Raw genomic sequence first — 56,306 nt, 5'->3', positions numbered from 1 at the left:
GCCGTAGAGCTGGGCTACGACGCGCGCCGGCCGGTCGACCATCCGACTCCGTTTGAGCCAACAGAATGCTGCAATCTGACCAGGAAAGGCTCCAAACACCTGACCGAACACTTTTATTCGGCGGCCAGACGTCAAAGCGGGATGTTGTCGTGTTTCTTCCACGGATTGGCGAGATCCTTATTGCGCAGCATCTTCAGACCGCGCGCCAGCCGCCGGCGGGTCGAGTGCGGCATGATTACCTCATCGACATAACCGCGCTCGGCGGCGACGAACGGTGAGAGAAACCGGTCCTCGTACATTTTCGTATGTGCGGCGATCTTTTCGGGATCGGCGATATCCTTGCGGAAGATGATCTCGACGGCACCCCTGGCGCCCATCACGGCGATCTGCGCCGTCGGCCAGGCATAGTTGAGGTCGCCACGCAGATGCTTCGACGCCATCACGTCATAGGCGCCGCCGAAGGCCTTGCGGGTGATGACGGTGAGTTTCGGAACCGTCGCCTCGGCATAAGCAAAGAGCAGCTTGGCGCCGTGCTTGATGAGGCCGCCATATTCCTGCGCCGTCCCCGGCAGGAAGCCCGGCACGTCGACGAAGGTGACGATCGGAATGTTGAAGCAGTCGCAGAAGCGCACGAAACGGGCCGCCTTGCGCGAGGCGTCGCTGTCGAGAACGCCGGCCAGCACCATCGGCTGGTTGGCCACGAAACCGACGGTGGAGCCTTCGACGCGGCCAAAGCCGCAGACGATATTTCCGGCAAAGCTCGCCTGGATCTCGAAGAAGTCCCCCTCGTCCGCCACCTTCCGGATCAGTTCCTTGATGTCGTAAGGCTTGTTGGAGCTCGCCGGCACCAGCGTATCGAGCGACATGTCGACCTCTGTCACCGACTGGTAACATTCGATCTCGGGCAGCGGCGCGGTATTCGAAAGCGGCAAGAAATCGATCAGCCGGCGTACCTGCAGCAAGGTTTCGACATCATTGTCGTAGGCGCCGTCGGCAATCGACGAGCGCACCGTATGCACGATAGCGCCGCCGAGTTCTTCTGCCGTCACCGTCTCGTTGGTGACGGTTTTCACCACATCGGGACCGGTAACGAACATGTAGGAGGTGTCCCGCACCATGAAGATGAAGTCGGTCATAGCAGGCGAATAGACATCGCCGCCGGCGCAGGGACCCATGATCACCGAGATCTGCGGTATGACGCCGGAGGCGAGCACATTGCGCTGGAATACCTCCGCATAACCGCCGAGAGCCGCCACGCCTTCCTGGATACGGGCGCCGCCCGCATCATAGATACCGACGATCGGCGCGCGGTTCTTCAGCGCCATGTCCTGCACCTTCATGATCTTCTCGGCATGCGCTTCCGATAGCGAGCCGCCGAAGACGGTGAAGTCCTTGGCGAAGACGAACACCGTGCGGCCGTTGACCGTGCCCCAACCGGTGACGACGCCGTCGCCGGCAATCCGGCTCTTATCCATGCCGAAATCGGTGGAGCGGTGTTCGACGAACATGTCGAACTCCTCAAACGAGCCTTCGTCGAGGAAGAGGTCGATGCGCTCGCGCGCCGTCAGCTTGCCGCGCTTGTGCTGGGCGTCGATGCGCGCCTCGCCGCCGCCGAGGCGGGCGATGCCGCGGCGCCGTTCCAGTTCCTCGAGAATTTCCTTCATGCGATCTCCCTCGCCGCTGCGGGCGGCAATCCTGCGGTTAGATTATGCGCTAGACCATGATGCCGAAAAGTGTGCGCGGTTTTCGGACAACATCATGCTCTAACTATTTAGCGCCCGCGCCCGCTGAGCGAGAAAACCGAGCGTATCCTTGCTGCGACGTCCTCGGCCAGGATCTCGTCGGCAAGCTTGGGATCGGCAGCGATGCTGGTCACGTCGAAGGCACTGACGGCGATGACCGAGCCGTCCTCGACCGAGGCCGCGTCGATGCTGATCTTGGCGACGTTGCGGTCCTTCTGGAAGCCGAGGCCCTTTTGGATGGAAACCACGCGGATCGTCAGCACCACCCGCGGCAGCACGGTATCGTGCACGGTGGCGTTGATCGCGGCGTTGACGCGGTCGTTGATGCCAGAAAGCAGCTCGGCCGGCATGTTCGGGCCGGAGAGAACGACGGCACTGCGCACATCATAGACCGGCGCCTCCGGCTTGGTGGCCGAGAGGCTGACGCAGGCCGTGAGCGCGATACAGACGAGTGCGGCCCGGCAAAAACACGACCTCAGCCAATTCATTGCAAAATCCCGCACCACCCCGTTGGAGTCGCAGACTTCGTCATAATGCATTGGAAGGCAATATGTTTCAGGCGCTTAGGGCGAAAAAAACATCCGCTGCGGCTTTGAACTCGGCAAAGCGCTTGGTCCGCCGCTCCTCGGCTTCCTCATCGCTGCCCCAATGCTCGATCGTCCAGTCCTCGTCGAGATGGGCAAGCGACCAGGCCTCCTCAGTCGTCACCCGGCCCTCGGCGAAGGCGAGCGCCAGGATCGCCGAGCCGGTCAGCGTGGTGACTGTGTGGAGCGCTGCAAGCGCCATCGGGCTGTCATATCTGGCGAGCGTGACGGCGAAGGCGGCCGTCGCCTCGCGCGGCTGCTCATGAGGCATCACCCCTTCGACGAGGATGAACCGGGCGCCGAGATCATTCGCCGCCCAGTCGATCACAGGATCCCAGCGCTCGGCCTGGCGCTCGACCAGCAATTCCGGCTCCTCGGCGCGGTAGCAGATGAGGTCGCTGGAGGAAAAGCGCAGGATATCTTCGAAGATCGCCTGCGCATTGGCGGCAACGCCGTCGAGTGCGGTGTTGACGAGCCGCGTCACCGGCATGCTCATAGGATTGATCTCCTCGCCCTGCGCCTGCCATTCGGCAGCGACAAGCCGCGCGAGTGCCTCGGTCGGCACGGCGAGAACCTGCCGTGCCGGCGTGCGCACCATCTTGCCGTCGAGCGTGATCGCAAAGCCGCCCTCGTGTTCGGCAACGGCGACGTCGATATAGAAACGCTTCGGCAGCGGCTTCTTCATCTGGATCTGCGCGCGGCGGATGGGATCGGGATGGCTCAGGCCTTCGGAAAGGTCGTTCAGCAGATCGCGCATGGGCTCACCTCAGGAAAAATGACGCAATATCTCGTTCGGATGGTAGGCGATCGCATCAGCGCCGTTGGCGATCAGCTCATCCACGCTGGCATAGCCCCAGGCAACGCCGATCGCCTTGGCGCCGGCAGCCTTTGCCATCTGCATATCGTAAACCGCATCGCCGATGACAATGGTGTCGGCAGCATTCATGCCAGTTTCATCGCAGCATTCCGTCACCATGGCTGGATGCGGCTTGGAGGGGCAATCGTCGGCGGTGCGTGCGACGATGAAATGCCCGTCGAAACCATGTGTCTCCATCACGAGCTTGAGCCCGCGGCGGGATTTGCCCGTGACGGCGCCGATCAGCAGGTCGTCGCGCCCGCTGATCGCGTCGATCATCTCGCGGATGCCGGGAAACAGCGGCTCCTTGTAATCGAGATCCTGACGCACGATCGAGAACAGCGATTTGTAATGCGCCGTCATGTCGATGTCTTGCTGCTCAACATGCTGCCTGCCCTGCATGCGGGCAATCGCAATATCGAGGGACAGGCCGATAATGGCTTTGGTGTCTTCAAAGCGCGGTTCCGGCCTGCCGAACTTATCGAAGGTCCTGCGCATGGTTTCGTGGATCAGACCGGCACTATCGACCAGTGTGCCATCGCAATCAAAAAGCGCCAGTTTCATTCGGCGTCCCTTTCGGCGCTGGCGAGATCGAGGCCGAGGAGATTCCAGGTCTGCACCATATGCGACGGCAGCGGCGCACTGATGCGCAGGCGCCCACCTGAGGGGTGCGGGATGTCGATGTGACGCGCGTGCAGATGCAGCTTCTTCTGGACGCCGCCTGGAAAATCCCAATTCGGATCGTCGTCGAAATATTTCGGGTCGCCGATGATCGGATGGCCGATATGAAGCGCGTGCACACGCAGCTGATGGGTCCGTCCAGTATAGGGTTCCATCTCCAGCCAGGCGAGGTTCTGGGCGGCGGTTTCGAGCACGCGATAGAAGGAAACGGCGTGATCTGCTCCGTCCTCGCCGTGTTTGGCGATCCGCATGCGGTCGCCATCGATCGTCGGCTCCTTCACGAGCCAGGTCGAGATCTTGTCCTCGTGTTTGCGCGGCACACCTTTGACGAGCGCCCAGTAGRTCTTCTTGGTATCGCGCTCGCGGAAGGCGGCCGTCAGCTTCTGTGCTGCGCCGCGCGTGCGGGCGATGACGAGAACACCCGATGTGTCGCGGTCGAGACGGTGAACGAGCCGCGGCTTCTCGCCCTTCGGACTGGTCCAGGCTTCGAGCATCTGGTCGATATGCCTGGCCACACCCGAGCCGCCCTGCACCGCAAGACCAGGAGGCTTGTTGAGCACGATTACCTTTTCGTCCTCATGCAGCACCATGCGCGATAGCAGCTCGAAATCCGTCGAATGCTTGAGATCCTTGCCGGCGATCGGTCCGGATTTCAGCTTCGCATCGACGTCGAGCGGCGGCACGCGCACCGTCTGGCCGGGCTGCACGCGCGCATCCGATTTGACACGTCCGCCGTCGACGCGCACCTGTCCGGAGCGCAGCAGCTTCTGAAGCGGACCGAAGCCAAGCCCCGGAAAGTGCACCTTGAACCAGCGGTCGAGCCGCATGCCCGCCTCGTCAGGTTCAATCTTGATATGTTCTATACCAGCCATAAGAAATCTTTCGGAAATTGCAGCGCAGGCCGAGCCGGCGTTCTTGCCGCAGCCTTTAGAGCATTTTCACGCAAAACGGAAACCGGAATCGAAATCAGGCCAAAGCGCGCATGGTGGCGAGCCCGGCGATGACGGCCGCCATCGAAAATCCGACGCTCGCAGCGATATAAATGCCGCCGGCGACAGTCTCGCCGCGCTCGAACAGCGAGATGGCGTCCAGCGAGAAGGCCGAGAAGGTAGTGAAGCCGCCAAGGAAGCCGGTGATCAGCACGAGGCGCAATTCCACCGAGGCGTTAAACTTCCGCGCGATCAACTCGGCGAAGACGCCGATGACGAAGCAGCCGACGACATTGACGGCAAGCGTGCCCCAGGGGAATGCCGGCCCCATCAGTCTCAGCGCCCACTGGCCGACATAATACCTGAGAACGGAACCGATAGCGCCGCCGAAGGCGACAAGGAGAGCCTGGATCATGAGCCGGATTTACCGCGTTGCGAAAGTGATTCCAATCGAGCTCATATGAATTCTTACCATTTTGTAAAATGCCAATGATTTTCTTATGAGGGCACCAAGATCATGCCGATACGGTGACTGGCATGACCCAGCTCCTGTCCGTATCGGCCAACACCGCCGCCATTGCTTTCGAGTCGCTCCGAATCCCGCAGCGTGTCGCGACGAGCACTGCGGCGCGCGACGCACGGCGCGTGGCCGACCGGCAGTTGAAGGCCGAAGGCACTGAGGAAATAGACGAGCCCTCCAGCATCATCCAGTCGACCGAAGTGGCACTCGACCTGATGGCCAAGGGCAACCGCCAGCCGCAGGCCGGCCTGAAACAGGCGCTCCGATCCTACGAAGATTTCTGAGGCGATCGCCTTCCAAACGAAAGCCCGCGACTGCGATGACAGTCGCGGGCTTTTTGTTTTAACGACGGCGCCGCGCGTCTTTTCAGACGCGCAAAGGACGCTGTAGCACTTTGAATCGCTGCTCTCACTTGCCCTGGGCGGAGAGCACCTGCAGGACCAGATCGATCTTGCCGGCCTTTTCGAAGGTCAGCGTCACAGGCACCGTGTCGCCCTGCTTGAACGGCGTCTTCACCTTCTGGAACATCAGATGCAGGTTGCCGGGCTCAAGCTTGATCGTCTCGCCCGCGGCGATGGCGATACCGTCCTTCAGCTGGCGCATCCGCATGACGTTATCCTTGGTCTCCATCTCGTGGATCTGAACATCGCCTGATACAGGCGACGTCACCGACAGCAAGCGATCGTCCGTCTTGCCGTTGTTTTTCACCGTGAAAAAGCCGCCGCCGACCGGCTGGCCGGGCAGCATTGCCTTGGCGAACCCGCCGGAGATTTCGAGATCGCCGACCTTGACCGTTTCGCCAGCCGGTGTAGCAGCGCCCATGCCCGCCGTCCCGCTCATGTTCATACCGGACATGTCCATGCCGGCCATATCGTCATGGTCGTGACCGTGGTCTTCGCCGGCCACGACCTTCAAGAGCGGTGCCGGGCTCTTCAGCCCATGCGCATCGCCGCCTTCTTTTGCCACCTGGTCCCAGGCCGTGACCATATCGCCGCACATCTGCGTCACCGGAAAGGCGAGCGAGGTGCCGGCCTCGACGCCCGATACTTTACCCTGGATGACGAAGGTGTCGTAGAAATCGTCGGAGAGATTGCCGTTCTTCCAGCGCACTTCGATCGCGCCCTTGTTCACCTTGTCGCCGTGATTGTCGTAGGTCTTCTGATAGTCGCCCTTGATCGCCTCGAGCTCCCAGCCGGCCTTCGGCTGCGGTTTGGCGAAGACGAAGCCTTCCGGCAGCTTGACCCGCACTTCCGTGGTCGCCTTGCCGTCGCAGCCATGCGGCACCTGCAGCGTGGCGAGAATGGTGCTCTCCAGCTTCGCCTCTCTGTCGAGGAATGTCACATGGGCCTCGGCGCCGGCAAAGGCGGTTGCGGAAAGAAGGGCGGCAAGCCCTAGGGTTTTGCCAAATGTCTTGATGGTCTTCATCGGATATCTCCTCGCCGGCCGCGGCATTTTCTCGGGCGGACCGGCATGCTGAATCATAGGCGGTGGAGGAAGATCAGACGAGGGTGGGAGGCGCGCGCGAATTCGGCCGCCAGACGGCGCTTGCGCCTGAAACGGCTGATGTTTCGATCGGCGCGTTGATCAGCGAAGTGAGTTCGCGCTCGAGCCAGGAGTCCGCATCCGGCGTCGGCAGGATGACGGAGGCAGACAACCGGCAGGCTTCGCAATTCGGCTTGAAGGCGATGGTCTTGCCGTCGGCATCCTTCACCGTGACGCAGAGCGAGGCGAAGGTACCGTCGGGCAGCACATAGGCCGCGGCATCGTAGCCTTCGGCGGCGACAGCCTGCGGCGCCTGATGGGCAAGGCCGAGCAAAAGCAGGCTCAATGCGCAAAGCATGCGCAGGAAGAGCGTCGCTTTCAGTCCGGTCTGCCGCATGAGATCCCCTTCAACAGAAGGCCGCGATAGCCGGTTTTAGCACGGAATGCAAAAGCAGATTTGCCTGAGATCAACGCTTGCTGGGAATAAGGCGACAAAAATTTGCCCGGTCACGACATTTGGCCTTGCCAAGTGCTGCACCCGCCGGATAATTGCGCCAACCTTGTTGGGAGAAGCCGGTGCTTTCGCCACCGGTGCCGAAGGAGCAACCGCCCCGGAAACTCTCAGGCAAAAGGACCAGCAAGGGGCAGACGGAACTCTGGAGAGAAGCGTTCTCGAAACGCTCGCCGAAGGGATAACAATCTCAGGCACAGGGACAGAGGGGGCTCAGGAGAGAAGTGCGCAGCCGCGCCTTCAGATTTGAGCCCGCGCCTTCGTGAAGAAGGCGCAAACCCCGGAGGCGTCTTTTGGACGATACTGCTGCCCTGAAGAAAACCCCGCTGCATGCCCTGCATCTCCAGCTCGGCGCCCGCATGGTGCCGTTCGCTGGTTACGACATGCCGGTGCAATATCCCTTGGGCGTGATGAAGGAACATCTTCATACCCGCGCCGAAGCAGGCCTCTTCGATGTCTCCCATATGGGCCAGGTCATCGTGAAGGCGAAGTCGGGCAGCTACGAGGATGCCGCATTGGCGCTCGAAAGCCTGGTGCCCGTCGATATCCTTGGTCTTGCCGAAGGCCGCCAGCGCTACGGCTTCTTCACCGACGACACCGGCTGCATTCTCGACGACCTGATGATCGCCCATCTCGACGAGCACCTCTTCGTCGTTGTCAACGCCGCCTGCAAGGAGGCCGATGTCGCCCATCTCCAGGCCCATATCGGCGACCAATGCGACATCACCGTTCTCGATCGCGCTCTGATCGCGCTGCAGGGACCGCGAGCGGTTTCGGTTCTTGCCGAACTCTGGGCTGATGTCGCAGCGATGAAATTCATGGACGTGCGCCACTGCCGCCTGCACGACGTTTCCTGTCTGGTCTCTCGCTCCGGCTACAGCGGCGAGGATGGCTTCGAAATCTCGATCCCATCAGACAAGGCAGTTGATGTCACCATGCGGTTGCTCGAACATCCAGACGTCCAGGCGATCGGCCTCGGCGCCCGCGATTCGCTGCGCCTCGAAGCCGGCCTCTGCCTCTACGGCAACGATATCGACACGACCACCTCGCCGGTCGAGGCAGCACTCGAATGGGCCATGCAGAAGGCAAGGCGTGGCAACGGTGCGCGCGCCGGCGGCTTCCCGGGCTCCGGCCGCATCCTGTCCGAACTCGAAAACGGCGCCGCACGCCGCCGCGTCGGCCTGAAGCCGGAAGGCAAGGCGCCGGTGCGCGGCCATGCCAAGCTCTATGCCGATGCTGAGGGCAAGGTCGAAATCGGCGAAGTCACCTCAGGCGGCTTCGGTCCCAGCGTCGAAGGCCCCGTCGCCATGGGTTACGTGCCGGTCTCCCACGCTGCGCCAGGCACGCTCGTCTACGCCGAGGTGCGCGGCAAATATCTGCCGATCACCGTCAGCGCCCTGCCCTTCGTCACACCGACCTACAAACGCTAAACCTTTTCCAGAGAGGACGAACAATGCTGAAATTTACCGAAGAACACGAATGGCTGAAGATCGAAGGCGGCGTTGCGACGGTCGGCATCACCAACTATGCCGTCGATCAGCTCGGCGACCTGGTTTTCGTCGAGCTGCCGGAAGTCGGCGCGACCTTCTCCAAGAACGGTAATGCCGCGACCGTTGAATCCGTCAAGGCTGCTTCCGACGTCTATTGTCCGCTTGATGGCGAGATCACCGAGGTCAATCCGGCCATCGTTGCAGATCCGTCGCTGGTCAATTCCGATCCTCAGGGCGCCGGCTGGTTCTTCAAGCTGAAGCTTGCAAATGCTGCCGACGCCGACGGCCTGCTCGACGAGGCGGCCTACAAGGAGCTCACTGCGTAATGACGACGCCGACAGAATTCCAGTTCACCGACTATCAGCCCTACGATTTCGCCAATCGCCGTCATATCGGCCCCTCGCCGGCCGAGATGACCGACATGCTGAAGGTGATCGGCTATAATAGCCTCGATGGCCTGATCGACGCGACGTTGCCGCCCTCGATCCGCCAGAAGGAGCCGCTCGTCTGGGGCGCCCCGATGACCGAGCGCGAGGCGCTCGACAAGCTGCGCGAGACCGCCAACAAGAACAAGGTGCTGGTCTCGCTGATCGGCCAAGGTTACTACGGCACGATCACGCCGCCTGTCATCCAGCGCAACATCCTGGAAAACCCCGCCTGGTACACCGCCTATACGCCTTATCAGCCGGAGATCAGCCAGGGCCGCCTGGAAGCGCTCCTGAACTACCAGACGATGATCTGCGACCTCACCGGCCTCGATGTCGCCAACGCCTCGCTGCTCGACGAGGCAACCGCTGCCGCCGAAGGCATGGCGATCGCCGAGCGCGTCGCCAAGTCGAACGCCAGGGCCTTCTTCGTCGATGCCGACTGCCATCCGCAGACCATCGCCCTCATCCGCACCCGCGCCGAGCCGCTCGGCTGGAACGTCATCGTCGGCAATCCCTTCACCGATCTCGATCCTGTCGACGTCTTCGGCGCAATCTTCCAGTATCCCGGCACGCACGGTCACGTGCATGATTTCACCGGCCTGATCTCGCGCCTGCACCAGACCGGCGCCGTCGCCGTGGTCGCCGCCGATATCCTGGCGCTGACGCTGCTGAAATCGCCCGGCGAAATGGGCGCCGATATCGCCGTCGGCTCCTCGCAGCGCTTCGGTGTCCCGGTCGGCTACGGCGGCCCGCACGCAGCCTACATGTCGGTCAAGGATGCCATCAAACGCTCGATGCCCGGCCGCCTCGTCGGCGTTTCCGTCGATGCCCGCGGCAACCGCGCCTATCGCCTGTCGCTGCAGACCCGCGAACAGCATATCCGCCGCGAGAAGGCGACGTCGAACATCTGCACCGCCCAGGTGCTGCTGGCCGTCATGGCCTCGATGTACGCCGTTTTCCACGGCCCGAAGGGCATCAAGGCGATCGCCCAGCAGGTGCACCAGAAAGCCGTGCTGATGGCCAAGGGGCTGGAAAAGCTCGGTTACAAGGTCGAACCCGACACTTTCTTCGACACGATCACCGTCGATGTCGGCCACATGCAGGCCCTCATCCTGCGTGCCGCCGTCGCCGAAGGCGTCAATCTGCGCAAGGTCGGCGAAACCAAAATCGGCATGAGCCTCGACGAACGCACCMGGCCGGCGACGCTCGAAGCCGTCTGGCGCGCCTTCGGCGGCAATTTCACCATTGCCGATTTCGAGCCTTCCTACCGCCTGCCGAAGGGCCTGCTTCGGACCAGCGATTACCTCACCCATCCGATCTTCCACATGAACCGCGCCGAAAGCGAGATGACGCGTTACATCCGCCGGCTTTCCGACCGCGATCTGGCGCTCGACCGCTCGATGATCCCGCTCGGCTCCTGCACGATGAAGCTCAACGCGACGGCGGAAATGCTGCCGATCACCTGGCCGGAATTTTCCGACATCCATCCCTTCGTGCCGGCCGACCAGGCGCTCGGCTACCGCGAGATGATCGACGACCTGATCGAAAAGCTCTGCGCCGTCACCGGCTACGACGCCTTCTCCATGCAGCCGAATTCCGGCGCGCAGGGCGAATATGCCGGGCTGCTGACGATCCGCAACTATCATATCGCCAATGGTGATACCCATCGCGACGTCTGCCTGATCCCGACCTCGGCACACGGCACCAACCCGGCCTCGGCCCAGATGGTCGGCATGAAGGTGGTCGTCGTCAAGGTGCGTGAAAACGGCGATATCGATCTCGACGATTTCCGCGCCAAGGTGGAGCAGCATGCGGCAAACCTAGCCTGCTGCATGATCACCTACCCTTCGACGCACGGCGTCTTCGAGGAGACCGTCAAGGAAATCTGCGATCTGGTGCATGAGCATGGCGGCCAGGTCTATCTCGACGGCGCCAACATGAATGCCATGGTTGGCCTGTCCCGCCCCGGTGACATCGGCTCCGACGTTTCGCACTTGAACCTTCACAAGACCTTCTGCATTCCGCATGGCGGCGGCGGACCCGGCATGGGCCCGATCGGCGTCAAGGCGCATCTGGCCCCCTATCTGCCCGGCCATCCCGAAACCGACGGCCGTTCGGGTGCGGTTTCAGCCGCCGCTTTCGGCTCCGCCTCGATCCTGCCGATCTCCTGGAGCTATTGCCTGATGATGGGCGGCGAAGGCCTGACGCAGGCGACCAAGGTGGCGATCCTCAACGCCAACTATATCGCCACCCGGCTGAAGGGCGCCTATGACGTGCTCTACAAGTCGGAGACCGGCCGCGTCGCGCATGAATGCATCATCGACACCCGTCCGCTGGTCGACAGCTCGGGCGTCACGGTCGACGATGTCGCCAAGCGGCTGATCGACTGCGGTTTCCATGCGCCGACCATGAGCTGGCCGGTCGCCGGCACGTTGATGATCGAGCCGACGGAAAGCGAGACCAAGGCCGAGCTCGACCGCTTCTGCGAGGCGATGCTGGCGATCCGCGAGGAAGCCCGCGCCATCGAGGATGGCCGCATGGACAAGGTGAACAACCCGCTGAAGAACGCCCCACACACGGTGGAAGATCTCGTCGGCGAATGGGATCGTCCCTACAGCCGCGAACAGGCCTGCTTCCCGCCCGGCGCCTTCCGCGTCGACAAATACTGGTCGCCGGTCAACCGCGTCGACAACGTCTATGGCGACCGCAACCTGATCTGCACCTGCCCGCCGGTGGAAAGCTACGCCGAGGCGGCTGAGTAGCGGTCAAGCCTGGTGCAGCAAAGGGCCGAGCAACCCGAGCCCCTTCCATCATGGGAGGGGCTTTCCTAATTCCGATAGAAATGCGCGGTTAACCTTGCTCTCTAACCGTCTATCGAAGCTCCGTTCGTCTGCGAACACGCTACGCCCAGCGTAGCTCAACGTAAAAGCAGCTGTCTGGTTAGCAGCCGATCCAGGTTCAATTCCTCGGCAGGGGGCACCAGTTTCCCAGTTCCCCTGCACTTTATCAGCGTCGAAGCGTGCCGGTTTGCGGCCTAGAAGCGCTCGCCGACCATATCCTCGCTTTTGGCCCACAATGCCCTGGCCGTCTCGGGATCGAGCGCGTAGGTGCGCACGCCTTCGGAAATCGGGCTGATCTCCGCATCCGTCACCTCGGAGACGTGGCAATTCTCGCAATATCTGCCGCCGACCGCATCTGCCGGGGCGACGAAACCTGCCCAGACGGAGGTAGCCGCACCCTGAGGAATCGTCTTCCACTGGAAGGACGGCTTGCCCTCGGCGGCAAGTGCTGTGTTGATCTGCACTATCATGCCTTCAATCATGTCAGGGTCGAGATGACGGTCGAGCTCGGTCTGGATGCCGCCGGGATGCAGTGCCGTTGCGCGGATGCCGCGCTCCTTGAGGCGCCGGTCGAGTTCCACCGCGAACAGGATATTTGCGGTTTTCGACTGGGCATAGGCCGCCCAGGGCTCATAGGTCTTGCTCTCGAAGTTGAGGTCGTCGAGGCTGAAAGGTGCCATGCGATGGCCCGAGGATGCGACGATCACCACTCGGCCGCCCGATTTGACGAGCGGTGCGATGCGGTTGACCAGCACGAAATGACCGAGATGGTTGGTGCCGAACTGCGTTTCGAAGCCATCGGCGGTGCGGCCGAAGGGAGCGGCCATTACGCCGGCATTGGCAATGACGACATCGAAGGGGCGGCCATCCGAAGTGAGCGCATCGGCGCAGGCGCGCACGCTTGTCAGAGAGGCAAGATCAAGCTCGACGATATCCAGGCTGCCGCCATTGGCCGCACCGGCGCGCACGACTTCCGTTGCCGCCCTCGCCTTTGCAAGGTCACGTGCCGTACCCGTCACCTGCGCTCCATGGGCCGCCAGCACACGCGCGGTTTCCACGCCGAGGCCGGCCGAAATACCCGTCACCAGAACGCGCTTGCCCTTGAGATCGACGCCGGCAAGCACCTCATCGGTGGTTGATGTCGCGCCAAAAAGTCCACTCATGATTATCTCCTTGATCATGGACGCACCGCTCCAGGCTGGTGGACCATTGCCCGCCGGCCTCAAATGAAATAAAAGGAGGGTGCCTCCAGATAAATATGGAGGGCGCCTCCGCTTATCAAGGGGACCTCTCGGAAATGGCCAAAAAAAGTGACGAGCCCACGGTCCGAAAGCCGCGTGCGGATGCCGAACGCAATCGTCTTCTGCTGATGGAAACGGCAAAGACCGTTTTTGCCGACAAGGGTTCCAGTGCCAGCCTGGAGGAAATCGCCCGCATCGCCGGCGTTGGCATCGGCACACTCTATCGCCATTTCCCGACGCGCGATGCACTGGTTTCCGCCATCTACCGCAACGAGACGACGCAGCTTGCCGCTGCCGCCAAAAGCCTTGCCGAGACACATCCGCCTGTCGAAGCGCTCCGCCTGTGGCTGGTGCAGTTCGTGGATTATGTCGTGACGAAACACGGCATGTCCGAAGTGCTGGATTCTTTGGTCGGCGGCACCTCCGAGCTCTATGTCGATTCTGCCGATTTGATCATAGGTGCCGTCAATCTGCTGGTGGATCGCGCAGTCGCCACCGGTGAAATCCGTCTGGCGATGGACCCGCTCGATATCCTGCGCGCCCTGGCGGGCGGCGCGAGCATCAGCTGTGGCCCCGCCTGGCGGGATGCGGCAAGGCAACTCATCGATATTCTGATAGCGGGCATGAGAGCCAGTCGCTGAGGCTGTCGTACCACTCCGGCACGGCCGTCTCAGATCCGGCTTCCTGCCCGACGCCTTCCGCGTCGACAAATGCTGGTCGCCGGTCAACCGCGTCGACAACGTCTATGGCGACCGCAACCTGATCTGCACCTGCCCGCCGGTGGAAAGCTACGCCGAGGCGGCTGAGTAGCAGCAAATGGGCAAGCCCCTCCTACAGGTTGGGAGGGGCTGCATGCCTTTGGCGCACAAGGATCAAATTTAACCTTTCTTAGCAAGTCTCTGTTAGCAATTCATAAAGGCGGCTTCCATCAACATGGATCACCGTCGATCCCTTGTTTCGCGTGCAGGTTCTTATGCGTCCATCGGCTGTGCCAGCAATCCTCCTCGCCGCCCTGATCCTGTCGGGATGCGCTGCCAGTTCTGGCGCCGAAGATGTGCTGGGCAACGTGCCGTCACCGGAAACGACCAATGCTATCGCCCAGCCGAGCGGCCCGATACCGGCTGCCGCCGTCGGCGATCCAGCGCCGCAGGCAAGCCCGCCGCAGCAGGCGTTGCGCTGGGCGGCAGAGGTTCCGGAGCCGCAGGCGCTCGTGCCCGCCGACAGGCCGGTTGGCATGCCGCTGCCGACAGATAAACCGGTCGCGCTGCTGATGCCGGCCAATCCCGCCGGCAATGCAATGCCCGATGTCGGCACGAGATCGCCGACACGCGGCCAAATTTACGGCCACCGCTTCCGCGATGCCAAGCCGATCAACTTCGGCTCCACCTCGCCGAGAAAGCTTGCCGTGCACGGCGTCGACGTGTCGCGCTGGCAGGGCGAGATCGATTGGGAGACGTTGCGGAGGCAAGGCGCGAACTTCGTCTACATCAAGGCCACGGACGGCGGCGATCACCTCGATCCGATGTTCAAGAAGAACTGGCGCCGCGCCAAGGAAGCCGGCCTGAAACACGGCGCCTATCACTTCTTCTACTGGTGCCGAACAGCCGGCGAACAGGCCGACTGGTTCATCCGCAACGTGCCAAGGGAAGCCAACGCTCTTCCGCCCGTCATCGACGTTGAATGGAATGGCGAATCGAGCTGCAAGAGGCGAATCTCTCCCGCACGTGTCCGGGAAAAGATGCAGGTCTTCATGGACAAGCTGGAGCGCTATTACGGCCAGCGCCCGATCATCTACACGGCGCCGGACTTCTACCGCGACAATTTGAAGGGCCAACTGCTCGACTACCCCTTCTGGCTGCGCTCCGTGGCCGCTCACCCCTCCAAGGTCTATCCGGGCCGCAAGTGGCTCTTTTGGCAATATTCCGGCTCCGGCCTTTCCGATGGCGTTGACGGCAAGATCGACCTCAACGTGTTCAACGGCAATGAAAGCGACTGGCACGACTGGGTGGCGTCGCGATAGCCGAAAGCCCGCCAGGCCGCTTGCCCCGTCCTCATGCGGACTTCTGCACCTTCACCGGCACGCCTTTGTAGGCAGGCGTTCCCGATTTCCGGTCGTAATCGCCAAGCGCGATGACCCTGTTCATCTCGGGATAATATCCGGCGATGGAGCCAACAGGGATATCGTAGGCCACTGCGGTGAAGCCTCTGACCGCCCTGCTGCTGGTTTCAGCAACCGACTCGATATCAACCTTATCGCCATCGGCAAGGCCGCGTGCGGAGAGATCCCCGCTGTTCATGAAGATCACGTCACGGCGGCCGAAGACGCCACGATAGCGGTCGTCCAGGCTGTAGATTGTCGTGTTGTACTGGTCGTGACTGCGCAGCGTTGTCAGAACCAGTGTGTCTGCGTCTGCAAGGCGCGGATCTTCCTCCAGCCCAGGCGCGATGAGGAACTGTGCTTTTCCTGAGGGCGTGCGCCATTGCCGGTCGGAGGCCGCCACCGTTAGCCGGAAGCCGCCGGGTTTCCTGACCCGTGTGTTGAAATCATGGAAATCGGGAAAGACCACTTCGATCTTTTCCCGAATGCGATTGTAATCGCTGATCATCCCGTCCCAATCGATACCGTATTTGACGCCGAGCGTTGCCTTGGCGATGCCGGCGATGATCGCCGGTTCGGATCTCAGCTCTTCGCCTGGTGGTTTCAGGAAACCACGCGAGGCGTGCACCATCGACATGGAATCCTCGACGGTCACCGATTGCGGTCCCGTCGTCTGAATATCCTGGTCGGTGCGGCCGAGAACGGGAAGGATGATGGAGGTTCGGGCGATCAGCAGGTGCGAGCGGTTGGGCTTTGTCGCCAGATGGACAGCAAGGTCGAGCTTGCGCATGCCGGCGAATGTCGCCTCCGGATCGGATATGGCGACGGCGAGATTGCCGCCGAGGCAGACCAGCGCCTTCGACCGGCCTTCGATGATCGCCTCGATGGCCTCGACGGCGTTATGGCCCTTCTCCTCCGGCGGGCGAAAGCCAAAGGCCTTCTCCATGCCGTCGAGAAGCGCCGCGTTGGGGATCTCGGTGATTCCGACGGTCCGGTCGCCCTGAACGTTCGAATGCCCCCGCAGCGGGCAGATACCGGCGCCCTGGCGGCCGATATTTCCCCGCAACATCAGGAAATTGGCAAGCTGCTGGACATTGGCAGTGCCGTGGCTGTGCTGGGTGATGCCCATGCCATAGCAGAGGATGACGTTGCGGGCGTTGAGATAGACATCAACGGCGCTGTCGAGCGCCTCGAGCGTCAATCCTGATCTCTTCAGGATCGACGCCCACTCCGTCTTTGCAATATCGGCCTTGAGAGCCTCCAGTCCGATCGTGTGGGCTTCGATGAATTCCCGGTCAAGAAAGCCTTTGCCGCCTGCCGCGACATCGGCATCGTCGCGCTCGAATATCCGCTTCATCAGGCCCTTGAGGGCAGCGAGATCCCCGCCGGTGCGCAGCTGATGATAAGCCGATGCGATGGGCGTCGAAGACATCGTCGCCATTTCCACCGGGTTCTGCGGTGCCGCAAATTTCTCGAGCGCGCGTTCTTTCAGGGGATTGAAGACCACGATCGGGACGCCGCGCCTCGCGGCATCATGCAGAGTGGTCATCATCCGCGGGTGGTTGGTGCCGGGATTGTGGCCGAAGCTGAAGATGGCATCGGTGTGATCGAAATCCTCGAGCGTCACCGTGCCCTTGCCGACCCCGATCGACTCCGGCAGGCCGACGCTGGTCGCCTCATGGCACATGTTCGAACAGTCGGGAAAATTGTTGGTCCCGTAGGCCCTGACGAAAAGCTGGAACAGGAATGCCGCCTCGTTCGAGGCGCGTCCCGATGTGTAGAATTCGGCCATATCAGGATCGGGCAGTTTGCGCAGTTCGGCGCCGATCAACGTGAAGGCTTCCTCCCAGCCGATCGGCAGGTAACGGTCGCTGGCGTGATCATAGACCAGCGGGTGCGTCAGGCGGCCCTGGTCTTCCAGCTGGTGGTCGTTCCATTGCCACAGTTCGGCGACCGTATGCGCCGCGAAAAAGTCAGGCCCGGCACGTTTCGCCGTGGATTCCCAGGTGATCGCCTTGGCGCCGTTTTCACAGAACTCGAACGAACTCGTATGTTTGGGATCGGGCCAGGCGCAGCCCGGACAATCGAAACCCTCGGGCTGATTGGCTTTCAGCAGCGTCGCAGCCCCCTGCGCAATGACCTGCTGGCGCGCAAGGGTTTCGGCGACGGCTTTGAGTGCACCCCAACCGCCGGCAGGGGCCGTGTATTTCTCGATGCCTTTCGGCCGCTTCTTGGTCATCACCTGCTCCACAAATCCGTCCGAGGGCCAGCGCCTATTATCAATGCAAAGGGATGCCATGCGATAGATGGCGCGGACGTGCTTTTAAAAAAGATCGGACCGCTCCGAGGGGGCGGAGCGGTCCTGGCGGATCATGGGATCCACGAGACTCGGCGCGGGAGGGGACATGCCGATGTCTATCGGCACATTCGCGGTGCCGGTCTCCACATGGAAGTCACTTCCGAGAGACAGCCAGACCTTACGTCCCGGCAGCAGGCCACGAAACTATACATAGGTATTGGGGATGATCTTGTTGATCCAGGCATCCTGTCCCCACCTCGTCGTGCGCGCTGAAACCTAACAGAAGTATAGGTCCGGCTACACCAGCATTGAATGTCCCGCATTTCAAACTTGCTCTACGATTCTTTCGAGGCCAGCGAAGCAGGAACGCAAAATTGCCAACCGCGCAGCCAGATCGCCCCATCTCCGCAATTCGTTGATTCCAGCCAAGAGAATAGCCATTGACCGTATCGAACTCGAAAACCGTCGCAAGGTGCTCCACTGCCGCCGATTCTGGATATAGTCCCGTGCCAATCCGGAACGGAGGCGACGGCACAAGACCCTGACCGAAGGCTTTTGCTAACGCAAAGCCTTCAGCATTTCCTAAATCCTCGCAGCTAGAAGGTTACCATCCAGTTCAGGGGAAACGGCTGATGAGCATATCGGGTATTTCGAGCACTGCTCTTTCGGGAATCCGAGCGCAGACGACGCGGGTTAGCGCGATTGCCAACAACATCGCAAACAGCAGCACGCCGGGCTATGCCAGGCTGAACACCAGCCTCACCTCCGTTGAACCAGGCGGCGTCCAGGCCGTCGTTAGCCCGACTGCGTCAGATGTCGATCCGGCCACCGAACTCACCGACCTGATCGAAGCCGAGCAGAGCTACAAGGCAAATGCCGTGGTCTTCGAGACTGGCGCAGACATGTGGGAAATGCTCATGAGCATCAAGCGCGACTGAGCACGCCCGGATTTAATCGAGAAYTGGCTGGCTGAGAATTTCCCGCCAGCCTGAATGGCGTGGCTATCAGGAATGCGCCGGCTCGCCCTGGCGCTGGGCGGCAAGGGCTGCGAGATCGGCGGGCTTCAGCTCGACGGATTCGCCGCAGCCGCAGGCCGATGTCTGGTTCGGATTGGTGAAGGTGAAGCCGGAGCGGAGCGTCGTCGTTTCGAAGCCCATCTCGGTGCCGAGCAGATAGAGAGCTGCGGAGGGCTCGACCCAGACTTTGGCACCGTCGCGCTCGATCAGGTCGTCCTTGGCGTTGGGCTCGGTCACCAGGTCGATGGTATATTCCATCCCGGCGCAGCCGCCCTTCTTGATGCCGACGCGCACGCCCTTGGCATCAGGTCCTGAGTTCTCGACGATCGCCTTGACGCGAGCCGCAGCACCGTCCGTCATGCTCATGATTGCAAAGCCCATCGGCTCATTCTCCTTCCGCAACCGGGGTCAAGATCCGGCGCTTCGTGATTCAAATGTAGTACCCTGAAGTAAACGGATCAATACCGCGGGATGTCAGTACCAGCCTACGGCGACCTGTGCCTCTTCCGACATGCGGTCCGGCGTCCACGGCGGATCGAAAGTCATGGCCACCTCGACGCCCGACACGCCTTCGACGGCGCCGACGGCGTTTTCGACCCAGCCGGGCATCTCGCCGGCTACCGGGCAGCCGGGGGCGGTCAGCGTCATCATGATCTTCACCATCCGGTCGTCTTCGATGTCGATCTTATAGATCAGACCGAGTTCGAAGATGTCGGCGGGAATCTCCGGATCGTAGACGGTCTTCAGCGCGCTGATGACGTCGTCGCTCAGCCGCGCCAGCTCATCGGCCGGGATACTGGAATGCACGATGCCTTCGCGCACGTCGATCTTCTGTTCGCTTTCGTCCAGGCTCATCACGGACACTCCTCAAGCAAAGAACTTGCGCGCATATTCAAGCGCATCGGCCAGGGCATCGACCTCGGCGCGGGTATTGTACATGCCGAAGGATGCACGGCATGTGGAGGTGACGCCGAAGCGTTTCAAGAGCGGCATGGCGCAATGCGTGCCGGCCCTGACCGCAACACCCTGCCGGTCGATCACCATCGAGACGTCATGGGCATGGATACCGGCAAGCTCGAAGGAAAAGATGCTTCCCTTGTCAGGCGCCGTCCCAAAGACACGTAGCGAATTGACGGATTTCAGCCGCTCGACCGCATAGGCGGCAAGATCGGCCTCATGGCGGGCGATCGCCTCGCGGCCAACCTTCTCCATGTAGTCGAGCGCATAACCGAGCCCGATCGCCTGCACGATCGGCGGCGTGCCGGCCTCGAAGCGATGCGGCGGGTCGTTATAAGTGACCATATCCTCGGCGACCGCGAAGATCATCTCTCCGCCGCCCTGGAACGGCCGCATCTCAAAAAGCCGCTCCTTCTTGCCGTAGAGCACGCCGATGCCCGACGGGCCGTAGAGCTTGTGACCGGTCATGACGTACCAATCGCAATCGATATCCTGCACGTCGACAGGCAGATGCACGGCGCCCTGGCTGCCGTCGATCAGCACCGGGATGCCGCGCTCATGCGCGATCCGGCAGACTTCCTTGACGGGAACGATCGTGCCGAGCGCATTCGACATATGGGTGATGGCGACAAGCTTGGTGCGCTCCGTCAGGCTTTTCTCGAAATCTTCGATATGGAAGGCGCCTTCGTCATCCACGGGCACCCAGACAAGCTTGGCGCCCTGCCGCTCGCGGATGAAGTGCCAGGGCACGATGTTGGAATGGTGCTCCATGATCGTCAGGACGATCTCGTCGCCTTCGCCGATCTTCGGCATGCCCCAGCCGTAGGCGACAGTGTTGATCGCTTCCGTCGAATTCTTGGTGAAGACGATGTCGTTGACCGAGGGGGCGTTGAGGAAGCGGCGCACCTTCTCGCGCGCTGCCTCATAGGCGTCTGTCGCCGCATTCGAGAGATAGTGCAGGCCGCGATGCACATTGGCGTATTCATGCGAATAGGCATGCGAGATGGCGTCGATCACCACCTGCGGCTTCTGCGCCGATGCGCCGTTGTCGAGATAGACCAGCGGCTTGCCGTACACCTTCTCCGCCAGGATCGGAAAATCCCGACGGATGGCTTCGACGTCGTATTGCGTGGCCGGCACTATCTTGTCCATTGATATATCCGATCAGGCGTGCTTTTCGAGCCAGGCCGAAATCACGCCTTCCAGCGCCTCGACCAGGGCCTCGTCTTCCAGTTCCTCGACAATCTCGGCGACGAAGGCGTTGACGAGCATCGCCCGCGCCTTGTTCTCCGGAATGCCGCGCGCCATCATGTAATAGAGGTGATTGGCGTCGATATCGGTCACCGTCGCGCCATGGCCGCACTGGACGTCGTCGGCGAAGATCTCGAGCTCGGGCTTGACCGAGAATTCGGCATCGTCGGACATCAGCAGCGTGTTGCAGGCCATCTTGGCATCAGTCTTCTGCGCATCGGGCGCGACCCGGATCATGCCCTGGAAGACACCTTTGGCGCGGTCGAAGACGACATTGCGGATCACTTCGGTGGAGCCGGTATTCGGCACGTCGTGGCCGAGCACCATCGTCACGTCGGTATGGCTGTCGCCGCCGAGCAGGTTGATGCCGCGCAGCGTCAGGTCGGCGCCCTCGCCCGTCACCTTGATGTTAAGCTCCTGGCGCACCAGCTTGCCGCCGGCATTGATGACGAAAAGCCGGAGCTTGGCGTCAGCGCCGAGATCGATGCGGATCTGGCCGAGATGCGTATCGTCGGCTCCCTGCTGCTGCAGGATGATCCAGGTCAGTTCCGTGCCTTCGCCGACCGTGATGTCACTGACGTGGGACACGAGGGCCGCATCGCCGGTCACCGTGAGGTGACGCTCGATGACCGTCGCCTTGGTACCGGCGCCAAAGGACACAGGAAGGCGCGTATGTGTCTGCCCGCCCGCATGGATGAACTGGATTTCAAGCGGGTTTTCAAGCTCGGTATCAGCAGGCACGTCGATGACATAGCCGTCGCGCACGAAGCTGCCATTGATGCGGCCGACCGCGTCGTCGCTGCCKAGCGCATCCAGGCCGTCCGCGGCGGAGCCGTCGAGCAGATGTTCGGAATAGGGCGAAACGCCAAGACCGTCGGCGGCAGCCTTCTGGTTGGAATGGCCCTGGATCACCGCCAGCACCGTGGCCTCGGCAACGAGCGGCTCCAAAGCGTCCGAGCCGGCATCACCCGCCTGCGACGGGACAGTGCGCAAAAGATTCTTGAGATCGGTATAGTGCCAGGCCTCGATCCGGCGCGTCGGCAGGCCGGCCTTCTTCAGGTCGTCGAGAAGCCGGTCCCGCAGCGCTGTTACCGCGCCGTTGCCCGGCAGTTCACCGATCTGCTGGTTGAAGGCCTCGATCAGCGCCGCCTCGGCCGCGGTCAGGCGGCTTGTCGTCTGCATGTTCATGGACGTCGTCCTTTCCGCCCGAAACTCAGGCTGCCGCGCCGATGATGTCGGCATAGCCGTTGGCTTCCAGCTCATGCGCCAGCGTCTTGTCGCCCGACTTGATCACCTGGCCCTTGTAGAGCACATGGACGGTATCCGGCACGATATAATCGAGCAGGCGCTGGTAGTGGGTGATGACGACGACGGCGCGGTCCGGTGAACGCAGCGCGTTGACGCCGTCGGCGACGATCTTCAGCGCGTCGATGTCGAGGCCGGAATCGGTTTCGTCGAGCACGCAGAGCTTCGGTTCGAGCAGCGCCATCTGCAGAATCTCGGCGCGCTTCTTCTCGCCGCCGGAGAAGCCGACGTTGAGCGGCCGCTTCAGCATCTCGGTATTGATCTGCAGCTTGCCGGCGGCATCCTTGACGCGGCGCATGAAATCCGGCGTCGTCAACTCGTCCTCGCCGCGCGCCTTGCGCTGCTCGTTCATCGCCACCTTCAGGAACTGCATGGTGGCGACACCCGGAATTTCCACCGGATACTGGAAGGCGAGGAAGATGCCCTTGGCGGCGCGTTCGGCCGGATCGAGTTCGAGAATGCTCTCGCCATTGTAGAGAATGTCGCCCTCGGTGACTTCGTAATCGCTGCGGCCGGAAAGGACGTAGGAGAGCGTCGACTTGCCGGAGCCGTTCGGCCCCATGATAGCGGCAACTTCACCGGCCTTCACCGTCAGGTTCAGACCACGGATGATCTCGGTGCCATCTTCGGCGATACGGGCATGGAGGTTCTTAATTTCAAGCATCTTTGGTTCCTGCGTTTTTCTCTGCGCAGCTCACTAAGAGCCTCGCGTAATTTCTAAGGGACATCGACATGTTGCGCTCGGCGCTATCGAGCAAAAAAACGAACGACGCGGAAAACCGCGACCGTTACGAGCCCAACCCACTCGAGAAAATCCGAGATCCCCTGAATGATCTTTCCCGGTTTTTCCATGCGCTGCCGGAGAAACACATAAGGCTGCTCCGGCGGCGTTTCGGTCTCGTTTCTTAGCTCCCGGGGGCGAATTTTCGCCAATATCTCCCCGCGCATATTCGTCAGACGTTCAAGAATGCGCTTCTTGTCCGCTTCGCTCATGTCAGCCCACAGAGCCTTCCAGCGAAATGCTGATCAGCTTCTGCGCCTCGACAGCGAATTCCATCGGCAGTTCCTGCAGCACTTCCTTGACGAAACCGTTGACGATCAGGGCGATCGCCGCTTCGGTCGGGATGCCGCGCTGCAGGCAGTAAAACAGCTGATCCTCGGAGATCTTTGAGGTTGTCGCCTCATGCTCGAACTGCGCCGTCGAATTCTTCGCCTCGATGTAGGGCACGGTATGGGCGCCGCACTTGTCGCCGATCAGCAACGAATCGCACTGGGTGAAGTTGCGCGCATTCGATGCCTTGCGGTGAGCCGAGACCTGGCCGCGATAGGTGTTGTTGGAAACGCCGGCCGCGATGCCCTTGGAGACGATACGGCTCGACGTGTTCTTGCCGAGATGGATCATCTTGGTGCCGCTGTCGATCTGCTGATGGCCATTCGAAACGGCGATCGAGTAGAATTCGCCGCGGCTGTCATCGCCGCGCAGGATGCAGGACGGATATTTCCAGGTGATCGCCGAGCCGGTTTCGACCTGCGTCCAGGAAATCTTCGAGCGGTCGCCACGGCAATCGCCGCGCTTGGTGACGAAGTTGTAGATGCCGCCCTTGCCGTTCTTGTCGCCGGGATACCAGTTCTGCACCGTCGAATATTTGATCTCGGCATCGTCGAGCGCAACCAGCTCGACCACGGCGGCATGCAGCTGGTTTTCATCGCGCTGCGGCGCCGTGCAGCCTTCGAGATAGGAGACGTAGGCGCCCTCTTCCGCAATGATCAGCGTGCGCTCGAACTGGCCAGTGCCTTTCTCATTGATGCGAAAATAGGTGGACAGCTCCATCGGGCAACGAACGCCCTTCGGCACGAAGACGAAGGAACCGTCGGTGAATACAGCCGAATTCAGCGTCGCATAATAATTGTCCGAGGTCGGCACGACCGAGCCGAGATATTTCCGGACGAGATCGGGATATTCGCGGATTGCTTCCGAGATCGACATGAAGATCACGCCGGCCTTCTTCAGCTCTGCCTTGAAGGTGGTGACGACCGACACGCTGTCGAAAACGGCGTCGACGGCGATCTTCGGCTTCTCGACGCCGGCAAGAATCTCCTGCTCACGCAGCGGAATGCCGAGCTTCTCATAGACCTTCAACAGCTCCGGATCGACCTCATCGAGCGACTTTGGACCCGGCGTGCTTTTCGGCGCGGCGTAATAATAGATGTCGTTGAAATCGATCTTGGGATAGTTGACGCGCGCCCAGGTCGGCTCTTCCAGTGTCAGCCAGCGACGATAGGCCTCGAGACGCCATTCCAGCATCCACACAGGCTCCTGCTTCTTCGCCGAAATGAAACGAATGATGTCTTCGGACAGGCCTTTCGGCGCCTTGTCCATCTCGATGACGGTCTCGAAACCGTATTTGTACTGGTCCACATCGATCAGGCGGACCTGGTCGATTGTTTCCTGCACGGCAGCCATCTCATTCTCCAATCTCGCCGGATACAAGGTCCGGCAGCTTGTAGTGTTTGGGCAATTGTCTTGCCCTTTATGTAAGAGGCCAAAAGGGACTTTTCAGCCCGATTGGCAAGCAGAAATTTGCGTTTCCGCAAGTTTTGACACAGGGCAAGCCGCCTCCCCAGCCGACCTGCGCCGGTTGGCGATCTTTGCGAAGGCCGCAATCGCCCTGTCGATATCCTCTTCCGTCGTCGAAAAGCCGAGCGAGATGCGCAGCGCTCCGAGCTTGGCGTCACGGCCCATCGCCGTCAGCACATGGCTTTCGCCGAGCCGGCCGGATGAGCAGGCGGATCCTGCAGAAAGGGCAACGCCTTCAAGATCGAAGGCGATCTGCCCGGTCTCAGCCTTCAGCCCCGGCAGGGTGAAGAAGATCGTATTGGCGACGCGCTCGCCGCCCTCGCCGTGAATTATCACGTCGGCTGCGACTTCACGCATGCCGGCTTCCAGCCGCTCGCGCAACGCGCCGATCGCCGCATTGCGCGCCTCGAATTCGTCTGCCGCGGCTTCTGCCGCCGCGCCGAAGCCGATCAGCGCCAGCGAATTCTGTGTCCCTGAGCGGTGACCTCGCTCCTGCCCTCCGCCCTGGATCAGCGGCTTGGGCATCAGCGCCTCGCCGCGCGCAATCAGTGCGCCGGCCCCCTTCGGCCCGCCGATCTTATGCGAGGAAACGATCAAGAAATCGGCGCCGATCTTTTCGATGTCAAGCGCGATGCGGCCGGCAGCCTGGACGGCATCGACGACGAAGAGGCCGCCATGGGCGTGGACGATCTTTGCCGCCGCCTCAACCGGCTGGACGATGCCCGTCTCATTGTTGACGAGCATGACGGCGACCATCGGCAGGCCGGCGGCCTTGTCATGGGCATCGAGCAGCTTGGAGAGTGCGTCGAGATCGACGATCCCGGCTTCCGTCACCGGGATCTCCGTCATCTTGTCCCTGGCGAAGCGACCGCCTTCGCGCACCGCCGGATGCTCAATCGCCGAAAAATAAAGCTGGCCCAGCCGCAGCGGCGTGCGCCCCATGCGGAAATCCGGTGTCAGCGCCAGATTGGCGGCCTCGGTCGCGCCGCTGGTGAAGACCACATTGCCGGCATCGGTGCCGACAAGCGCCGCCACCTTGCGTCGCGCGCTTTCGATGGCGGCGCGCGCGGCGCGACCCTCTCCGTGCACGCTGTTCGGATTGCCAAACACGTCGATGGCGCGCATGATCGCCGCGCGTGCTGCGGGGTGCAGGGGCGCTGTGGCATTCCAGTCGAGATAAAGGCGTGGCGGCGCCATGATCTTCAGTCCTGCGCTTGACGAGCTTGCTTCAGCGGCCGCGGTTCATTTTTCTTGAAATTTCCGCCGGGCTTGCCTTATGACACGTTCCACGATGCGTGGATCGCCATGCAAGTTTCGAATTGTTCTAAACTGCGTTTTAGAAAAGCTGACAACACTAGTCAAGTCATGTTGTCGTCCAACGCAGCGCGAACGCGAAATAAAACCCGGAGTACCAATGCCCGAAGTTATTTTCAACGGCCCAGCCGGCCGTCTTGAAGGCCGCTACCAGCCCTCCAAGGAAAAAAGCGCGCCCATCGCCCTGATTCTGCATCCGCATCCGCAGTTCGGCGGCACGATGAACAATCAGATCGTCTATCAGCTCTTCTACATGTTCCAGAAGCGTGGGTTCACGACGCTGCGCTTCAATTTCCGGGGCATCGGCCGCAGCCAGGGTGAATTCGACCACGGCGCCGGCGAACTCTCGGATGCCGCCTCGGCGCTCGACTGGGTGCAGAGCCTGCATCCCGATTCCAAGACCTGTTGGGTCGCCGGTTATTCCTTCGGCTCCTGGATCGGCATGCAGCTCCTGATGCGCCGGCCGGAGATCGAAGGCTTCATGTCGATCGCGCCACAGCCGAACACCTACGACTTCTCCTTCCTGGCGCCCTGCCCCTCCTCCGGCCTGATCATCAACGGTGAGGCCGACAAGGTGGCGCCGGAAAAGGATGTCAACGGCCTTGTGGAAAAACTGAAGACCCAGAAGGGCATCCTCATCACCCACCGCACCGTTGCTAACGCTAACCACTTCTTCAATGGCCAGGTGGAGACGCTGATGGGCGAATGCGAGGATTACCTCGACCGTCGACTCAACGGCGAACTGGTGCCGGAACCGGCCGCCAAGCGGATCCGCTGACACCACGAAATCCAGGCCTCATCGATGCCGTGACGGCCCGGAACACAACCGGGCCGGATGTGCCAGAACAGATCACCTATCATGTTGCAATCCATGTTGCAGTGCGGTAGGGTCCTCGCGATCCTAACAAAAGCGAGGTCCGCAATGACCAAGTCGTTCGGGGAAGTCCTGGATAAGTATAGGGGTATTGGTCCGGGGTTCGATTTTCTTCGAATAGGGCTCGCCTTTTCCATCGTATTGACCCATTCATTTTTGTTAACCGAGAACAATGACTTCATCAGGGGGTCGGTATTCTGGTTCACTGAATACGCTCTTGTTCCGATGTTCTTCGCCTTGAGCGGATTTCTGATCGCCGGCAGTGCACAGCGCCTCAGCCTCCGGAATTTCCTGATCAACCGAGGCTTGCGCATCGTCCCGGCCCTTGCGGTCGATATCGTCGTCTGCTCGTTGATTATCGGGCCGATCATTACGGTCGTGTACCACTCCGAATATTTTACCGATCAGCGGTTTTTCAAATACTTCCTGAATATCGTCGGCTGGATCCATTACGAGCTGCCGGGCGTGTTCCAGGATAATCCGAGCCAGCGTGTCAACGGCGCTCTCTGGACAGTTCCCTGGGAGATCTTCTGCTACATCATCATGTCGTTCCTGATGGTCACCGCCATAGTGAAGACGCGCTACAAGCTGCTCGCGGTGACGATCGCCTACATAGCCATCGGCATTGTCGTACAGAAGATGCCCTATCTGTTGCCTGACTCGATCAAGCCGATCGCGCGCTTCCTGTTCATGAGCCGAGGCTCACAGCTGATAACGGCCTTTATGATGGGCATCGTCGCCTTTCAGTTCAAAGCGGTCATTCCGCACTCCCGCTGGCTGTTCGCCGCCGCCTGCCTGGTTTGCATCGTCGCCATTCTCACCCTGGACAGCCGGGCGACAGAGTCGGTGATGAACCGGCCCCTGGTCATCACCTCTCTCGTTTACATCACCGTCTTCGTCGGCCTGTCCGAGGTGCCCATCCCGGCCTTTTTCAGGAAAGGCGACTACTCCTACGGCGTCTATCTCTATCACGACCCGTTTTTGCAGATCTGGATCAGCTCGTTCCCGTCGGTTTTCCTCTATCCGAAATATGGTGCGCTGGCCCTCTATCTCGTCGGCCTGCCATCGGCTCTCGCCGTTGCGGTGCTGTCCTGGCATTTCATCGAGAAGCCTATCCTAGGCCTTCGCAAGAAATTTTCGTTCATCGCCCAGGTCAGAGGCGTCGAGGACGGCAATCAGGCTGGGCGCGAATCCCATGTCCGGCCGGTCGCAGTAAAGAGTTAGGGCTTTGCCGGCCGCATATCGGCGGTGAGTTCGAAAGCCGGGTCCAGCACTCCATCGATCAGGATCGGCGCGCGTTCGCGCATGCCGATTTTTCTGAGAACGCGCTGCGAGGCGATGTTTTCGGGATGCGTGAAGGCGATGAAGCCCGATGCAAACTTTCTTTCGAAGAACCAGTCGGCAAGCGCACCCGCCGCTTCCGTTGCCAGACCCTTGCCCCACGCCTCCTCGCGCAGGGAATAACCGAGTTCGAATTGCTCGTTCCTAAACTTTGAAATCCCCGCACGGCCGAGAAACTGACCGTCTTTGGCGAGGAGCTTGTATTTGGTCGTGCCGTCGCGCGCCTGCTCCTCAAACCAGCCGCGCAGCCGCTCCTCAGCCTTCTCCAAGCTCCACGGCGTGTTGCCGGACGGATATCGGRTCGTCGCCATCGTCGAATGCAGCAGCTGCACCAGGGCAGCATCGCCTTCGTCCCACATGACGAAGCGCATCCGGGACGTCTTAAGAATGACCGTCTCCGACATCATGCCTCCACGATGACACCGCCGCTGACCGGAGCCCCGACCCCCGTCGTGCCGGGAAATGTCAACGGCAGCCCTTCCAGCGACCGGACGGCGAGATAGGCCCAGGCCTCGGCTTCCATCGCGTCACCATTGAAGCCTGCCTCCTCGGCAGTCAACACCTTTGATCCCAGCCGTTCGGCCATGACCGAAAACTCCGCCATCAGGGTGGCGTTCAGGCGCCCTCCGCCGCAGACGATATAGATCGACGGTGTCTCGGGAAGGAAGTTGGCAGATTTGATGATCGACGCGGCGGCGACATACGCCAGCGTCCGGGCGCCGTCTTCGAGGCTCGCCTCCTCGAGCCGAAGCGGCGCGAAATCACCGCGGTCGAGCGAACGGCGAACATTGCCGCGGAAGAACGGGCTTTGCAGATAACGCTCCGCCAGGCTGGCCACGACCTTGCCGCGCCCGCCGATCTCGCCGCCGGGGTCATAGGCTTTGCCGGTCTGCATCTCCACCCACTGGTCGATCAGCGTATTGCCCGGCCCGCTGTCGAAGGCCGATATCCGGCCGGCCGTACCGATAAAGGTGAGATTGGAGATGCCGCCGATGTTGACGAAGCACACCGCCTGTCCCTGCTGTTGGAATTTTCCCGCAAGTGCGGCGTGATAGGCCGGCACCAGCGGTGCACCCTGCCCGCCATGGACCATGTCGTTGGCGCGCATGTCGTAGACCACCGATATACCGGTTCTCTTCGCAAGTTCCTGCCCATCGCCGATCTGGATCGTCAATCCCTCATCAGGGCGATGGAGCACCGTCTGGCCATGGAAGCCGAGAACATCGACGCCAGCGGCAGAAAGCCCGAAACGCTCCAGGAATGCCGTTACGGCAGTTGCATGCCGCAAGGTAAGTTCAAGCTCGATGTCGTGAAGCTCAGCGGGCCGTTCGCTCCTGTCGCTCAGTGGACGTGCGATTTCCAGCGCCCGTTTGAGCCGCCCGCGAAAATCTGCGTCATAGGGCACGCCCATGAACGGTCCGCGCTCGATGAAGCCGCGGCCGTCGGTCCTGATCAGCGCGACGTCGATTCCGTCCATCGACGTGCCGCTCATCAGACCGATCGCGGTCCTGATGACATCCATGAGGTTTCCTTCCCGCGATTCCCGGATGCACTTTTATAAAAACAGTGCTAAACGCGCCGCGACAGATCAACAACAACGAACTTGCGCGAGGCCCAGATGGGCGAGCGCAGATATCAAGAGACGAAGGCCATGTCCGAGTTCAAGTCCGATTTCCTCCGCACGCTGAAAGAGCGCGGCTTCATTCATCAGGTCTCCGATGAAAGCGGCCTCGACGACCTGTTCGCCAAGGAAACCGTGACGGCCTATATCGGCTTCGATCCGACGGCGCCCAGCCTGCACGCCGGCTCGCTGATCCAGATCATGATGCTGCACTGGATGCAGAAGACCGGTCATCGTGCCATCTCGCTGATGGGCGGCGGCACCGGCATGGTCGGCGATCCCTCCTTCAAGGAAGAAGCGCGCCAGTTGATGACCGTCGATACGATCGAAGGCAACATCGCCTCGATCAAGCGCGTCTTCTCCAATTACCTGAACTACAGCGACGGTCCGAAGGACGCGCTGATGATCAACAATGCCGAATGGCTGCGCTCGCTGAACTATCTCGAATTCCTGCGCGACGTCGGCAAGCATTTCTCGGTCAACCGCATGCTGTCCTTCGATAGCGTCAAGACGCGTCTCGACCGCGAACAGTCCCTGTCCTTCCTGGAATTCAACTACATGATCCTCCAGGCCTACGACTTCGTCGAGCTGGCCAAGCGCTACGACTGCCGCCTGCAGATGGGTGGTTCGGACCAGTGGGGCAATATCGTCAACGGGATCGATCTCGGTCACCGCATGGGGACCCCGCAGCTCTACGCGCTGACGTCGCCGCTGCTGACGACGTCGTCGGGCGCCAAGATGGGCAAGTCGGCGACCGGCGCTGTCTGGCTGAACGCCGACATGCTCTCGGCCTATGACTTCTGGCAGTACTGGCGCAACACCGAGGATGCCGACGTCTCGCGCTTCCTGAAGCTCTACACGACGCTGCCGATGGATGAAATTGCCCGGCTCTCGGCACTCGGTGGTTCGGAGATCAACGAGGTCAAGAAGATCCTTGCGACCGAGGTTACGGCGATCCTGCACGGCCGCGAGGCCGCTGAACAGGCTGCCGAAACGGCGCGCAAGACCTTCGAGGAAGGTGGCCTCTCGGAAAATCTGCCGTCGGTCGACGTGCCCGCCTCCGAGCTCGACGCCGGCATCGGCCTTCTGTCGCTGATCGTTCGCGCCGGCCTTGYCTCATCGAACGGCGAAGCCCGCCGTCACGTCCAGGGCGGCGCCGTCCGCATCAACGACGAGGCGATCAGCGACGAACGCAAGATGATCGGCAGCGGCGAAATCACCACCGACGGAGTCATCAAGCTTTCGCTCGGCAAGAAGAAGCACATCCTGATCCGCCGCGCGGCGTAAGCGGCTTCAATTCCGAACCGATATCAAAGCCGGCGCCCGCGCCGGCTTTTTCTTTGCCTCACTATTCGGGTCGGCGAGCAAGATCACTCAGCTCACCGCCGGTATTTCGGATCATCTCGTCTGGTTTCTTAAGAAGATAGCCCGGCGGATCGACGCTTGAAGCGGGCTTCACCCGCGACCACCAGCTGATCGAGAAGATCGGCGGCGTCATTTCCGCGTCCAGAGGAACCATCAGGACGTGGTCGGAACGGATGACCGCCTCTTGCGATTTCAGCCGCACGCCCTTTTCCGCGGAAAGCGACACGTCGGGAATCGTGACGGCCATCATGGCGACCGATGCGAAAGAAACTGTCCGGGCGCACTGCATGGCATCCTCCGACATTGCACCGGCCGTTGCTTCCTGGCCGGGACAGTATAGTACATCAGATTTTCCTAAAATAGGCAAAGTATCAATGCCGGATTTGTCAGCCTGGCTTGGAATTGGCTTTGTCTTGGAGGAGCCCACGCACTTCTCTACTGCGAAGCGCCACGACCCGCATAACGAATGCTTTGTCGGAACCTTTTCGGCCCGCCGGGATTTGCGACCAGATGGGATTGGAGCGCCGGCATGATCAACGACCTCTGGTATAAGAACGCTGTCATCTACTGCCTGTCGGTCGAGACATTCATGGACGCGAACGGTGACGGCGTGGGTGATTTTCAGGGCCTGATGCGGCGCCTCGACTATCTCTCCGGCCTCGGCGTGACGGCGATCTGGCTCATGCCGTTCCAGGCGTCGCCCGGTCGCGACGACGGTTACGACGTCTCCGATTATTACAATGTCGACCCGCGTTACGGCTCGCTCGGCGATTTCGTCGAATTCACCCACGGCGCCAAGCAACGCGGTATCCGCGTGCTGATCGATCTGGTGATCAATCATACATCCAGGGACCATCCCTGGTTCCAGGACGCCAGGAGCGATCCGCGCTCGCACTATCGCGACTGGTACGTCTGGTCGGAGAAAAAGCCCGCGAATGCCGATCAGGGCATGGTCTTTCCCGGCGTCCAGAAGACAACCTGGACCTATGACGACAAGGCGAAAGCCTACTATTTTCATCGTTTCTACGATCACCAGCCCGATCTCAATACCTCTCATCCCGAGGTGCAGGCGGAAATCCTCAAGATCATGGGCTTCTGGATCCAGCTCGGCGTCTCCGGTTTCCGGATGGATGCCGCCCCCTTCATCATCGCGACCAAAGGTGCCGACGTCGTCAAGCCTGTCGAGCAGTTCGATATGCTGAGGAAGTTTCGCGAATTCCTGCAGTGGCGCCTGGGCGATTCCATCGTGCTGGCGGAGGCCAATATCCTGCCGAAGGACAATTTCGAATATTTTGGCGATGACGGTGACCGCATGCAGATGATGTTCAACTTCCAGGTCAACCAGGCGCTGTTTTATGCTTTCGCCAGCGCCGATACTCGGCCGCTCAAGAAGGCCATGGAGGCCACGAAACCGCGCCCCGCGACCGCGCAATGGGGCCTCTTTCTTCGCAACCACGACGAACTGGATCTCGGCAGGCTGACGGACAAGCAGCGCGGCGCGGTATTCGCCGCTCTCGGACCCGAAAAGGACATGCAACTCTATGACAGGGGCATTCGCCGTCGCCTGGCGCCCATGCTCGGCGGCGATCGCCGCCGGATCGAAATGGCCTACAGCCTGCTGTTCTCGCTGCCTGGAACGCCTGTTATCCGCTACGGCGACGAGATCGGTATGGGCGATGATCTAAACCTGCCGGAGCGTGACTGCGCACGCACGCCGATGCAATGGTCGACGGAAGCGGAAGGCGGCTTCACCAAAAGTAAAAAGCTTGTCTCGCCCGTCATCAAGGACGGTCCCTATGGCTTCCAGCATGTCAATGTTGCCGAACAACGGCGCGATCCCAATTCCTTGCTGAACTGGACCGAGCGGATGATCCGGATGCGCAAGGAAGCTCCTGAAATCGGCTGGGGCGACTTTTCTGTAATCGACACCGGTGACGACGGCGTGCTGGCTCTTCGTTATGACTGGCGCGGCAATTCCGTGTTGATCCTGCACAATCTGCATGCGCAGCCGGCGGAAGTGACCTTCGATCCCGACATCGGTGAAGACGGACGACAATTGATCGATATTGCCGATGGCGCGAGCAGCAAGGCAGACGAGAAAGGATTTCATACCGTCATGCTCGATGCATACGGCTATCGCTGGTATCGCGTCGGCGGTCTCGACTATCTCCTCAGGCGCAAGGAGATCTAGGGACTTCTCGCCACGACTTCTGCCGTGACGGCTTCCCCCGCCTCACTGGAATTCGAAGATCTGCCGGAAAACACCAGGCGCGATGATCGACAGCGGGTTGATCTGCAGGTTCGGCTGGTCGAACTTGCCTGTCAGCTTGAAGGTGATGCCTATCAGGCCGCGGTCGCTGCCATTGCCGAGGATGACGCCGATCAGCGGCAGTTCGGCGAACAGGCGGTTGAGGCCGTAGGCCGGCATGAAGGTGCCGGTCATGTCCATGTTGCCTTTGCGATCGCSCACAGTGCCCTGGAAAGTCGCGCCGATCTGGTCGCCGCGCAGCACGCCGTTTTCGATGCCGACCATGCCATTGCGCGAAACGACGCGGGCAAAGCCACGCTGGAAGCGCTGCGACGAGGTATCGATATCGCGCTTGACGGCCTCGTTGAGGCTGCGCTGCTCACTTCCAACGGGCGTCGAGACGATCGACCGCAGGCGTTGTTCGTTGACAATCGCGAAGCGGCGCACGTCGAGCGAACCGTCCCAGCCGCCCTCCGCCCCCAGCCGGATCGCCAGATTAAGCAGCCCGCCCTGCATGTGCTGGTAGAGATCGGCGAAACGCGATACCGCCCCGGCATCGCCGCTGGTGATGTTGATGACGCCGCCGTCCTTCATCTGGCTGACCACCGCCTCGCCGCTGTCGGTAACGGCTGAGAAGTTGAGCGCCTGCAGCTTGTCGCCGCGCAGTGATATTTGCGCCTGGAAATTGCCGACCTTCTCGTCGTTGAAGCCGATGACGTTTTTCAGCTTGGCGCGCACCGATACTGCGGTATCGCCGGCATCTCCGTTACCATCGCTGTCCGAGCCCGATTTCAACCGCGCGATGACGGGCCGCGCATCGGCGCTGTCGCCGGAGACCGAGACGTCGAAATTGCCCTTGTTGCGCTTCACCGACAAGGCGAAATCGTCGAGCGAGGAGAGCTTGACGCTATCGAAATCCGCCGAGATCAGCCCGCCCTTTCCGATATCAAGCGACCCGTTGGCGCCGAAACCGTCGCCCTTCAGTCGGAAGTTCCTGATCTGTGTGCTGTCGGCCGGGCCGGATGTTTCGAATTCGGCCGTGGCGGCAATGCCGCTGCCTTTCGCCCAGCCAATCCAAGGCAGTTCGAGCAGCGACTTGGTGAGGTCGAGCTGGACGTCCTGCCTGTCGTCATCGATCCGCGTCAGCACCATCTTCACGCTGCCGCCGACGATGCCGGAAAGCCCGGGTATCAGCTTGTTGCGCTGGTCCTCGGAGAGCGTCGCGGTGATGACGCGCTGCCGCTCCACGCCTGAGGATGCCTCGACCGGCTCGGTAAGATCGATATCGGCCGGGACGCCGTCGATCTGCGCCTTGGCGTCGAGCGTGATCCGTTTCGGATTGCCGTTCAGCGTGCCGTCGACATTGCTGATGATCCGGCCGGAATACGGCTTGGCAAGATCGACGTCGGTGAGCTTCATCGCCGCCGTCCATTCAGCCGGCGGCGGGTTCTGCGAGGAGAGCAGGCCGAAATGCGCCTTCACATTCGCTTCGACTCGCCCCTTGAGATCGTCGGGCGTAAAGCCGGCGCGCTGCAGCACCCGGATCGGCCTGTAGGTCAGAAGCTCGCCGACGGCGTCCGCCGCACCCGAGACCGTAAGGTCGATATCGGCCATCAGCGGCTTGTCGTAGGTGGCGGGCAGGACGAACGTCCCCTGCCCGAGATTGACGGATCGGCCGGAAGGGAAATAGGAGGTGCCGCTCTTGAACGCGATCGTCGCAACAGGCCCCATCAGGTCGAAATGCGCCGCCGTGTCGCGGATCGGCGGAATGTCGCCAGCGACGTTCATCCGCGCGCCCGTGACGTCGAAGGCGATGCGGATCTGGTTGGCGTCAAGCTTCAACCCCTTGCCGCCGGCCGCCTCGTCCAGCCTGCCAGAGGGAATGAAAACGGAAATGGCGGCGTCGGTGACGGTGCCGCCGAAGAGATTGCCGTGCACCCAGGTGCGCACCTTGGGCGCCATCCAGAACGGCCAGAGCTGCTTGATCGCCGTCGCCTCTAGCTTCGCCGACTGGCCGGCGAAGCTGAACTCCGGCGATTTGTTGCCGAGCTTGACATCAAGCGATCCGTAAAGCGCGCCGAGCGGGCTGGAGACGGTCATGTTGGGAAACCGGAATTCCCGCTCAGTGACCATATAACGCCCGGTCGCCTGGATATCGAAGGAAAGCGGCTGCTCGCCGGAGCCGCCGGGTGCTGCCGTGCCGCCGCTGACGAGCAGGTCTATGCCGAAGCCTTTGCCTGCCTGCGGGTCGAGCTTGTCGAGATCGATCAGCGCGCCGTTGAAGGGAATCGTGGTGGCGCCGAACCGGGCGTTCGACCGGGCGATCTCCAGCGTCTGCTTGTCGAAATCATAGACGAGGTTGATCTGCGCGCCGGAGATCTCCTGCGAATCGCCATCCGCATAAATCAGGCCGGGATCGATGTCGATCGTCGCCGCAAGCGTCGGCGCGACAACATCAGCGGCCCGGGTGGCCGATACCGTCAGGTCGGCGAAGGCGCTGAGCCCCTGGCGGATGACGCCCTGATCGTTGCGCTTCAGCGCAAAGGGCGTGAGGTCGGCATGCTTGAGCGTCGCCACGACCTTGGAGACATGCCCGCCTTTCTTCTCGGCCAGCACGTCGAGTTCCGCCACCTCGCCGTTGAGCGCGATCTCGCCGGTCAATTGCAGCGAGGTCGGGCCGGCACGGGCAAAGGCGATATTGTCGATGACGAGCGACAGCGGGCCGTTGGCGGTATCGGCAAGCTTGACGTCGATGCCCGAGATGCGCACCGAATCCGTGGAACCGCGCGTCAGGAACTTGTCGAACAGGTCGAGATGCGAAAAGATCGTCTCGATCGCCGCCGGCATCGCGTCGATGCGCAGGCCGCCGAGCGTGACGGGTGCGCCCGAGGGCAGAAGCGCCGTATCGAGCGCGATATCGTCCGCCTCGATCGCGGTGACCGCGATGCGGCCACGGAAAAGCTGGAGCGGATCGAGCGCCATGCTGATCGAGCGCGTCGTCGACATATGCTCGCCGCTCTCCTGATCGATCATGTTGACGTCGCGCGCTTCCAGCGCCAGCCGGAATCCCGAGGTGAAGCGGATGACGGTGGAGCCGACCTCGGCGCGGTAGCGCGGTCCGGCTACACTGTTCAGCGCCGCCTGCGCCTGCTGCGACAGCGGCTTGTCGAACATGCCGCCCTCGACGGTGAAGACGATGGCGGCGAGAAGGAGGAGAATCAGCCCGAGGAATCCACAAGTCAGCTTCGCCGTACCGCGCATCGGCGAGCGCGGCGGCGGGCAATGAACGATGATCGGATCCTCTGTCTGAGCCGACGGCAAGCGGTCCAGCGCAACGATATCCTTCTTGCGAAACGTGACCTTTTCGCCGCGGATGGCTGACATGCGCCCTCGGGCTCTCCCTTAAGTGAAGAATTGAACCCGGCCATGCTGGACGGGTTTCCGTCCACTATATAATTCGGGGAGAGAAAGTGTCATCCACAAACCCGGCAAAAGAAAGGTTTTCCTAATGGCGGTTCCCGGCATCGGCGTCTCGGCCCCCGATTTCAACCTTCCCCGCGACGGCGGCGGCCGCGTCTCGCTGGCCGAATTCCACGGCAGACCGCTCGTGCTGTTCTTCTATCCCAAGGACGATACGACGGGCTGCACCGCCGAATCATTGGCTTTCACCGCGTTGGCAAGCGAGTTCGAGGCGGCCGGTGCTGCCGTCATCGGCATGTCGCCCGATTCGGCCGCCTGCCATGACAAGTTCATCAAGAAGCACCGTCTTTCGGTAGCGCTCGCCTCGGACGAGGAAAAGACGACGCTGCAGGCCTATGGCGTCTGGAAGGAAAAGAGCATGTACGGCCGCAACTTCATGGGCGTCGAGCGCACCACCTTCCTCATCCGCCAGGACGGCACGATCGCCACCATCTGGCAAAAGGTGAAGGTGCAGGGCCATGCCGAGACCGTGCTCGAGGCCGTGAGGAACCTGGCCGCGTGACCGGGGATCTCACGATAACCTCGCTGCGCGGCGGCGCCATCGATGCGATCTCTTCGGCCGATCTCGACCGCAAGACGGCACTTGCGCAGCAAAGCGCCACCCGCTGGTTCGCCCGTCGGGTGTCGCTGCGCTCGCCGCTCGATGCGGCGCTGCCCGACAGGCCCGGCCGTCCTGACAAACCGGTGCTGACGCCGCCGAACCAGGTGGAGAAGCGCTCGCTGCATACGCTCAAAGGGCGGATCGCCCTGCTGCACGCCATCGCCCATATCGAGCTCAACGCCGTCGATCTGGCGCTCGATATCGTCGCGCGATTCGCGACCGAGCAGGTGCCGAATTCCTTTTTCGACGGCTGGATGCAGGTCGCCTTCGAGGAGGCGAAGCATTTCCGTATGGTGCGTGCCAGGCTCAACGATCTCGGAGCCGATTACGGCGATTTGCCCGCCCATGATGGGCTCTGGCAGGCCGCCCATTCGACCCGCAACGACCTGACGGCAAGGCTCGCTGTCGTGCCGCTGATTCTCGAAGCCCGCGGCCTCGACGTTACGCCGTCGCTGCAGGCGAAGATGCGTCAGACCGGTGATCTCGAAAGTGCCGATGTCCTCGACGTCATCTACAACGACGAGAAAGGCCATGTCGCCGTCGGCGCAAAATGGTTCCGCTTTCTCTGCGCCCGCGAGAAGCGTGACCCGGCAAAAGCGTTCCAGGAGCTGGTGCGGGCCAATTTCCGCGGACCGCTGAAGCCGCCCTTCAACGACCTTGCCCGCGCCGAGGCCGGGCTGACGCCGTCCTTCTACCGCTCGCTCGCATCGATCAGCCACGCTTGAAGTCACTGAAATTTATGATGCGACGGCGGCAATGAAAGCATTCATTAACCATAACGGTGTCTAATTTCCGAAAGAGGCGTAGAGCATCAATCGGGAGAGCCTGCGTGAACAGCGGACATCAGCACCGGGTATTCGGCAGGCGGGCACAGGAACATATCCTCATCCTGGCAAGCGGCGACAAGGTCCGCCATATGACGGTCCGGCCCTGGATGGCTGCGCTGGCCTTCTGCTTTGTCGGCGTCTTCTCGATCGGCTACCTCTTGGCCACGTCCTATCTCGTGCTGCGCGACGATCTGATCGGCGCCACCATGGCCCGCCAGGCGCGCATGCAGCACGACTATGAAGACCGCATCGCCGCCCTCCGCGCGCAGGTCGACCGCATCACCTCCCGCCAGCTTCTCGATCAGCAGGTGGTCGAAGACAAGGTCGACAAGCTGATGGAGCAACAGATGGCGCTCACCTCGCGCCATGGCAAACTCGACAATCTGCTCGACCGGGCCGAAAGCTCCGGCTTGACGGAAAAGGACGGCGCCCTGCCCGCGCCGACTTCCCCCGTTCAGTCCTATGCGCCCGATATCAAGGACAAGCGTGCTTCGCTCACTGGTGGCGGCATTGAGGCGATCGAGAAACAGCTGGCGAGCGGCGCGCCCGCCGATGCGACGCCGGACAATTCGACGCTCGCCTATGTGCCGGCTGCCGAAACGGTCGGCGACCGTGCCGACCGCATCTTCTCCAAGGTGACGCTGTCGCTGAAAGATGTCGAACAGGATCAGCGCAGTCGTGTCGAACAGCTGACGAACGATGCCGGCAATGCCGCCAACGCCATCGAGACCGTGCTGACCCGCTTCAAGATTCCGATGCCCGAGAGCGCTGCCGAGAAAGACGATGACGATGCGGTCGGCGGCCCCTATGTCGAGCCGGAAAGCAACGACGGTTTCAACAATTCGCTGGTCGCGCTCGACGGCGCGCTGACCCGGCTCGAAGCAGTGCGCAGCACCGCCGAATCCCTGCCCTTCCGCAATCCGGCTATCGGCAAGGACGTGACCAGCCCCTTCGGCAATCGCCGTGATCCGTTCCTCGGCCGCCTCGCGCTCCATTCCGGCATCGACTTCCGCTTTTCGCCGGGCGAAAGGATCCGCCCGACGGCACCAGGCAAGGTGATTTCGGCCGGCTGGACCGGCGGCTACGGCAACATGGTCGAGGTCGATCACGGCAACGGCATCTCGACCCGCTACGGGCATATGTCGGAGGTTCTGGTCAAGGTCGGCGACACGGTCGATCGCAACGACGTCATCGGCCTTGCCGGCAGCACCGGCCGCTCGACGGGCACGCACCTGCACTATGAAGTGCGACAGGACGGCCATGCCGTCGATCCAGTATATTTCATGAATGCCGGCCTTAAACTCGCCACCTATATCAAGTAACTCCTGCCCGGTAACCAACGCTTCACTCTGCAATGGGTGCGGCGTCTCTATTTCTTGACTTGCCGGCCATTYGGGGCTATGTCGCGCTGCATTGCGGCATGCAATCCCGCCGACTCGTTCAGAGTGCGGCCGAACCKGAAYGGAAACAGTTTTCCCTTTGACGACATTTGCTGACCTTGGCTTGAGCCAAAAAGTGCTATCCGCTGTTACGGATGCGGGCTACACGATCCCCACGCCCATTCAGGCGGGAGCCATCCCGTTTGCGCTCGAGCGCCGCGATATTTGCGGCATCGCGCAGACCGGCACTGGCAAGACGGCATCCTTCGTGCTGCCGATGCTGTCGCTTCTCGAAAAGGGCCGTGCGCGTGCGCGCATGCCCCGCACGCTGATTCTCGAACCGACGCGCGAACTCGCCGCTCAGGTCGCCGAGAATTTCGAGAAATACGGCAAGAACCACCGCCTCAACGTCGCCCTCCTGATCGGCGGCGTTTCCTTCGAAGACCAGGACCGCAAGCTCGAGCGCGGCGCCGATGTGCTGATCTGCACGCCCGGCCGCCTGCTCGACCATTTCGAGCGCGGCAAGCTCCTGATGAGCGGCGTCGAGATTCTCGTCATCGACGAGGCCGACCGCATGCTCGACATGGGTTTCATCCCCGATATCGAACGCATCGCCAAGATGATCCCGTTCACTCGCCAGACGCTGTTCTTCTCGGCAACCATGCCGTCGGAGATCCAGAAGCTCGCCGATCGATTCCTGCAGAATCCAGAGCGTATCGAAGTCGCAAAGCCGGCTTCCGCTGCCGCGACCGTGACGCAGCGTTTCGTCGCCTCGCACGGCAAGGATTACGAAAAGCGCGCCGTCCTGCGCGAACTCGTCCGCGCCCAGACCGAACTCAAGAACGCCATCATCTTCTGCAACCGCAAGAAGGATGTCGCCGATCTCTTCCGTTCGCTCGAACGCCACGGCTTCTCGGTCGGCGCCCTGCATGGCGACATGGACCAACGTTCCCGCACGATGACGCTGCAGAGCTTCCGCGACGGCAACCTCCAGCTTCTGGTCGCTTCCGACGTCGCCGCCCGCGGCCTCGATATCCCCGATGTCAGCCACGTCTTCAATTTCGACGTGCCGATCCATTCCGAGGATTACGTCCACCGCATCGGCCGCACCGGTCGTGCCGGCCGCTCGGGTGCCGCCTTCACTCTCGTTACCAAGCGCGACACCAAATTCGTCGATGCGATCGAGAAGCTGATCGGCCAAAAGGTCGAATGGCTGAGCGGCGACCTGACGTCGCTGCCGCCGCCGGCAGAAGACAGCCGGGACAGCGAACGCCCGCGCCGCAACAGCCGCGAACGTGGCGCCAGAGACGGTGCAGCCCGGGATCACGCGCCGAGAGAGCATGGCGACAGGGATCGTGGGCGCGGACGCGGCAATCGCGCCGCCGCGAGTCATAAATCTGATAACGACATACAGGATAATGGCGTCGACGTGATCGAAGCAGCACCAGTAAAGGCCGACATCGTGAAGAACGAGCGCAAAGCAGAGCAGAAGCCGCAGAACAATGCGCGTAACAGTCGGCCTTACCCGGCAAATGATGACAGCCGCGACCGCCGCCGTCATCGCGACCACGACGACGGCCCGACCCCGGTCGGCTTCGGCGACGATATCCCCGCCTTCATGCTGATCGCCGGCAGCGCCAAGGTCTGAACTTCCAATGGGCAGGCCCGGTCTTGATTTTCCGGGTCTCGGCGTCGGCCTGGTGATTCTGCGCGACGCCAGGATCCTTCTTTACAAACGCATGCATCCACCTGAAGCCGGCTATTGGAATATCGTCGGCGGCAAGGTCGATCATATGGAGCCGGCTGAAGAAGCTGCGCGCCGCGAGGCCGAAGAGGAAACCGGCCTGACGATCGGTCGCATCGAACGCCTCTGCATGAGCGAGCAGATTATCGAGGCCGATCGCCAACACTGGATTTCGATCCTCTATCTCGCCCGCGACGTCGAGGGCGAGCCTCAATTGACCGAACCGGACAAGCTTTCGGATTTCGGCTGGTTTCCCCTGGCAAATCTGCCCGAGCCGCTGTCGGCCTTCACCAAAGCCGCGATAGCAGCTTTGCCTGCTGCCGAGCGCGGCGAATAGCTATTCGGCGCGAAGCGACGCCTCATAGGCAAGCCGCACCCATTTCGCCATCAGATCGGGATCGTCGTAGGCTTCGTCGGGGATCGACCAGTAGGGCATCTTCACCGGCTTGCCGTTCTTTCCCTCATAAGTCCATTGCGTGGCGCCGGCAGCGGCAAATTCCGGGGCGCTCGTCTCGTCGGCCTTCAGCAACATCTCGTCGCGCACTTCGAGCGCGATGATGCGCCCGAGATGATAGATGCCTTTGCCGCCGAACATGCGCTTGACCGTGACGGGGCCGAGCCCCTGAAACATTTCCTCGATCCCGGCATTGTCCATTCTCTATTCCCTCGAAATCCCGGCCACTCCAATCACAGCGCGTGATAATCCCGGTTCATATAGATGAGTGCCGGGTGTTTTTCGCTGAAGCGGACGGCAGCGACCTCGCCGAAGACAACATTGTGCGTCGGCATTTCCTTGATGTCGATCACCCGGCAATYGAAGGCGGCAAGCGCGTCGGCCAGCACGGGCGCACCGGTGGCAAGCATCTCGAAACGGGCGCTGGCGAAACGGTCGTCATTGGCAAGCGACGTGCGCCCGGAAAAGGCATCGGCAACGCCCTGATGATGGGCGCCGAGCGTGTTCAGCGCGAAGATACCGCTGCGGAAGAAGATTTCGTTCTTCGGATTGGTGTTGTTGAGGCAGATCAGCACCGAGGCCGGATTGTCCGAGACCGAGCAGGCGGCGGTGATGGTAACACCGCGGCGCAGCTCGCCCATTGCCGTCGTCACGAGCTGCACATGGCCGGCATAACGGCTCATGGCATCGCGATAAAGGCCGGGGTCGATATGCTGCCTGTTCAACACCTGCTTCTCCGTGCGCGCGCTATTCTGCCTGGATCGACTTGCTATCGCGCCAATATGGCGAGCATCGGTTACCTTTTCTACAATAGGACCGGTGAAAAGCGCCGTGTTGCGCTTGTTTTTCTTTGACGATCGCGGCCTTGCGGATAAAAGGGCATGGACGATGGCTAGGGATCTCCGCCTTTCATGATCAACCTGCGTGGCATAGCAGCTTTTCTGGCGCTGCTGGGAGCGGCGGCTGAAAGCCATGCGGCCGGCGTGACGATCGGCGTCGTCGCCCCTCAGAACGGCCCGCTCGCCCTGCTCGGCGCCCAGATTACCGCCGGCGCCGGCTTCGAGATTCAGCGGTCGGGAAATACCCTCGTCGCCATCAACGAGACTTGCGAGGACAATAGTGGTGCTGCGGTCGCCGATGCGCTTGTCAATGCCAAGGTACAGGTTGCAATCGGCTTTCTCTGCAGCGAAACGCTGGAAGGCGCGCTGCCGAAGCTGAAGGACGCCAACATTCCCGCGATCACCGTCTCCGTGCGCTCCCGCATCCTGATGGAGGATGCATTGAAGAACGGCTGGCCGCTCTTCCGGGCAGCACCCGCCGACGGCGCCGAGGCGGCAAAGATCATCGAGGCGATCCTGAAGGACTGGGCCGCCGATCCGATCGCCCTGATCGAGGACGGCACCATTCATGGCCGCGAACTGACGGAAGCGGTGCGCAATGCGCTGGAGCAGAACGGTCTGAAGCCGGTCTTTACCGATACCTACCGTCCGGGACAGGAGCAGCAGATTGCCCTTGTCCGCCGCCTGAAACGGGCCGGCGCCACCAGGGTCTTCATCGGCGGCGACCGCAACGACGTCGCCGTCATCGCCCGCGACGCCAAGGCCGAGAACATCCCGCTGTCCATCCTCGGCGGCGATGCCATGCGCGCTGCCGACCAGCCGCTGCCGCTTGATTCAGGCGTGCGCGCCGTCGCCCTGCCCGAATACGCCCTCCTGCCGGAAGGCACGGCTGCTGCCGATGCGCTGCACGCCAAGGGCATCGAGCCGGAAGGCTATGTCCTGCCGTCGCTGGCCGCGGCATTCATTGCCGGCCAGGCCGGGCAAGCCGCCACTGCGGCGGGCAAGCCCCTCCAGGAGACGCTTCTCGGCACGACATTCCAGACACCGGTCGGCACTATTGCCTTCACCGGTGCGCATGAACTTTCGCAAAATCCCTACCGCCTGCTCGAATGGCGGGGCAACGGCTTTTTTCCACCTGCCGCGCCGACGCAATGAGCGGTGCGCCAGCCTTGAATTCAGGCCCCGCGCTCAAATGGCGGCCCATACGGAGTAAGATTTGATGACGCTGCCCATTCGCATTGCCCCCTCGATCCTCGCAGCGGATTTCGCCAGGCTCGGCGAGGAGGTGCGCGACGTGACGGCCGCCGGCGCCGATTGGATCCATCTCGACGTCATGGACGGGCATTTCGTGCCGAACATCTCCTTCGGCCCCGATGTCATCAAGTCGCTGCGCTCCTATACATCAGCCACCTTCGACTGCCACCTGATGATCTCGCCGGTCGACGACTATCTCGAAGCCTTCGCCAAGGCCGGCTGCGACCGTATCACCGTCCACGCCGAAGCCGGACCGCATCTGCACCGCTCGCTGCAGACCGTCCGCAATCTCGGCAAGAAGGTCGGGGTGACGATCAATCCGGCGACACCGCTCAGCGCCATCGAGAACGTGCTCGACGATGTCGACCTCATCCTGATCATGTCGGTCAACCCCGGTTTCGGTGGACAGAAGTTCATTCCGGCGATGGCGAAGAAGATCGCGGCGGCGAAGTCACTGATCGGTGACCGGCCGATCGAACTCCAGGTCGACGGCGGCGTCACGGTGGAAACAGCGCCTGATATCGCGCGGGCGGGCGGCAACGTCCTCGTCGCCGGCTCGGCAATTTTCAAGGGCGATACGGTCGAGGATTATCGCCGGACCGTCGCCGATTTGCGTCAGGCAGCTGAAGGGGCACGAGCATGAACAAGCTTCTGATCATTGGTGGCATGCTTGCTGCCGCATTTGCCGGCCTGCCCGGCCTGTCACTTGCCGGAGACATCGCCAATATCCAGCCGATCGGCTTTTCCGCCGACGGCAAGGTCTTCGGATTTCAGGAGTTCGGCATCGAGGAGAGCGGCAACCTTCCCTACTCTAACACCTATTTCATCGATACCGAAGACGGTCACTATCTAGAGGGCACGCCCTTCCACACGGAGCTGACCGACAAGGACGCCAATCTTTCCAAGGCGCGGCGGCAGAACCTGACGGCGGCGCGCAGCCAGATGGACAAATACGATCTCCTGACCAATCCCGGCCTGATCGCCGCGTTCAATCCACCGACCGAACTCGGCTCGCCTTCGAAGACGATCCGCTACACGACGCTTGCGACCGACGGTCCGCCGAAAGCGCCTTATACGCTCTCACTCGGCGAGATGCCGGTGCCGACGCCGAAGGATTGCTCTGCTGTGGACAAGCGGGTCATCGGCTTCAGCCTGCAGATGATCGAAAAGGAAGGCGCTCCGAACCGACAGGCGGCGCGCCAGGCCACAGCCGTTCCRGCCGAGCGCGCATGTTCGGTCGAATACCGGATCGGCGGCGCGGTGGTCTACCAGCCGGAAGCCGGAAACCAGGTCCATATCGCTCTCGTCCTGGCCTTCGATGCGACAAGGAACGGACGCTGGATCGCCGTTCCGGTTCATCCCTGAGCATGGATCGCCTTAGGGCTGCATGGCCGCCCTACCCCGATCTGATCGCCGGCGCGTTGCTTTGGGGCATGCAGATGCTTGCCGCCGCCATGCTCGGCCTTTACCTGCGCAACGGCCTGCAGACGAGCCGCCTTGCCGAGGTTGCCGCGCTCTATTTCGCCGGCGGCCTGTTTGCCTGGCCGTTCGCCCTGCCGGTTGCCCGCTTCTTTGCTTATGGCAGGCAGCCGGAAGCGCGTTTTGCCGCTTTTTTCGTAACGCTGACAGCAGCCACGATCCTGATGACCGCCTTCCTCTTCGCCATGGAATACCGCATCTTCTATTCGCGCTGGCACGCGCCCTTCGGCAGTATCGTCTGGGCCTTCCAGTTCGTCTTCACCAGTATCAGCGCCGTCTACCAGTTCCTGGTGATCGGCCTGCGCCTCTTTCTACCGCTCGGCCTCGTCTGCCTTGTCGCAAGCAGCTATCATCTTGCCAAACGCATGCGTTGAGATTGCCGCCCGTCTTTGCTACAGGGGCGCTAAAGCAATTCCAGCAAAAGTGTGCAGCGGTTTTGCGTCCGGAATTGCGTCTTAAACGCTCAACCTCTTGAAGTGAAGGCAGCCGCCCATGATCCCGCGTTATTCCCGGCCTGAAATGGTCGCCATCTGGTCTCCCGAAACCAAGTTCCGCATCTGGTTCGAGATCGAGGCGCATGCCTGCGACGCGCTGGCCGAACTCGGCGTTATCCCGAAATCGGCGGCAAAGACGATCTGGGAAAAAGGCGGCGCCGCCACCTTCGACGTCGACCGCATCGATGAGATCGAGGCCGTCACCAAGCATGACGTCATCGCCTTCCTCACCCATCTCGCCGAGATCGTCGGCCCGGATGCGCGCTTCGTCCACCAGGGCATGACCTCGTCAGACGTGCTCGATACCTGCTTCAACGTTCAATTGGTGCGCGCCACCGACATCCTGCTCGCCGATATCGACCGCCTGCTCGAAGCGTTGAAAAGCCGCGCTTTCGAACATAAGGACACCGTCACCATCGGCCGCTCGCACGGCATCCATGCCGAGCCCACCACCTTCGGCGTCAAACTGGCGCTCGCCTATGCCGAATTCGAGCGCTGCCGCCAGCGTCTCGTCGCCGCCCGCGAGGAAGTCGCGACCTGCGCCATATCGGGCGCCGTCGGCACCTTCGCCAATATCGATCCCCGCGTTGAGGAACATGTCGCCGAAGCGCTTGGCCTGAAGGCCGAACCGGTCTCGACGCAGGTCATCCCGCGCGACCGCCACGCCATGTATTTCGCAACCCTCGGCGTCGTCGCCTCGTCGATCGAGCGGCTGGCAACCGAAATCCGCCACCTGCAGCGCACCGAGGTGCTGGAAGCCGAGGAATATTTCTCGCCCGGCCAGAAGGGCTCTTCGGCCATGCCGCACAAGCGCAACCCGGTTCTGACCGAAAACCTGACCGGCCTTGCCCGCATGGTCCGTTCCTACGCCATGCCGGCGATGGAAAACGTCGCCCTCTGGCACGAGCGCGATATCTCCCATTCCTCGGTCGAGCGCATGATCGGCCCCGATGCGACCGTGACGCTGGACTTCGCCTTGTCGCGGCTCGCCGGMGTCATCGAAAAGCTGCTCGTCTATCCCGAGAACATGGAGAAGAACCTCAACAAGTTCCGCGGCCTCGTCCATTCGCAGCGCGTCCTGCTGGCACTGACACAGGCCGGCACCTCCCGCGAGGACGCCTACCGCCTGGTGCAGCGCAACGCCATGAAGGTCTGGGAACAGGGCAAGGATTTCCTGGAAGAGCTGCTTGCCGACGCCGAAGTCCGCGCTGCGCTTTCGGAAGAGGACATCCGCGAAAAATTCGACCTCGGCTACCATACGAAGCACGTGGACACGATTTTCCGCCGCGTTTTCGGCAACGCCTGAGCGATCTGCAATCAACGATATAGCGGCGCCCTTGCAGGCGCCGTTTTCATATCTAGCTTTTCTCAAGCGGCCGTTGTTTTTGTTTCGGCCCTTTGGCGGCCACAGGACGTTTGCGTGCCTCCGCCTTTTTCGACGGTGCCGCATGTGCTGCTTCGGTTGATTCCGATGTCCTGCAAGCCTCCGTCTCGCCCCTGCCCTTTGCGGCCTTGGCGACCAGCTCGTCGAGACGTTTCAGCTCTTCCTCGTCGAGATTCTCGATGCCGATGAAACGGTTTTCGGCATGGCTTGTCAGGATGATTTCGTTGAGCTTGGCCTGGATCGCCCGCGTGTCGCGTGTCTGGGCGTTCTGCAGCACGAAAACCATCAGGAAGGTGATGATCGTCGTGCCGGTATTGATCACCAGCTGCCAGGTTTCCGAATAATCGAAGAAGGGACCGAGTGCCGCCCAGATGACGACGGCGATCAGCGCCAGGATGAAGATGACGGGTTTGCCCGCCCATTCCGATACCTTTGTTGCGAAGTGGGCAAACAGATGCTTCATCGTCACCACAAAGATCCTCCCTCGACGTCTCCAGAGCATGATGTCGGCGACATCATGCTCTCGGCTAAACAAACTCCGAGGCAGGATCGAGGTTCCCCAGGGATCCGAGATTCCCCCTGGGGGGGCCGGAATTCCCCGCAGGCAAGGCCGTGGTTATGCTGTGACTTCCCGCGCAATCAGCTTGCGATAGAGATGCCAGGTCGCATGGCCGAGGATCGGGATAACAAGCGCAAGCCCGGCAAAGATCGGGATCGTGCCGATGAAGAGCAGCGCGGCGACAATCAGGCCCCAGAGCAGCACCGGCACCGGATTGATGACCATCGCGCGGATCGACGCCGTTACCGCGGCCACCGCCCCGACGTCGCGGTCGAGCAGCAGCGGAAAGGTGATGACGGTCATTGCAAGCACGAYGAGCGCAAAGACGAAGCCGATCAGATTGCCCCAGATGATCAACTGCAGGCCCTGGGACGTGCCGAAGACCGAACGGAAGAAATCCGCCATGCTGCGCGGAAACACCTCGCCGAGCAGATTGCTGTAGAGCGTCTGCGCCGTCACCAGCCAGACGACGAAGAAGGCACAGAGCATCAGCCCGACCGCAACGATCGCCGGCAGCGCCGGCGAATGGCGCACCTCAAGCGCATGCGTCCATGACGTGTCGAGGCCGGCCTCGCGCCGGCGGCTGATCTCGTAGAGGCCGATCGCCGCGATCGGGCCGATCAGCACGAAGCCCGCCATCAGCGGGAAAACCATGGGCAGAAGATTGGCCCCCGAGGTCCAGAGCGTCAGGAAGACGCCGGCGATCGGGTACATCAGGCACAAGAACACATAGTGGGATGGTTTCTCCATAAAATCGTCGTACCCGCGCTTCAGCGCGTCGAAGACATCTGCGACGCCGATGCGATTGACGACGGGCCGTGTGAGACCTTCGCTTGCACCTGTCATAACATGAAATGCCGCCATGGCTTTCTCCTCCTCAGCCGAGACATGGCCGGCGGCGGGTAGGCATCGGCGGGCAAGCCGACACGAAATCCGCAACCGGCACTGGAGGAATATAGCAACTTTCACGGCCCGTGTCGCTCCCTCCCTTGAAATCCCCCTCTTGACATCTTGGACCAGCTTTCTCACATCGGCGGCATCATGAAAGCCTCAGACGCAGATATCCTCATCATCCCCGGTTACACCAATTCCGGCCCGGGCCACTGGCAGAGCCGCTGGGAGGCAAAGCTCAGCACGGCGCGGCGCGTCGAACAGGCCGAATGGACGAAGCCGGTCCGCGAGGATTGGATCGCCCGCATCGCCGAGGAGGTGAACGCCTCGACCCGTCCGGTCGTTCTCGTCGCCCATTCGCTGGGCGTGCCCTCGATGATCCACGCCATCCCGCATTTCCGCACGCCTGTGGCAGGCGCCTTTCTCGTCGCCCCGCCCGATGTCGCCAATCCCGATATTCGCCCGAAGCACCTGATGACCTTCGGTCCCTATCCGCGCGATCCGCTGCCCTTCCCGTCGATTACGGTCGCCAGCCGCAACGATCCGTTCGGCAGCTACGAGCATGCCGACGATGTCGCCAGCAGCTGGGGCTCCTTCCTCGTCGATGCCGGCGAAGCCGGTCATATCAATGCCGATTCCGGTCATGGCCCCTGGCCCGAAGGCACCATGGTCTTTGCCCAGTTCCTCGGCCGGCTCTCTGTCTGATCGAGGAAAAGGCGCCATCCCGCTTGTTGAGCAACTGCTTTCTAAGTCTTTCTTAATGGAATGACAGCAGACTGCGCCGAAGTGAAATAAGCGAGAATGCCCGTGAAGAAAGCCAATCCAGAGGCCGGTGATCCGCATGGCGATGCCGCAGCGGCTGAGGCAGGCATCGGCAATGGGGCAGCCGACGATTCCGACCTGGCCGAGCGGGAGAGCCGCTGGAATTATGCGCTCGTCGGCTCGGGCCTTGGCGTATGGGATCACAATTACCGTCTCGACCGGAAATATTACTCGCCGACGTGGAAAACCATCCGCGGCATGGCGCCCGACGAGGAAGCCGACGGCGATTACGAGGCTTGGCTGCAGCTCGTCCATCCCGACGATCGCGATTTCGTCGTCCATGCGATCGACCGGCAGAACGCCGGCGATCCCAATTACCAGATCTTCGAATATCGCGAGCGTCACAAGGACGGTCACTGGGTCTGGATCGAGTGTCGCGGCGCGTGCGTCGAATGGGACGAGAACCGCGTGCCGACGCGCATCATCGGCACGGATACGGATATCACCGCCCGCAAGCAGGCCGAGGAGACGCTGTCGCGTTTGTCGCGCCGGCTCGATCTGGCGCTGGAGGTTTCCCGCATCGGCGTCTTCGAAGCCGATATCGAGCATGATACCGTCGAATGGGACGACCGCCTCATCGCCATTTACGGGCTGCAGGGCGCCTCGCGCCAGATCGCCAGCGACGCCTGGGCGAAAAGCCTGCATCCCGAAGACCGCGAGCGCGTGCTTGGCTTGTCCGACCGTAGCGTCGAAAGCGGCCGCGATTTCCAGCAGGAATACCGCATCATCCGCGGCGACGGCGTCGAACGTGTCATCCGCGCCCGCTCGGCCTTCTTCATCGACGGCAACGGCCACCGCAAGCTGATTGGCGCCAACTGGGACGTCACCGAGGAAGTCGCGCTCCGCAACGAGCTGCAGCGCGCCAAGGATCTGGCCGAGGCGCGCAACCGCGAGCTCGAAGCCGCCAAGGAGAGCATCGAGCACCTGGCGCTCCACGACTATCTCACCGGCCTGCCGAACCGCCGATATCTCGACAAGATGCTGGGCGAGCGTTCGGCCGAATGCCGGGCCAAGGGCCTGGCACTGGCGATCCTGCATATCGATCTCGACCGCTTCAAGCAGATCAATGACACGCTCGGCCACCGGGCCGGCGACGCCATGCTGCAGCATGCCGCAAGCGTACTGAGGAATTCCGTCCGCGCCGCCGATTTTGTCGCTCGCATTGGTGGCGATGAATTCGTCATCCTCTGCGCCGTCGATCCCGCGTCGAAGAAGATCGCCGGCCTTGCCGAACGTGTTATCCGCGAATTGCGCAAACCCGTCAGATATGAGGGGCACGATTGCCGTTTCGGCGCCAGCGTCGGCATCGCCATCGATAGCGGACCGACGCTCGACGTCAAGCAGGTGCTGCTCGACGCCGATATCGCCCTCTATCGTGCCAAGGGCCTGGGCCGCAACCGCTTCGAATTCTTCTCGGCCTCTGCCCGCCGCGACATCATCTCCGCCAAGCACCTTGCCGACGAGATCCTGATCGGCCTCGAGCGCAATGAATTCGTGCCCTTCTACCAGCTGCAGTTCGATGCTCGCACGCTCGATGTTGCAGGCGTCGAAACGCTAGCCCGCTGGCAGCACCCGGTGCACGGGCTGCTGACGCCAGACCGCTTCCTCGATATCGCCGAGGATCTCGACGTCGTCTCGACCATCGACGCCCTCATCTTGGAGCGCGCCATTGCCGACCGGAAGGCGTGGCTGAAGGACGGGCTGCCGATCCCGAAGATATCGGTCAACGTCTCCGCTAGGCGGCTCGCCGATCCCGATCTCGGCAAAAAGCTTCGTGCCCTGAAGATCGAGCCCGGCACATTCTCCTTCGAACTGCTGGAATCGATCTCGCTCGACGATTGCGACGAGGCGGTGGCCGCCAACCTGAAAAAGCTGCGCAAGCTCGGCATCGACATCCAGATCGACGATTTCGGCACCGGCCATGCCTCGATCGTCAGCCTGCTGCGATTGAGCCCGAAGACTCTGAAGATCGACCGCGAGCTGATCCGCATGCTKCCGCAATCGGCCGAGCAGCGCAAACTCGTCGGCTCGATCATCGATATCGGCCGCTCGCTGAACATCCTCGTCATCGCCGAGGGCGTCGAAACGGCGGATCATATCCGGATTCTCGAAGAACTCGACTGTGACACGTTGCAGGGCTACGCGCTCGCCCGGCCGATGCCGGCCATGCAGATCCCCTCCTTCATCCGCGCCGGAAGCTGGCGCCACGGGCAAATTGCCGCTCGCGCGCTACAGACGCAGCTTCGCCGCGCGCTGCCAGGCAGAGCCGCCAAATAAAAACCTGCATAAGCGGCCCGCCATTTCGCCTTCATTCCACCGTACTGGAAAAGGCGCTACACTCGTCCTGCGAATTCATTCGATTCTCTTGKCGGTATTCCGTAAAATCGGAAACCGGGACCGCGAAATCCGGAAACCGGGGCCACGAAATCTGGAAACCAGGGAAGGAGCGACAGGCGGATTGTGAAACCCTCTCTTTTCCTTTAAGGGGACGCCACGAGATCGATCCACTCGCGCTATCCCAAGAGCGCCAACAATAGAGAATGACCACGATGAACCGTCGCCGCCGTATCTACGAGGGCAAGGCAAAGATTCTGTATGAAGGCCCGGAACCGGGCACTTTGATCCAGTTCTTCAAGGACGATGCCACTGCCTTCAACAAGAAGAAACACGAAGTCATCGATGGCAAGGGCGTCCTCAACAACCGCATCTGCGAATATATCTTCAGCCATCTGAACAAGATTGGCATCCCTACTCATTTCATCCGCCGGCTCAACATGCGCGAGCAGTTGATCAAGGAAGTAGAGATGATCCCGCTGGAGATCGTCGTGCGCAATGTCGCCGCCGGTTCTCTCGCCAAGCGCCTCGGCATCGACGAAGGCGTCGTGCTGCCGCGCTCGATCATCGAATTCTATTACAAGTCCGACGCGCTCGACGATCCGATGGTCTCCGAAGAGCATATCACCGCCTTCGGTTGGGCAAACCCCGCCGAACTCGATGACATCATGGCGCTTGCCATCCGCGTCAACGACTTCATGACCGGCCTCTTCCTCGGCGTCGGCATCCAGCTCGTCGATTTCAAGATCGAATGCGGCCGCCTCTTCGAAGGCGATATGATGCGCATCATCCTCGCCGACGAAATCTCGCCGGACAGCTGCCGGCTCTGGGATATCGAAACCCACGAGAAGATGGACAAGGACCGCTTCCGCCGCGACCTCGGCGGGCTGCTCGAAGCCTATTCCGAAGTTGCGCGCCGTCTCGGCATCATCAATGAAAACGAGCCCGTGCGCGGCACCGGCCCGGTTCTCGTCAAGTAAGGCAGGAAAGACAAAGTGATCAAGGCTCGTGTCACCGTCACGCTGAAAAACGGCGTTCTCGATCCGCAGGGCAAGGCTATCGAGGGTGCGCTTGGCGCCCTCGGCTTCTCGGGCGTCGGCCATATAAGACAGGGCAAGGTCTTYGACCTGGAGCTGGAAGGCGCCGACAAGGGCAAGGCCGAGGCCGACCTCAAGGCCATGTGCGAAAAACTGCTCGCCAACACGGTGATCGAGAACTACGCAATCGCGATCGACTGATGATCACAGACCCGTCGTCCGGCGGACTTTGAGGATTTGGCGTCATGATGAAAGCAAAGCTGGAGACGGAAGTCTCGAAATATATGAGCTATGTTTTGCGTCATGCGCCTGATGCCGCGGGTTTGACGCTTGATAGCGAGGGTTGGGTGTCGTTCGATGAGCTCGAAAAGGTGTTGGCGTCGAAATACGACGTTTCCCGCGCCGATATTATCGAGATTGTCGACAACAATCCAAAGAAGCGCTTCACGCTCGCCGATGGCAGAATTCGCGCAAACCAAGGTCATAGCGTCGATGTCGATCTCGCATTGAACCAGGTTGAACCGCCCGCCGCTCTTTTTCACGGCACGTCTCTGACGAACTGGCACTCGATCGAGCGCGAAGGCTTGAAGAAGATGCAGCGGCACCACGTTCATCTGTCGGCGGATGTCGAAACGGCGAAAATTGTCGCAGCGCGCCGCAAGGGTGAACATATCATCCTGCGTGTGGATGCGGCCCGCATGTTTTCAGAGGGTCATTCTTTCTTTGTCTCCGACAATGGAGTATGGCTCGCCGAAAGCGTTCCAGTTCAATATCTTTCGCGAAACGCAGGGACCCCATGAAATCAGCCGTCGTTCAACTTCCGGGCCTCAACCGTGACCGCGACATGATCGCCGCCCTGACCAAGATCTCCGGCAAGCCGCCGGTGACGATCTGGCAGACGGAAACCGAGATCCCCGATGTCGATCTGATCGTCATCCCCGGCGGCTTCTCTTATGGCGATTACCTGCGTTGCGGCGCGATCGCCGCCCGCATGCCGGTCATGCAGGCGATCATCGACAAGGCTGCAAAGGGCGTGAAGGTGCTCGGCGTCTGCAACGGCTTCCAGATCCTCGTCGAGGCCGGCCTCCTGCCCGGCGCGCTGATGCGCAATTCCTCGCTGAAATTCGTCTGCCGTGAGATCAAGCTCGAAGTCGTCAACGCCGAGACGGACTTCACCCGCGCCTACGCGCAGGGCCAGGTCATCCGCTGCCCGGTTGCCCATCACGACGGCAATTATTTCGCCGACGAAGCGACGCTGGCTGCGATCGAAGGCAATGGCCAGGTGGTGTTTCGTTATGCCGAGGGCACCAATCCGAACGGCTCGATCAACGACATCGCCGCTGTCATGAATGAAAAGGGCAACGTGCTCGGCATGATGCCGCATCCCGAAAACCTGATCGAAGCCGCTCATGGCGGCTCGGACGGTCGCGGGCTCTTCGCCTCGGCGCTCGACGTCATCGCCGCCTGAGCCCGCACCTTGCCCAAAAACGCACAGCGGTCTTGGGCAACGGCATGCACCCGAAAATCCTTCCGTCCGGATCTGGAGCAAGATTGATGCGCCCTCGCCTCGCAAACGCCGCCCTGTTGACCGCTGTCGCAGCCATGGTCGCAGCCTGCCAGACGCCGGCGCCGACAGGCCCGAACCGCGCCGCGCTGCCGACCATGGAACGCGTGGCGCTCGGCGCCAATGCCTGCTGGTTCAAATCGGGCGATCCGGCCTTTGCAGCCTATAAGCTCGCGCCGGAGCTCAATTCCTTCTCCGGCCGGCCGCGCATCCTGCTTGTCCACAAGGGCAGCCCGGAAAGCCGGCCGCTGCTCGTCGTTCAGGCCGAAGGAAGCCCGTCGCGCCTGCAGGCCTTCGGTCCGATGATGTCGGAACCGGTCGCCGGCCGCATCACCACCGACGTCAATCGCTGGTCGGCAGGCAGCAAGGCCTGCAGCTGATCGCCCCGATCAGTCCGCAAAGGTCGATCAATCCCAGAAAAACGACTTGCTGACTTCGCGTGCCGCATCCGACTGCGACACCCCGATATCCTTGAGTTCAGCCGCCGTCAGGCCTCTCAGCGCGCGCCGGCCCTCCCGCTTCTGCTGCCAGAGAAGAATGGCGGCCCATATCCGCTTGAGACGCGTCGTCTCCTCGGCAGGCGCGGTCGGCAGGACAATTTGTCTCCTGTCGTCATAAGAGACAATCGGTACAATCGGCATTTTCATTTCGGGTAAGGCAGACATCCCAGAATCCTCTCGGTTCGTCCGTTCGGATTGTCTCTTAGGCTTGACGGGTACAATGTGGCAATATATACAATTGTCACCATGACAAATTGGCTTCCTGATATTTCCCGTGGTTCCGGGCCGGTCTATCTCCGGCTTGCCGACAGCATCGAATCCGCCATATCAAGCGGCACCCTGCCCGCTGGCAGCAAATTGCCGCCGCAGCGCAACCTCGCCTATGATATCGGCGTGACGATCGGCACGATCGGCCGCGCCTATGCGCTGGTGCACGAGCGCGGCCTCGTCGCCGGCGAGGTCGGGCGTGGCACCTATGTGCTGAACCGCTCCGAGACGCCGCCCGGCGAACAGATCGACCCGCTGACCGTCTCGCTCGGCGGCACCCGCGTCCACGATGCGCCTGCCAACAAGATCCGCTTCGATACGACAGCCGCCCCCGATCTCGGCCAGGGCAAGGTCATCGCTGGTATCCTTGCCGAGATCGGCGAGCAGCATTTCTCCGAGATTTCTTCCTATTCCCGCAATTTCCCGAGCAACTGGTTCGAGGCCGGCCGCCTCTGGCTTGCCCGCAGCGGCTGGATGCCGGAAGCCGAAAACATCGTGCCGACGCTCGGCGCCCATGCGGCGGCGATCTCAGTCATTGCCGCCGTCTCGGCGCCGGGCGACAAGATCGTCTTCGAGCATCTCACCTATACGCAGGTCAGCCGCAGCGCCCGCCTTCTCGGCCGGCGCACGCTGACGGTCGAGTCTGATGAACTGGGCGTCATCCCCGAGGATTTCGAGCGGCTCTGCCAGCAGCAGCACCCGAAGATCGCCTTCCTGATGCCGACTGTCCACAATCCGACGGTGTCGATCATGCCCTATGAGCGGCGCGTGGCAATCGCTGCAATCGCCAGGAAACACTCGGCGGCTGGCTGATAGAGGACGAGCT

At 61.6% G+C, this 56,306-nt stretch carries 55 protein-coding genes, 1 pseudogene and 1 riboswitch; of the genes and pseudogenes, 29 read left to right on the top strand and 27 right to left on the bottom strand.

What is annotated here, in order from left to right:
- Positions 1 to 131: 131 nt before the first annotated feature.
- The 6 genes from AC1ECN_RS24495 to crcB all read right to left on the bottom strand — a co-directional run bounded on the left by AC1ECN_RS24495 (position 132) and on the right by crcB (position 5,207).
- Positions 132 to 1,664 (bottom strand): acyl-CoA carboxylase subunit beta, encoded by a 1,533-nt coding sequence (locus tag AC1ECN_RS24495; RefSeq protein ID WP_018072209.1) that lies wholly within the window; start codon positions 1,662 to 1,664, stop codon positions 132 to 134.
- A 107-nt stretch (positions 1,665 to 1,771) separates the two neighbouring features.
- Positions 1,772 to 2,230 (bottom strand): calponin homology domain-containing protein, encoded by a 459-nt coding sequence (locus AC1ECN_RS24490; protein WP_020397551.1) that lies wholly within the window; start codon positions 2,228 to 2,230, stop codon positions 1,772 to 1,774.
- Between the two features lie 67 nt (positions 2,231 to 2,297).
- Positions 2,298 to 3,083 carry an ATP12 family chaperone protein gene (locus tag AC1ECN_RS24485; protein WP_024321787.1) on the bottom strand — a complete coding sequence of 262 codons (786 nt, stop codon included), beginning with the start codon at positions 3,081 to 3,083 and terminating at the stop codon, positions 2,298 to 2,300.
- A gap of 9 nt (positions 3,084 to 3,092) precedes the next feature.
- A complete protein-coding gene (locus tag AC1ECN_RS24480; protein ID WP_018072212.1) occupies positions 3,093 to 3,746 on the bottom strand; it encodes an HAD-IA family hydrolase in 654 nt (217 codons plus the stop codon).
- Positions 3,743 to 4,735, bottom strand: a complete 993-nt coding sequence (locus AC1ECN_RS24475) for an RluA family pseudouridine synthase (RefSeq protein WP_477954353.1) — start codon at positions 4,733 to 4,735, stop codon at positions 3,743 to 3,745. The genes AC1ECN_RS24480 and AC1ECN_RS24475 overlap by 4 nt, the downstream gene beginning before the upstream one ends.
- Positions 4,736 to 4,829: 94 nt before the next feature.
- Positions 4,830 to 5,207: a fluoride efflux transporter CrcB gene (gene crcB / locus AC1ECN_RS24470; protein ID WP_018072214.1), complete on the bottom strand. Its 378-nt coding sequence runs from the start codon at positions 5,205 to 5,207 to the stop codon at positions 4,830 to 4,832.
- A 122-nt stretch (positions 5,208 to 5,329) separates the two neighbouring features.
- Here crcB and AC1ECN_RS24465 point away from each other — a divergent pair, with 122 nt between their 5' ends.
- Positions 5,330 to 5,596, top strand: coding sequence for a hypothetical protein (locus AC1ECN_RS24465; RefSeq protein WP_024321788.1), 267 nt, complete (start codon positions 5,330 to 5,332; stop codon positions 5,594 to 5,596).
- A gap of 124 nt (positions 5,597 to 5,720) precedes the next feature.
- Here AC1ECN_RS24465 and AC1ECN_RS24460 read toward each other — a convergent pair whose 3' ends face one another.
- Positions 5,721 to 6,737, bottom strand: a complete 1,017-nt coding sequence (locus AC1ECN_RS24460) for a copper chaperone PCu(A)C domain-containing protein (RefSeq protein ID WP_477954351.1) — start codon at positions 6,735 to 6,737, stop codon at positions 5,721 to 5,723.
- A gap of 73 nt (positions 6,738 to 6,810) precedes the next feature.
- Complete coding sequence (locus tag AC1ECN_RS24455; protein WP_018072217.1) at positions 6,811 to 7,191, bottom strand: hypothetical protein; 381 nt, start codon at positions 7,189 to 7,191, stop codon at positions 6,811 to 6,813.
- A 157-nt stretch (positions 7,192 to 7,348) separates the two neighbouring features.
- Positions 7,349 to 7,441: riboswitch (glycine riboswitch) on the top strand.
- Positions 7,442 to 7,598: 157 nt separating this feature from the next.
- On the opposite strand from AC1ECN_RS24455, the gene gcvT reads away from it, so the two are divergent.
- Genes gcvT through gcvP form a run of 3 tightly spaced genes read left to right on the top strand, consistent with a single transcriptional unit; the run spans position 7,599 to position 11,985 of the window.
- Complete coding sequence (gene gcvT, locus AC1ECN_RS24450; RefSeq protein WP_018072219.1) at positions 7,599 to 8,735, top strand: glycine cleavage system aminomethyltransferase GcvT; 1,137 nt, start codon at positions 7,599 to 7,601, stop codon at positions 8,733 to 8,735.
- Between the two features lie 23 nt (positions 8,736 to 8,758).
- Complete coding sequence (gene gcvH / locus AC1ECN_RS24445; RefSeq protein WP_017964444.1) at positions 8,759 to 9,121, top strand: glycine cleavage system protein GcvH; 363 nt, start codon at positions 8,759 to 8,761, stop codon at positions 9,119 to 9,121.
- On the top strand, positions 9,121 to 11,985 hold the full coding sequence (gcvP, locus tag AC1ECN_RS24440; RefSeq protein WP_130672639.1) for an aminomethyl-transferring glycine dehydrogenase: 2,865 nt from the start codon (positions 9,121 to 9,123) through the stop codon (positions 11,983 to 11,985). The genes gcvH and gcvP overlap by 1 nt, the downstream gene beginning before the upstream one ends.
- A gap of 272 nt (positions 11,986 to 12,257) precedes the next feature.
- Here gcvP and AC1ECN_RS24435 read toward each other — a convergent pair whose 3' ends face one another.
- A complete protein-coding gene (locus tag AC1ECN_RS24435) occupies positions 12,258 to 13,226 on the bottom strand; it encodes an SDR family NAD(P)-dependent oxidoreductase (RefSeq protein ID WP_165406133.1) in 969 nt (322 codons plus the stop codon).
- A gap of 95 nt (positions 13,227 to 13,321) precedes the next feature.
- On the opposite strand from AC1ECN_RS24435, the gene AC1ECN_RS24430 reads away from it, so the two are divergent.
- Both AC1ECN_RS24430 and AC1ECN_RS24425 read left to right on the top strand, forming a co-directional pair.
- On the top strand, positions 13,322 to 13,945 hold the full coding sequence (locus tag AC1ECN_RS24430) for a TetR/AcrR family transcriptional regulator (protein WP_130672641.1): 624 nt from the start codon (positions 13,322 to 13,324) through the stop codon (positions 13,943 to 13,945).
- A 332-nt stretch (positions 13,946 to 14,277) separates the two neighbouring features.
- Complete coding sequence (locus AC1ECN_RS24425; protein WP_130672642.1) at positions 14,278 to 15,324, top strand: glycoside hydrolase family 25 protein; 1,047 nt, start codon at positions 14,278 to 14,280, stop codon at positions 15,322 to 15,324.
- A gap of 31 nt (positions 15,325 to 15,355) precedes the next feature.
- Here AC1ECN_RS24425 and AC1ECN_RS24420 read toward each other — a convergent pair whose 3' ends face one another.
- Positions 15,356 to 17,641, bottom strand: a complete 2,286-nt coding sequence (locus AC1ECN_RS24420; protein WP_130672643.1) for an FdhF/YdeP family oxidoreductase — start codon at positions 17,639 to 17,641, stop codon at positions 15,356 to 15,358.
- Positions 17,642 to 18,333: 692 nt separating this feature from the next.
- Here AC1ECN_RS24420 and AC1ECN_RS24415 point away from each other — a divergent pair.
- Positions 18,334 to 18,639, top strand: a complete 306-nt coding sequence (locus AC1ECN_RS24415) for a flagellar basal body rod C-terminal domain-containing protein (RefSeq protein WP_130672644.1) — start codon at positions 18,334 to 18,336, stop codon at positions 18,637 to 18,639.
- A 66-nt stretch (positions 18,640 to 18,705) separates the two neighbouring features.
- Here the strand turns inward: AC1ECN_RS24415 and sufA are convergent, their stop codons facing one another.
- From sufA to AC1ECN_RS24375, 8 genes are all read right to left on the bottom strand, one after another.
- Positions 18,706 to 19,098 (bottom strand): Fe-S cluster assembly scaffold SufA, encoded by a 393-nt coding sequence (gene sufA, locus AC1ECN_RS24410; protein WP_018072227.1) that lies wholly within the window; start codon positions 19,096 to 19,098, stop codon positions 18,706 to 18,708.
- Between the two features lie 93 nt (positions 19,099 to 19,191).
- Positions 19,192 to 19,572, bottom strand: coding sequence for an SUF system Fe-S cluster assembly protein (locus AC1ECN_RS24405; protein WP_003559708.1), 381 nt, complete (start codon positions 19,570 to 19,572; stop codon positions 19,192 to 19,194).
- Between the two features lie 12 nt (positions 19,573 to 19,584).
- Positions 19,585 to 20,826, bottom strand: a complete 1,242-nt coding sequence (locus tag AC1ECN_RS24400) for a cysteine desulfurase (RefSeq protein WP_130672645.1) — start codon at positions 20,824 to 20,826, stop codon at positions 19,585 to 19,587.
- Between the two features lie 12 nt (positions 20,827 to 20,838).
- The gene (gene sufD / locus AC1ECN_RS24395) at positions 20,839 to 22,113 is read right to left on the bottom strand and encodes a Fe-S cluster assembly protein SufD (RefSeq protein WP_130655630.1); all 1,275 of its coding nucleotides are present in this window, start codon (positions 22,111 to 22,113) and stop codon (positions 20,839 to 20,841) included.
- A gap of 25 nt (positions 22,114 to 22,138) precedes the next feature.
- A complete protein-coding gene (gene sufC / locus AC1ECN_RS24390; RefSeq protein WP_017988448.1) occupies positions 22,139 to 22,894 on the bottom strand; it encodes a Fe-S cluster assembly ATPase SufC in 756 nt (251 codons plus the stop codon).
- An 83-nt stretch (positions 22,895 to 22,977) separates the two neighbouring features.
- The gene (locus tag AC1ECN_RS24385) at positions 22,978 to 23,223 is read right to left on the bottom strand and encodes a hypothetical protein (RefSeq protein ID WP_011652133.1); all 246 of its coding nucleotides are present in this window, start codon (positions 23,221 to 23,223) and stop codon (positions 22,978 to 22,980) included.
- A gap of 1 nt (position 23,224) precedes the next feature.
- A complete protein-coding gene (gene sufB / locus AC1ECN_RS24380) occupies positions 23,225 to 24,694 on the bottom strand; it encodes a Fe-S cluster assembly protein SufB (protein WP_018483742.1) in 1,470 nt (489 codons plus the stop codon).
- A 93-nt stretch (positions 24,695 to 24,787) separates the two neighbouring features.
- Positions 24,788 to 26,005 (bottom strand): cysteine desulfurase family protein, encoded by a 1,218-nt coding sequence (locus AC1ECN_RS24375; RefSeq protein ID WP_018072232.1) that lies wholly within the window; start codon positions 26,003 to 26,005, stop codon positions 24,788 to 24,790.
- 217 nt (positions 26,006 to 26,222) lie between these two features.
- On the opposite strand from AC1ECN_RS24375, the gene AC1ECN_RS24370 reads away from it, so the two are divergent.
- Together AC1ECN_RS24370 and AC1ECN_RS24365 are read left to right on the top strand one after the other, a co-directional pair.
- On the top strand, positions 26,223 to 26,900 hold the full coding sequence (locus tag AC1ECN_RS24370) for an alpha/beta hydrolase (RefSeq protein WP_003559715.1): 678 nt from the start codon (positions 26,223 to 26,225) through the stop codon (positions 26,898 to 26,900).
- Positions 26,901 to 27,044: 144 nt separating this feature from the next.
- On the top strand, positions 27,045 to 28,220 hold the full coding sequence (locus AC1ECN_RS24365) for an acyltransferase family protein (RefSeq protein ID WP_130656933.1): 1,176 nt from the start codon (positions 27,045 to 27,047) through the stop codon (positions 28,218 to 28,220).
- Here the strand turns inward: AC1ECN_RS24365 and AC1ECN_RS24360 are convergent.
- Both AC1ECN_RS24360 and AC1ECN_RS24355 read right to left on the bottom strand, forming a co-directional pair.
- Positions 28,217 to 28,744, bottom strand: a complete 528-nt coding sequence (locus tag AC1ECN_RS24360; RefSeq protein ID WP_477954342.1) for a GNAT family N-acetyltransferase — start codon at positions 28,742 to 28,744, stop codon at positions 28,217 to 28,219. The two genes, AC1ECN_RS24365 and AC1ECN_RS24360, sit on opposite strands and share 4 nt — an antisense overlap.
- Positions 28,741 to 29,859: an anhydro-N-acetylmuramic acid kinase gene (locus AC1ECN_RS24355; RefSeq protein ID WP_130672647.1), complete on the bottom strand. Its 1,119-nt coding sequence runs from the start codon at positions 29,857 to 29,859 to the stop codon at positions 28,741 to 28,743. Before AC1ECN_RS24355 ends, AC1ECN_RS24360 begins: the two co-directional genes overlap by 4 nt.
- Before the next feature lie 129 nt (positions 29,860 to 29,988).
- On the opposite strand from AC1ECN_RS24355, the gene tyrS reads away from it, so the two are divergent.
- Complete coding sequence (gene tyrS / locus AC1ECN_RS24350) at positions 29,989 to 31,245, top strand: tyrosine--tRNA ligase (protein ID WP_477954340.1); 1,257 nt, start codon at positions 29,989 to 29,991, stop codon at positions 31,243 to 31,245.
- Between the two features lie 61 nt (positions 31,246 to 31,306).
- On the opposite strand, the gene AC1ECN_RS24345 is transcribed toward tyrS, so the two are convergent.
- Entirely contained in the window at positions 31,307 to 31,627 is a 321-nt protein-coding gene (locus AC1ECN_RS24345; protein WP_130673528.1) for a hypothetical protein, read from the bottom strand.
- 225 nt (positions 31,628 to 31,852) lie between these two features.
- Between AC1ECN_RS24345 and AC1ECN_RS24340 the strand changes: the two genes are divergently transcribed.
- Positions 31,853 to 33,514 (top strand): alpha-amylase family protein, encoded by a 1,662-nt coding sequence (locus tag AC1ECN_RS24340; RefSeq protein WP_018072239.1) that lies wholly within the window; start codon positions 31,853 to 31,855, stop codon positions 33,512 to 33,514.
- A gap of 42 nt (positions 33,515 to 33,556) precedes the next feature.
- Here the strand turns inward: AC1ECN_RS24340 and AC1ECN_RS24335 are convergent, their stop codons facing one another.
- Positions 33,557 to 36,955 (bottom strand): hypothetical protein, encoded by a 3,399-nt coding sequence (locus AC1ECN_RS24335; protein ID WP_477954337.1) that lies wholly within the window; start codon positions 36,953 to 36,955, stop codon positions 33,557 to 33,559.
- Positions 36,956 to 37,079: 124 nt separating this feature from the next.
- Between AC1ECN_RS24335 and AC1ECN_RS24330 the strand changes: the two genes are divergently transcribed.
- The 5 genes from AC1ECN_RS24330 (at position 37,080) to AC1ECN_RS24310 (ending at position 41,939) form a co-directional block, all read left to right on the top strand.
- The gene (locus AC1ECN_RS24330) at positions 37,080 to 37,553 is read left to right on the top strand and encodes a peroxiredoxin (protein WP_018072241.1); all 474 of its coding nucleotides are present in this window, start codon (positions 37,080 to 37,082) and stop codon (positions 37,551 to 37,553) included.
- Positions 37,550 to 38,377, top strand: a complete 828-nt coding sequence (locus AC1ECN_RS24325) for a ferritin-like domain-containing protein (RefSeq protein WP_130672649.1) — start codon at positions 37,550 to 37,552, stop codon at positions 38,375 to 38,377. The genes AC1ECN_RS24330 and AC1ECN_RS24325 overlap by 4 nt, the downstream gene beginning before the upstream one ends.
- Positions 38,378 to 38,481: 104 nt before the next feature.
- Positions 38,482 to 39,801, top strand: a complete 1,320-nt coding sequence (locus tag AC1ECN_RS24320; protein WP_130672650.1) for a peptidoglycan DD-metalloendopeptidase family protein — start codon at positions 38,482 to 38,484, stop codon at positions 39,799 to 39,801.
- A 157-nt stretch (positions 39,802 to 39,958) separates the two neighbouring features.
- A complete protein-coding gene (locus tag AC1ECN_RS24315) occupies positions 39,959 to 41,506 on the top strand; it encodes a DEAD/DEAH box helicase (RefSeq protein WP_477954336.1) in 1,548 nt (515 codons plus the stop codon).
- Between the two features lie 7 nt (positions 41,507 to 41,513).
- Positions 41,514 to 41,939 carry an NUDIX domain-containing protein gene (locus AC1ECN_RS24310; RefSeq protein WP_130672651.1) on the top strand — a complete coding sequence of 142 codons (426 nt, stop codon included), beginning with the start codon at positions 41,514 to 41,516 and terminating at the stop codon, positions 41,937 to 41,939.
- On the opposite strand, the gene AC1ECN_RS24305 is transcribed toward AC1ECN_RS24310, so the two are convergent.
- A complete protein-coding gene (locus AC1ECN_RS24305; RefSeq protein WP_018072246.1) occupies positions 41,940 to 42,257 on the bottom strand; it encodes a TfoX/Sxy family protein in 318 nt (105 codons plus the stop codon).
- Positions 42,258 to 42,289: 32 nt separating this feature from the next.
- Positions 42,290 to 42,784: a flavin reductase gene (locus AC1ECN_RS24300; RefSeq protein WP_477954334.1), complete on the bottom strand. Its 495-nt coding sequence runs from the start codon at positions 42,782 to 42,784 to the stop codon at positions 42,290 to 42,292.
- Positions 42,785 to 42,967: 183 nt separating this feature from the next.
- Here AC1ECN_RS24300 and AC1ECN_RS24295 point away from each other — a divergent pair, with 183 nt between their 5' ends.
- From AC1ECN_RS24295 to purB, 5 genes are all read left to right on the top strand, one after another.
- Positions 42,968 to 44,050, top strand: coding sequence for an ABC transporter substrate-binding protein (locus tag AC1ECN_RS24295; protein WP_130661666.1), 1,083 nt, complete (start codon positions 42,968 to 42,970; stop codon positions 44,048 to 44,050).
- Between the two features lie 64 nt (positions 44,051 to 44,114).
- Positions 44,115 to 44,792 (top strand): ribulose-phosphate 3-epimerase, encoded by a 678-nt coding sequence (rpe, locus tag AC1ECN_RS24290; RefSeq protein WP_018483726.1) that lies wholly within the window; start codon positions 44,115 to 44,117, stop codon positions 44,790 to 44,792.
- Positions 44,789 to 45,514, top strand: coding sequence for a DUF2259 domain-containing protein (locus AC1ECN_RS24285; RefSeq protein WP_018072250.1), 726 nt, complete (start codon positions 44,789 to 44,791; stop codon positions 45,512 to 45,514). Before rpe ends, AC1ECN_RS24285 begins: the two co-directional genes overlap by 4 nt.
- 2 nt (positions 45,515 to 45,516) lie before the next feature.
- Positions 45,517 to 46,002: a hypothetical protein gene (locus AC1ECN_RS24280; protein WP_018072251.1), complete on the top strand. Its 486-nt coding sequence runs from the start codon at positions 45,517 to 45,519 to the stop codon at positions 46,000 to 46,002.
- Positions 46,003 to 46,120: 118 nt separating this feature from the next.
- The gene (gene purB, locus AC1ECN_RS24275) at positions 46,121 to 47,428 is read left to right on the top strand and encodes an adenylosuccinate lyase (protein WP_018072252.1); all 1,308 of its coding nucleotides are present in this window, start codon (positions 46,121 to 46,123) and stop codon (positions 47,426 to 47,428) included.
- Between the two features lie 52 nt (positions 47,429 to 47,480).
- On the opposite strand, the gene AC1ECN_RS24270 is transcribed toward purB, so the two are convergent.
- Positions 47,481 to 47,969, bottom strand: a complete 489-nt coding sequence (locus AC1ECN_RS24270; protein WP_130656934.1) for a low affinity iron permease family protein — start codon at positions 47,967 to 47,969, stop codon at positions 47,481 to 47,483.
- Positions 47,970 to 48,122: 153 nt separating this feature from the next.
- A complete protein-coding gene (locus AC1ECN_RS24265; RefSeq protein ID WP_477954331.1) occupies positions 48,123 to 48,929 on the bottom strand; it encodes a DUF2189 domain-containing protein in 807 nt (268 codons plus the stop codon).
- Between the two features lie 177 nt (positions 48,930 to 49,106).
- Here AC1ECN_RS24265 and AC1ECN_RS24260 point away from each other — a divergent pair, with 177 nt between their 5' ends.
- The 7 genes from AC1ECN_RS24260 (at position 49,107) to AC1ECN_RS24230 (ending at position 55,093) form a co-directional block, all read left to right on the top strand.
- Positions 49,107 to 49,661 (top strand): RBBP9/YdeN family alpha/beta hydrolase, encoded by a 555-nt coding sequence (locus tag AC1ECN_RS24260; protein ID WP_130672653.1) that lies wholly within the window; start codon positions 49,107 to 49,109, stop codon positions 49,659 to 49,661.
- A 96-nt stretch (positions 49,662 to 49,757) separates the two neighbouring features.
- Positions 49,758 to 52,055: a bifunctional diguanylate cyclase/phosphodiesterase gene (locus AC1ECN_RS24255; RefSeq protein WP_130672654.1), complete on the top strand. Its 2,298-nt coding sequence runs from the start codon at positions 49,758 to 49,760 to the stop codon at positions 52,053 to 52,055.
- A 272-nt stretch (positions 52,056 to 52,327) separates the two neighbouring features.
- A complete protein-coding gene (gene purC / locus AC1ECN_RS24250; RefSeq protein WP_003540062.1) occupies positions 52,328 to 53,092 on the top strand; it encodes a phosphoribosylaminoimidazolesuccinocarboxamide synthase in 765 nt (254 codons plus the stop codon).
- A 15-nt stretch (positions 53,093 to 53,107) separates the two neighbouring features.
- Positions 53,108 to 53,350 (top strand): phosphoribosylformylglycinamidine synthase subunit PurS, encoded by a 243-nt coding sequence (gene purS / locus AC1ECN_RS24245; RefSeq protein ID WP_018072257.1) that lies wholly within the window; start codon positions 53,108 to 53,110, stop codon positions 53,348 to 53,350.
- Between the two features lie 44 nt (positions 53,351 to 53,394).
- A complete protein-coding gene (locus AC1ECN_RS24240; RefSeq protein WP_018072258.1) occupies positions 53,395 to 53,949 on the top strand; it encodes an RNA 2'-phosphotransferase in 555 nt (184 codons plus the stop codon).
- The gene (gene purQ, locus AC1ECN_RS24235) at positions 53,946 to 54,617 is read left to right on the top strand and encodes a phosphoribosylformylglycinamidine synthase subunit PurQ (protein ID WP_018492937.1); all 672 of its coding nucleotides are present in this window, start codon (positions 53,946 to 53,948) and stop codon (positions 54,615 to 54,617) included. Before AC1ECN_RS24240 ends, purQ begins: the two co-directional genes overlap by 4 nt.
- Positions 54,618 to 54,703: 86 nt before the next feature.
- Positions 54,704 to 55,093: a hypothetical protein gene (locus tag AC1ECN_RS24230; protein ID WP_018072260.1), complete on the top strand. Its 390-nt coding sequence runs from the start codon at positions 54,704 to 54,706 to the stop codon at positions 55,091 to 55,093.
- 27 nt (positions 55,094 to 55,120) lie between these two features.
- Here the strand turns inward: AC1ECN_RS24230 and AC1ECN_RS24225 are convergent, their stop codons facing one another.
- Positions 55,121 to 55,378 carry a DUF1127 domain-containing protein gene (locus AC1ECN_RS24225; protein ID WP_130655637.1) on the bottom strand — a complete coding sequence of 86 codons (258 nt, stop codon included), beginning with the start codon at positions 55,376 to 55,378 and terminating at the stop codon, positions 55,121 to 55,123.
- An 81-nt stretch (positions 55,379 to 55,459) separates the two neighbouring features.
- Here AC1ECN_RS24225 and AC1ECN_RS24220 point away from each other — a divergent pair.
- A pseudogene (locus tag AC1ECN_RS24220) lies at positions 55,460 to 56,306 on the top strand (aminotransferase class I/II-fold pyridoxal phosphate-dependent enzyme); the annotation flags it as partial.

The sequence above is a fragment of the Rhizobium sp. 01N447_2 genome (assembly GCF_056399245.1).
This window is presented reverse-complemented; position numbering and strand designations above follow the sequence as displayed.

What these genes read in the sequence shown, in the direction of transcription:
- AC1ECN_RS24495 (WP_018072209.1), bottom strand. Translation starts at nt 1,664, where the DNA reads ATGAAGGAAATTCTCGAGGAACTGGAACGGCGCCGCGGCATCGCCCGC.
- AC1ECN_RS24490 (WP_020397551.1), bottom strand. Translation starts at nt 2,230, where the DNA reads ATGAATTGGCTGAGGTCGTGTTTTTGCCGGGCCGCACTCGTCTGTATC.
- AC1ECN_RS24485 (WP_024321787.1), bottom strand. Translation starts at nt 3,083, where the DNA reads ATGCGCGATCTGCTGAACGACCTTTCCGAAGGCCTGAGCCATCCCGAT.
- AC1ECN_RS24480 (WP_018072212.1), bottom strand. Translation starts at nt 3,746, where the DNA reads ATGAAACTGGCGCTTTTTGATTGCGATGGCACACTGGTCGATAGTGCC.
- crcB (WP_018072214.1), bottom strand. Translation starts at nt 5,207, where the DNA reads ATGATCCAGGCTCTCCTTGTCGCCTTCGGCGGCGCTATCGGTTCCGTT.
- AC1ECN_RS24465 (WP_024321788.1), top strand. Translation starts at nt 5,330, where the DNA reads ATGACCCAGCTCCTGTCCGTATCGGCCAACACCGCCGCCATTGCTTTC.
- AC1ECN_RS24460 (WP_477954351.1), bottom strand. Translation starts at nt 6,737, where the DNA reads ATGAAGACCATCAAGACATTTGGCAAAACCCTAGGGCTTGCCGCCCTT.
- AC1ECN_RS24455 (WP_018072217.1), bottom strand. Translation starts at nt 7,191, where the DNA reads ATGCGGCAGACCGGACTGAAAGCGACGCTCTTCCTGCGCATGCTTTGC.
- gcvH (WP_017964444.1), top strand. Translation starts at nt 8,759, where the DNA reads ATGCTGAAATTTACCGAAGAACACGAATGGCTGAAGATCGAAGGCGGC.
- AC1ECN_RS24435 (WP_165406133.1), bottom strand. Translation starts at nt 13,226, where the DNA reads ATGAGTGGACTTTTTGGCGCGACATCAACCACCGATGAGGTGCTTGCC.
- AC1ECN_RS24430 (WP_130672641.1), top strand. Translation starts at nt 13,322, where the DNA reads ATGGAGGGCGCCTCCGCTTATCAAGGGGACCTCTCGGAAATGGCCAAA.
- AC1ECN_RS24425 (WP_130672642.1), top strand. Translation starts at nt 14,278, where the DNA reads ATGCGTCCATCGGCTGTGCCAGCAATCCTCCTCGCCGCCCTGATCCTG.
- AC1ECN_RS24420 (WP_130672643.1), bottom strand. Translation starts at nt 17,641, where the DNA reads ATGACCAAGAAGCGGCCGAAAGGCATCGAGAAATACACGGCCCCTGCC.
- AC1ECN_RS24415 (WP_130672644.1), top strand. Translation starts at nt 18,334, where the DNA reads ATGAGCATATCGGGTATTTCGAGCACTGCTCTTTCGGGAATCCGAGCG.
- sufA (WP_018072227.1), bottom strand. Translation starts at nt 19,098, where the DNA reads ATGGGCTTTGCAATCATGAGCATGACGGACGGTGCTGCGGCTCGCGTC.
- AC1ECN_RS24405 (WP_003559708.1), bottom strand. Translation starts at nt 19,572, where the DNA reads ATGAGCCTGGACGAAAGCGAACAGAAGATCGACGTGCGCGAAGGCATC.
- AC1ECN_RS24400 (WP_130672645.1), bottom strand. Translation starts at nt 20,826, where the DNA reads ATGGACAAGATAGTGCCGGCCACGCAATACGACGTCGAAGCCATCCGT.
- sufC (WP_017988448.1), bottom strand. Translation starts at nt 22,894, where the DNA reads ATGCTTGAAATTAAGAACCTCCATGCCCGTATCGCCGAAGATGGCACC.
- AC1ECN_RS24385 (WP_011652133.1), bottom strand. Translation starts at nt 23,223, where the DNA reads ATGAGCGAAGCGGACAAGAAGCGCATTCTTGAACGTCTGACGAATATG.
- sufB (WP_018483742.1), bottom strand. Translation starts at nt 24,694, where the DNA reads ATGGCTGCCGTGCAGGAAACAATCGACCAGGTCCGCCTGATCGATGTG.
- AC1ECN_RS24375 (WP_018072232.1), bottom strand. Translation starts at nt 26,005, where the DNA reads ATGGCGCCGCCACGCCTTTATCTCGACTGGAATGCCACAGCGCCCCTG.
- AC1ECN_RS24370 (WP_003559715.1), top strand. Translation starts at nt 26,223, where the DNA reads ATGCCCGAAGTTATTTTCAACGGCCCAGCCGGCCGTCTTGAAGGCCGC.
- AC1ECN_RS24365 (WP_130656933.1), top strand. Translation starts at nt 27,045, where the DNA reads ATGACCAAGTCGTTCGGGGAAGTCCTGGATAAGTATAGGGGTATTGGT.
- AC1ECN_RS24355 (WP_130672647.1), bottom strand. Translation starts at nt 29,859, where the DNA reads ATGGATGTCATCAGGACCGCGATCGGTCTGATGAGCGGCACGTCGATG.
- AC1ECN_RS24345 (WP_130673528.1), bottom strand. Translation starts at nt 31,627, where the DNA reads ATGTCGGAGGATGCCATGCAGTGCGCCCGGACAGTTTCTTTCGCATCG.
- AC1ECN_RS24340 (WP_018072239.1), top strand. Translation starts at nt 31,853, where the DNA reads ATGATCAACGACCTCTGGTATAAGAACGCTGTCATCTACTGCCTGTCG.
- AC1ECN_RS24330 (WP_018072241.1), top strand. Translation starts at nt 37,080, where the DNA reads ATGGCGGTTCCCGGCATCGGCGTCTCGGCCCCCGATTTCAACCTTCCC.
- AC1ECN_RS24310 (WP_130672651.1), top strand. Translation starts at nt 41,514, where the DNA reads ATGGGCAGGCCCGGTCTTGATTTTCCGGGTCTCGGCGTCGGCCTGGTG.
- AC1ECN_RS24305 (WP_018072246.1), bottom strand. Translation starts at nt 42,257, where the DNA reads ATGGACAATGCCGGGATCGAGGAAATGTTTCAGGGGCTCGGCCCCGTC.
- AC1ECN_RS24295 (WP_130661666.1), top strand. Translation starts at nt 42,968, where the DNA reads ATGATCAACCTGCGTGGCATAGCAGCTTTTCTGGCGCTGCTGGGAGCG.
- rpe (WP_018483726.1), top strand. Translation starts at nt 44,115, where the DNA reads ATGACGCTGCCCATTCGCATTGCCCCCTCGATCCTCGCAGCGGATTTC.
- AC1ECN_RS24280 (WP_018072251.1), top strand. Translation starts at nt 45,517, where the DNA reads ATGGATCGCCTTAGGGCTGCATGGCCGCCCTACCCCGATCTGATCGCC.
- AC1ECN_RS24270 (WP_130656934.1), bottom strand. Translation starts at nt 47,969, where the DNA reads ATGAAGCATCTGTTTGCCCACTTCGCAACAAAGGTATCGGAATGGGCG.
- AC1ECN_RS24260 (WP_130672653.1), top strand. Translation starts at nt 49,107, where the DNA reads ATGAAAGCCTCAGACGCAGATATCCTCATCATCCCCGGTTACACCAAT.
- purC (WP_003540062.1), top strand. Translation starts at nt 52,328, where the DNA reads ATGAACCGTCGCCGCCGTATCTACGAGGGCAAGGCAAAGATTCTGTAT.
- AC1ECN_RS24240 (WP_018072258.1), top strand. Translation starts at nt 53,395, where the DNA reads ATGATGAAAGCAAAGCTGGAGACGGAAGTCTCGAAATATATGAGCTAT.
- purQ (WP_018492937.1), top strand. Translation starts at nt 53,946, where the DNA reads ATGAAATCAGCCGTCGTTCAACTTCCGGGCCTCAACCGTGACCGCGAC.
- AC1ECN_RS24230 (WP_018072260.1), top strand. Translation starts at nt 54,704, where the DNA reads ATGCGCCCTCGCCTCGCAAACGCCGCCCTGTTGACCGCTGTCGCAGCC.
- AC1ECN_RS24225 (WP_130655637.1), bottom strand. Translation starts at nt 55,378, where the DNA reads ATGTCTGCCTTACCCGAAATGAAAATGCCGATTGTACCGATTGTCTCT.